This is a genomic window from Saccharibacter sp. EH611, assembly GCF_009834765.1.
Taxonomy (GTDB): Bacteria; Pseudomonadota; Alphaproteobacteria; order Acetobacterales; family Acetobacteraceae; genus Saccharibacter.
Genome location: NZ_WVHP01000022.1, coordinates 230,028 through 283,397 on the forward strand (window position 1 = coordinate 230,028; position 53,370 = coordinate 283,397).

51 protein-coding genes, 3 tRNA genes, 1 rRNA gene, 1 other RNA gene and 1 pseudogene are annotated in these 53,370 nt (G+C 52.1%); 41 read left to right on the forward strand and 16 right to left on the reverse strand.

Annotated elements, in window-relative coordinates; all coding sequences use genetic code 11:
- Positions 1–34 precede the first annotated feature (34 nt).
- The 9 genes from GS535_RS08215 to dld all read left to right on the forward strand — a co-directional run bounded on the left by GS535_RS08215 (position 35) and on the right by dld (position 10,451).
- Positions 35–640, forward strand: a complete 606-nt coding sequence (locus GS535_RS08215) for a regulatory protein RecX (RefSeq protein ID WP_160791899.1) — start codon at positions 35–37, stop codon at positions 638–640.
- 282 nt (positions 641–922) lie between these two features.
- Entirely contained in the window at positions 923–1,387 is a 465-nt protein-coding gene (locus GS535_RS08220) for a CHAP domain-containing protein (protein WP_160791969.1), read from the forward strand.
- A gap of 87 nt (positions 1,388–1,474) precedes the next feature.
- Entirely contained in the window at positions 1,475–1,738 is a 264-nt protein-coding gene (locus tag GS535_RS08225) for a twin-arginine translocase TatA/TatE family subunit (protein ID WP_160791970.1), read from the forward strand.
- 29 nt (positions 1,739–1,767) lie between these two features.
- Complete coding sequence (locus GS535_RS08230; protein WP_160791900.1) at positions 1,768–2,703, forward strand: bifunctional riboflavin kinase/FAD synthetase; 936 nt, start codon at positions 1,768–1,770, stop codon at positions 2,701–2,703.
- Between the two features lie 75 nt (positions 2,704–2,778).
- Positions 2,779–5,631 (forward strand): isoleucine--tRNA ligase, encoded by a 2,853-nt coding sequence (gene ileS / locus GS535_RS08235; protein WP_160791901.1) that lies wholly within the window; start codon positions 2,779–2,781, stop codon positions 5,629–5,631.
- Positions 5,631–6,128 (forward strand): signal peptidase II, encoded by a 498-nt coding sequence (gene lspA, locus GS535_RS08240; protein WP_160791902.1) that lies wholly within the window; start codon positions 5,631–5,633, stop codon positions 6,126–6,128. Before ileS ends, lspA begins: the two co-directional genes overlap by 1 nt.
- 69 nt (positions 6,129–6,197) lie before the next feature.
- A complete protein-coding gene (locus GS535_RS08245; protein ID WP_160791903.1) occupies positions 6,198–6,749 on the forward strand; it encodes a DUF3035 domain-containing protein in 552 nt (183 codons plus the stop codon).
- 37 nt (positions 6,750–6,786) lie between these two features.
- Positions 6,787–8,691 (forward strand): DNA mismatch repair endonuclease MutL, encoded by a 1,905-nt coding sequence (mutL, locus tag GS535_RS08250; RefSeq protein ID WP_160791904.1) that lies wholly within the window; start codon positions 6,787–6,789, stop codon positions 8,689–8,691.
- 65 nt (positions 8,692–8,756) lie between these two features.
- The gene (gene dld, locus GS535_RS08255; RefSeq protein ID WP_237442251.1) at positions 8,757–10,451 is read left to right on the forward strand and encodes a D-lactate dehydrogenase; all 1,695 of its coding nucleotides are present in this window, start codon (positions 8,757–8,759) and stop codon (positions 10,449–10,451) included.
- On the opposite strand, the gene GS535_RS08260 is transcribed toward dld, so the two are convergent.
- Both GS535_RS08260 and GS535_RS08265 read right to left on the reverse strand, forming a co-directional pair.
- On the reverse strand, positions 10,448–11,014 hold the full coding sequence (locus tag GS535_RS08260) for a DUF1643 domain-containing protein (RefSeq protein ID WP_160791905.1): 567 nt from the start codon (positions 11,012–11,014) through the stop codon (positions 10,448–10,450). The genes dld and GS535_RS08260 overlap by 4 nt on opposite strands.
- 56 nt (positions 11,015–11,070) lie before the next feature.
- Complete coding sequence (locus GS535_RS08265) at positions 11,071–12,216, reverse strand: lytic transglycosylase domain-containing protein (RefSeq protein WP_160791906.1); 1,146 nt, start codon at positions 12,214–12,216, stop codon at positions 11,071–11,073.
- A gap of 516 nt (positions 12,217–12,732) precedes the next feature.
- Between GS535_RS08265 and GS535_RS08270 the strand changes: the two genes are divergently transcribed.
- Both GS535_RS08270 and GS535_RS08275 read left to right on the forward strand, forming a co-directional pair.
- Positions 12,733–12,951, forward strand: a complete 219-nt coding sequence (locus GS535_RS08270; protein WP_160791907.1) for a hypothetical protein — start codon at positions 12,733–12,735, stop codon at positions 12,949–12,951.
- A 107-nt stretch (positions 12,952–13,058) separates the two neighbouring features.
- Complete coding sequence (locus tag GS535_RS08275) at positions 13,059–13,925, forward strand: hypothetical protein (RefSeq protein WP_160791908.1); 867 nt, start codon at positions 13,059–13,061, stop codon at positions 13,923–13,925.
- 50 nt (positions 13,926–13,975) lie between these two features.
- Here the strand turns inward: GS535_RS08275 and GS535_RS08280 are convergent, their stop codons facing one another.
- From GS535_RS08280 to ssrA, 3 genes are all read right to left on the reverse strand, one after another.
- Positions 13,976–15,070, reverse strand: a complete 1,095-nt coding sequence (locus GS535_RS08280) for an AbrB family transcriptional regulator (protein WP_160791909.1) — start codon at positions 15,068–15,070, stop codon at positions 13,976–13,978.
- Between the two features lie 12 nt (positions 15,071–15,082).
- On the reverse strand, positions 15,083–15,658 hold the full coding sequence (locus GS535_RS08285; RefSeq protein ID WP_018979729.1) for an SspB family protein: 576 nt from the start codon (positions 15,656–15,658) through the stop codon (positions 15,083–15,085).
- 124 nt (positions 15,659–15,782) lie between these two features.
- Positions 15,783–16,100, reverse strand: a transfer-messenger RNA (tmRNA) gene (gene ssrA, locus GS535_RS08290).
- A gap of 83 nt (positions 16,101–16,183) precedes the next feature.
- On the opposite strand from ssrA, the gene thyX reads away from it, so the two are divergent.
- Both thyX and GS535_RS08300 read left to right on the forward strand, forming a co-directional pair.
- Positions 16,184–17,098 carry an FAD-dependent thymidylate synthase gene (gene thyX / locus GS535_RS08295; protein ID WP_160791910.1) on the forward strand — a complete coding sequence of 305 codons (915 nt, stop codon included), beginning with the start codon at positions 16,184–16,186 and terminating at the stop codon, positions 17,096–17,098.
- The gene (locus tag GS535_RS08300; RefSeq protein WP_160791911.1) at positions 17,079–17,420 is read left to right on the forward strand and encodes a hypothetical protein; all 342 of its coding nucleotides are present in this window, start codon (positions 17,079–17,081) and stop codon (positions 17,418–17,420) included. The genes thyX and GS535_RS08300 overlap by 20 nt, the downstream gene beginning before the upstream one ends.
- On the opposite strand, the gene fbaA is transcribed toward GS535_RS08300, so the two are convergent.
- Complete coding sequence (gene fbaA, locus GS535_RS08305; protein ID WP_237442252.1) at positions 17,417–18,517, reverse strand: class II fructose-bisphosphate aldolase; 1,101 nt, start codon at positions 18,515–18,517, stop codon at positions 17,417–17,419. The two genes, GS535_RS08300 and fbaA, sit on opposite strands and share 4 nt — an antisense overlap.
- A 280-nt stretch (positions 18,518–18,797) precedes the next feature.
- Between fbaA and GS535_RS08310 the strand changes: the two genes are divergently transcribed.
- The 4 genes from GS535_RS08310 to rimI are packed head-to-tail and all read left to right on the forward strand — an operon-like array spanning position 18,798 to position 21,085.
- Entirely contained in the window at positions 18,798–19,361 is a 564-nt protein-coding gene (locus GS535_RS08310; protein WP_160791913.1) for a NifU family protein, read from the forward strand.
- A gap of 7 nt (positions 19,362–19,368) precedes the next feature.
- Complete coding sequence (locus GS535_RS08315) at positions 19,369–19,962, forward strand: malonic semialdehyde reductase (RefSeq protein WP_202401581.1); 594 nt, start codon at positions 19,369–19,371, stop codon at positions 19,960–19,962.
- Positions 19,962–20,624, forward strand: a complete 663-nt coding sequence (tsaB, locus tag GS535_RS08320; protein WP_160791973.1) for a tRNA (adenosine(37)-N6)-threonylcarbamoyltransferase complex dimerization subunit type 1 TsaB — start codon at positions 19,962–19,964, stop codon at positions 20,622–20,624. The genes GS535_RS08315 and tsaB overlap by 1 nt, the downstream gene beginning before the upstream one ends.
- Positions 20,621–21,085, forward strand: coding sequence for a ribosomal protein S18-alanine N-acetyltransferase (rimI, locus tag GS535_RS08325; RefSeq protein WP_160791914.1), 465 nt, complete (start codon positions 20,621–20,623; stop codon positions 21,083–21,085). Before tsaB ends, rimI begins: the two co-directional genes overlap by 4 nt.
- Here rimI and GS535_RS11305 read toward each other — a convergent pair.
- The gene (locus GS535_RS11305; RefSeq protein WP_370518151.1) at positions 21,066–21,308 is read right to left on the reverse strand and encodes a sulfurtransferase TusA family protein; all 243 of its coding nucleotides are present in this window, start codon (positions 21,306–21,308) and stop codon (positions 21,066–21,068) included. The genes rimI and GS535_RS11305 overlap by 20 nt on opposite strands.
- A gap of 107 nt (positions 21,309–21,415) precedes the next feature.
- On the opposite strand from GS535_RS11305, the gene GS535_RS08330 reads away from it, so the two are divergent.
- The 5 genes from GS535_RS08330 to GS535_RS08350 all read left to right on the forward strand — a co-directional run bounded on the left by GS535_RS08330 (position 21,416) and on the right by GS535_RS08350 (position 25,497).
- Positions 21,416–21,823 (forward strand): MucR family transcriptional regulator, encoded by a 408-nt coding sequence (locus GS535_RS08330; protein WP_160791915.1) that lies wholly within the window; start codon positions 21,416–21,418, stop codon positions 21,821–21,823.
- A gap of 97 nt (positions 21,824–21,920) precedes the next feature.
- Positions 21,921–22,439 (forward strand): Fur family transcriptional regulator, encoded by a 519-nt coding sequence (locus tag GS535_RS08335; RefSeq protein ID WP_160791916.1) that lies wholly within the window; start codon positions 21,921–21,923, stop codon positions 22,437–22,439.
- Positions 22,440–22,577: 138 nt separating this feature from the next.
- Complete coding sequence (locus tag GS535_RS08340) at positions 22,578–23,408, forward strand: GNAT family N-acetyltransferase (protein ID WP_160791974.1); 831 nt, start codon at positions 22,578–22,580, stop codon at positions 23,406–23,408.
- Positions 23,409–23,417: 9 nt separating this feature from the next.
- Positions 23,418–24,962 (forward strand): apolipoprotein N-acyltransferase, encoded by a 1,545-nt coding sequence (lnt, locus tag GS535_RS08345; RefSeq protein ID WP_160791917.1) that lies wholly within the window; start codon positions 23,418–23,420, stop codon positions 24,960–24,962.
- Positions 24,963–25,050: 88 nt separating this feature from the next.
- Entirely contained in the window at positions 25,051–25,497 is a 447-nt protein-coding gene (locus GS535_RS08350; protein WP_160791918.1) for a helix-turn-helix domain-containing protein, read from the forward strand.
- Here GS535_RS08350 and GS535_RS08355 read toward each other — a convergent pair.
- Complete coding sequence (locus GS535_RS08355; RefSeq protein WP_160791919.1) at positions 25,494–26,165, reverse strand: tyrosine-protein phosphatase; 672 nt, start codon at positions 26,163–26,165, stop codon at positions 25,494–25,496. The two genes, GS535_RS08350 and GS535_RS08355, sit on opposite strands and share 4 nt — an antisense overlap.
- 66 nt (positions 26,166–26,231) lie before the next feature.
- Here GS535_RS08355 and GS535_RS08360 point away from each other — a divergent pair, with 66 nt between their 5' ends.
- The gene (locus GS535_RS08360) at positions 26,232–26,543 is read left to right on the forward strand and encodes a hypothetical protein (protein WP_160791920.1); all 312 of its coding nucleotides are present in this window, start codon (positions 26,232–26,234) and stop codon (positions 26,541–26,543) included.
- Between the two features lie 123 nt (positions 26,544–26,666).
- On the opposite strand, the gene GS535_RS08365 is transcribed toward GS535_RS08360, so the two are convergent.
- Positions 26,667–27,344: an LON peptidase substrate-binding domain-containing protein gene (locus GS535_RS08365; RefSeq protein ID WP_160791921.1), complete on the reverse strand. Its 678-nt coding sequence runs from the start codon at positions 27,342–27,344 to the stop codon at positions 26,667–26,669.
- 428 nt (positions 27,345–27,772) lie between these two features.
- Between GS535_RS08365 and GS535_RS08370 the strand changes: the two genes are divergently transcribed.
- Positions 27,773–27,847: transfer RNA gene (locus tag GS535_RS08370), tRNA-Gly, on the forward strand.
- A 201-nt stretch (positions 27,848–28,048) separates the two neighbouring features.
- Here GS535_RS08370 and GS535_RS08375 read toward each other — a convergent pair.
- Together GS535_RS08375 and ppa are read right to left on the reverse strand one after the other, a co-directional pair.
- Positions 28,049–28,729: a hypothetical protein gene (locus GS535_RS08375; protein ID WP_160791922.1), complete on the reverse strand. Its 681-nt coding sequence runs from the start codon at positions 28,727–28,729 to the stop codon at positions 28,049–28,051.
- 394 nt (positions 28,730–29,123) lie between these two features.
- Entirely contained in the window at positions 29,124–29,648 is a 525-nt protein-coding gene (gene ppa / locus GS535_RS08380; RefSeq protein WP_160791975.1) for an inorganic diphosphatase, read from the reverse strand.
- Between the two features lie 176 nt (positions 29,649–29,824).
- Between ppa and GS535_RS08385 the strand changes: the two genes are divergently transcribed.
- The 9 genes from GS535_RS08385 (at position 29,825) to GS535_RS08425 (ending at position 38,250) form a co-directional block, all read left to right on the forward strand.
- Positions 29,825–29,898 (forward strand) — tRNA-Ile (locus GS535_RS08385).
- Positions 29,899–30,015: 117 nt separating this feature from the next.
- A complete protein-coding gene (gene ettA, locus GS535_RS08390) occupies positions 30,016–31,695 on the forward strand; it encodes an energy-dependent translational throttle protein EttA (protein WP_160791923.1) in 1,680 nt (559 codons plus the stop codon).
- Positions 31,696–31,748: 53 nt separating this feature from the next.
- Positions 31,749–32,258: a GNAT family N-acetyltransferase gene (locus GS535_RS08395; RefSeq protein WP_160791924.1), complete on the forward strand. Its 510-nt coding sequence runs from the start codon at positions 31,749–31,751 to the stop codon at positions 32,256–32,258.
- A gap of 22 nt (positions 32,259–32,280) precedes the next feature.
- A complete protein-coding gene (gene argC, locus GS535_RS08400; RefSeq protein WP_160791925.1) occupies positions 32,281–33,192 on the forward strand; it encodes an N-acetyl-gamma-glutamyl-phosphate reductase in 912 nt (303 codons plus the stop codon).
- A gap of 96 nt (positions 33,193–33,288) precedes the next feature.
- A tRNA-Leu gene (locus tag GS535_RS08405) sits at positions 33,289–33,374 on the forward strand.
- Between the two features lie 116 nt (positions 33,375–33,490).
- On the forward strand, positions 33,491–34,444 hold the full coding sequence (locus tag GS535_RS08410; RefSeq protein WP_160791926.1) for a GIY-YIG nuclease family protein: 954 nt from the start codon (positions 33,491–33,493) through the stop codon (positions 34,442–34,444).
- A 163-nt stretch (positions 34,445–34,607) separates the two neighbouring features.
- Complete coding sequence (locus GS535_RS08415; protein ID WP_202401582.1) at positions 34,608–35,771, forward strand: phosphoserine transaminase; 1,164 nt, start codon at positions 34,608–34,610, stop codon at positions 35,769–35,771.
- Complete coding sequence (locus GS535_RS08420) at positions 35,768–36,907, forward strand: ATP phosphoribosyltransferase regulatory subunit (RefSeq protein WP_160791927.1); 1,140 nt, start codon at positions 35,768–35,770, stop codon at positions 36,905–36,907. Before GS535_RS08415 ends, GS535_RS08420 begins: the two co-directional genes overlap by 4 nt.
- Positions 36,908–36,960: 53 nt before the next feature.
- Complete coding sequence (locus GS535_RS08425) at positions 36,961–38,250, forward strand: adenylosuccinate synthase (protein ID WP_160791928.1); 1,290 nt, start codon at positions 36,961–36,963, stop codon at positions 38,248–38,250.
- A 70-nt stretch (positions 38,251–38,320) separates the two neighbouring features.
- Here GS535_RS08425 and GS535_RS08430 read toward each other — a convergent pair whose 3' ends face one another.
- Positions 38,321–38,950: a DUF805 domain-containing protein gene (locus tag GS535_RS08430; protein WP_160791929.1), complete on the reverse strand. Its 630-nt coding sequence runs from the start codon at positions 38,948–38,950 to the stop codon at positions 38,321–38,323.
- Positions 38,951–39,343: 393 nt separating this feature from the next.
- Here GS535_RS08430 and GS535_RS08435 point away from each other — a divergent pair, with 393 nt between their 5' ends.
- Complete coding sequence (locus GS535_RS08435; protein ID WP_160791930.1) at positions 39,344–39,820, forward strand: hypothetical protein; 477 nt, start codon at positions 39,344–39,346, stop codon at positions 39,818–39,820.
- Between the two features lie 69 nt (positions 39,821–39,889).
- Here GS535_RS08435 and ftsY read toward each other — a convergent pair whose 3' ends face one another.
- The 3 genes from ftsY to dapF are packed head-to-tail and all read right to left on the reverse strand — an operon-like array spanning position 39,890 to position 42,835.
- Complete coding sequence (gene ftsY, locus GS535_RS08440) at positions 39,890–40,804, reverse strand: signal recognition particle-docking protein FtsY (RefSeq protein ID WP_160791931.1); 915 nt, start codon at positions 40,802–40,804, stop codon at positions 39,890–39,892.
- A gap of 34 nt (positions 40,805–40,838) precedes the next feature.
- Entirely contained in the window at positions 40,839–42,065 is a 1,227-nt protein-coding gene (locus GS535_RS08445; RefSeq protein WP_160791932.1) for a MiaB/RimO family radical SAM methylthiotransferase, read from the reverse strand.
- Positions 42,062–42,835 carry a diaminopimelate epimerase gene (dapF, locus tag GS535_RS08450; protein WP_160791933.1) on the reverse strand — a complete coding sequence of 258 codons (774 nt, stop codon included), beginning with the start codon at positions 42,833–42,835 and terminating at the stop codon, positions 42,062–42,064. The genes GS535_RS08445 and dapF overlap by 4 nt, the downstream gene beginning before the upstream one ends.
- 398 nt (positions 42,836–43,233) lie before the next feature.
- Here dapF and GS535_RS08455 point away from each other — a divergent pair, with 398 nt between their 5' ends.
- The 4 genes and pseudogenes from GS535_RS08455 (at position 43,234) to GS535_RS08465 (ending at position 47,217) form a co-directional block, all read left to right on the forward strand.
- Complete coding sequence (locus tag GS535_RS08455) at positions 43,234–44,079, forward strand: Ltp family lipoprotein (protein ID WP_160791934.1); 846 nt, start codon at positions 43,234–43,236, stop codon at positions 44,077–44,079.
- A gap of 38 nt (positions 44,080–44,117) precedes the next feature.
- Positions 44,118–44,234, forward strand: a pseudogene (locus tag GS535_RS11310) (IS5/IS1182 family transposase); the annotation flags it as partial.
- Between the two features lie 401 nt (positions 44,235–44,635).
- Positions 44,636–45,271 (forward strand): class I SAM-dependent methyltransferase, encoded by a 636-nt coding sequence (locus tag GS535_RS08460; protein WP_370518152.1) that lies wholly within the window; start codon positions 44,636–44,638, stop codon positions 45,269–45,271.
- A gap of 170 nt (positions 45,272–45,441) precedes the next feature.
- Positions 45,442–47,217, forward strand: a complete 1,776-nt coding sequence (locus GS535_RS08465) for a DEAD/DEAH box helicase (protein ID WP_160791978.1) — start codon at positions 45,442–45,444, stop codon at positions 47,215–47,217.
- Positions 47,218–47,270: 53 nt separating this feature from the next.
- On the opposite strand, the gene GS535_RS08470 is transcribed toward GS535_RS08465, so the two are convergent.
- Positions 47,271–48,038, reverse strand: a complete 768-nt coding sequence (locus GS535_RS08470; RefSeq protein ID WP_160791935.1) for an SDR family NAD(P)-dependent oxidoreductase — start codon at positions 48,036–48,038, stop codon at positions 47,271–47,273.
- Between the two features lie 89 nt (positions 48,039–48,127).
- On the opposite strand from GS535_RS08470, the gene GS535_RS08475 reads away from it, so the two are divergent.
- The 3 genes from GS535_RS08475 to GS535_RS08485 all read left to right on the forward strand — a co-directional run.
- Complete coding sequence (locus GS535_RS08475) at positions 48,128–48,706, forward strand: YqgE/AlgH family protein (protein WP_160791936.1); 579 nt, start codon at positions 48,128–48,130, stop codon at positions 48,704–48,706.
- A gap of 325 nt (positions 48,707–49,031) precedes the next feature.
- Positions 49,032–51,620: an ATP-dependent chaperone ClpB gene (gene clpB, locus GS535_RS08480; protein WP_160791937.1), complete on the forward strand. Its 2,589-nt coding sequence runs from the start codon at positions 49,032–49,034 to the stop codon at positions 51,618–51,620.
- A gap of 552 nt (positions 51,621–52,172) precedes the next feature.
- A 16S ribosomal RNA gene (locus tag GS535_RS08485) occupies positions 52,173–53,370 on the forward strand; the annotation flags it as partial.

The following is a 53,370-nucleotide window of genomic DNA, read 5'->3' on the forward strand; positions in this document are numbered from 1 at the left end:
TAAGGAACTAGTAGGGACGAGTATAGGAGATACAATGTCAGAAATCCCCCCCGCTCCGACACAAACGCAGCTTCGTGAGGCTGCTTTGGCTCATTTGGCGCGTTTCGCCACCACCCGGCAGGGATTACGGTTGGTTTTGCAGCGGCGTATTCGTCGTTGGGCAGGCAGGGCTGTGCGAGCTGGGCTGGAAGAGGAGCAGGCTGTTGCGCATGAGCAGCAGTGCCAGCCGTGGATTGATGAGATTGTGGCTTCCATGGAAGGGCTGGGAGCTGTTGATGATGCGGGTTATGCGCGAGCGCGAGCGCGGAGCATGACGCGCACAGGGCGTTCACGCCGGGCAGTCAAAGCGCATTTACGCACCAAGGGGGTGGAGGAAGACACGTTGGATCAGGCGATAGATGAGAGCTTGGGGGAGCGCTCAGACGAATCTGGACGAGAGGCGGAGCTTGGAGCCGCGCTTGTTTTGGCGCGTAAACGTCGCGTTGGCCCTTTTGCCCGTCCTGATCGACCAGAGAAGGAGCGTCATAAGGTTTTGGCGATTTTTGCTCGAAATGGTTTTTCGCAGGATGTCGCACAGTCTGCCTTGGCGATGGAGCTGGAGGAGGCTGAGGAGAGGATCTTCGCTTTTCGCTCTTTGTGAACCAATAGTGGCGTTATACCGCGCTTATTCTCTGCCTTCGCTTAAAGAGGCTTTGGAGAGCGGTTGAGGTGTATGACGGTCGTTGAGAGGTGGCAAAACCGTTAAGAGTTGAGTGGAAGGTGCTTTGTCTTGTGGGCTTTTGTGGACAGATATAGAGATGTCATGAATTTTCACAATGATGACGTGCTTTCTAGCGTCTGTCTTTTTGTTTAGCTGTTTCGTGCTATTCCATCCACAAGAGTGACTCCAGAAGGTTGCGTGGCAACCCAGATACTGATCATGATGACCCTTCGTCCCTCAGTTATGATGAAGCATTTTTCTTACGTATTTTTGCTTGTCCTTTTAGGCTGTGCTGGGTGCAGCGGGTATCATGGCTCTGTGCAATGTGCGCCTTATGCGCGTCGTCTTACAGGAGTGAAATTGCACGGCCCGGCGGCGGGTTGGTGGTGGCAAGCGCGCGGGCATTATGCGCGGGTTCATCGCCCGGCCCAAGGCGCGGTGTTGGTGTTTCGTGCAACGTCACGCGTGCCAGATGGGCATGTGGCGGTTGTGAGACGCGTGCTGACAGAGCGACGTATCACCGTCGATCAGGCCAATTGGGTGCCGGGCGAGATTGAGCATAATGTGCTGGTTGAGGATGTTTCCCCAAAAGCAAACTGGTCGCGCGTGCGGGTGTGGTGGTCGCCAACAGGGCATTGGGGAACACGCTTTTACCCAACCTATGGTTTTCTCCTGACGTCACGGTAGAGCAGTTCTGTGCAGAGAAGGGGTTGCACAATTGGCCAACCCTTGCCACATGCTGGAGGAGCTTTTGGCTTTTCGGAGTATGACCCTATGGGCAGCATGAGTATTACGCACTGGGTAATTTTTGGCATTGTCGTTTTAGTCTTGTTTGGCGGCGGTGGTAAAATCAGCGGCCTCATGGGGGATTTTGCGAAGGGCATTAAGTCCTTCAAGAAGGGTATGGCTGAAGAAGATCCGCCGTCATCCGAGCAAAAACCCGATGAACGTCTCACTCCTCCGAAGAAGGACGGTCAGGCAGCACCACAGCGTGATGCACGTATGGCTGAAGAAGAATCGGCGCATTCTCCACGATAAGTGGGAGAGCGGAGCGGTATTAGACGTTTATGACACTCTATACAGATTGGCGCACACTCCCTCAGGCTGTGCGAGGGAACGCCGTTGCGTTGGGGAATTTTGACGGTGTGCATCGTGGACATGTGCATTTGTTAGAAAGCCTCAAGATGGCGCGCCCTGATTGCCCACCAGCCGTGGTGACGTTTGAACCGCATCCGCGTGCGTTTTTTCGTCCTCAAGACCCGCCGTTCCGCCTCATGCGTGCGGATATGCGCGCTCAGGCTTTGAGTGAGCAGGGCGTGGATCATGTCGTGCAGATCCCTTTTGATTCGACTTTTTCTCACAGTGGGCCACGCGACTTTGTGCGTGACGTGTTGATCGGTGGTCTCGATGTTGCGCATGTAGCGTGCGGGGCTGACTTCGCGTTTGGTCACCGTCGCACGGGTGATGTTGTGCTTCTCGAAACCTTGTTGCGCCAGCATGGTGTTGGGGTGAGCATTGTTCCACAGCTTTCCGATGTGTCAGGCCCTATTTCCTCCAGCCGTATCCGTCGTCTCATTCAAGAAGGCTATCCTGAGCGAGCCGCTGAGCTGCTAGGGCGCACGTGGAGTATCACGGGGGAGGTTGTGCAGGGAGACCAGCGTGGGCGATTGTTGGGATTCCCGACGGCGAATATTGCGCTTGGAGATTATATTGAGCCTGCTCGTGGGGTTTATGCGGTGCAGGTTCGCTTGCCGGATGGGCGCGACGTGCCGGGTGTGGCCAATGTTGGGCGGCGTCCCACCATTAATGATGGCAAAGAAAGCCGTTTAGAAGCGCATCTTTTTGATTTTGATGAAGACCTTTATGGTCAGACACTGAGCGTAGCCCTCGTGGCATTGTTGCGTGAAGAGAAGCGCTTTAAGGGTTTGGACGAACTGAAAGCGCAAATTGCTTGCGATGCACGGCAAGCTCGTGCGTGTTTAGAGCGTCATTCTACCTGCTAGGTCTTGACCGGAGAGGGTCCGTCTCCCCATATGGTCAGACCTTTTTTGTTTTCTTAAAACCGGCGCGCTTATTTCATGTCTGACCCCGTAGAAAAGACCGATTCAGCTTTTCGTGACCAACAAGAGCGTTATCGCGAGAGTGTTTTCCTCCCCAAAACATCCTTCCCTATGCGGGGGAACCTCCCAAAGCGTGAGCCTGAGACGCTCAAGCGCTGGGCGGAGATGGGCCTAGATGGTGCGATTCGCGAGGCTGGGAAACAGGCGGAGCGTATTTTTACGCTGCATGATGGCCCTCCTTACGCGAATGGTCATATTCATATTGGGCATGCACTTAATAAGGTGATGAAAGACGTCATCAATCGGGCTCAGCGGATGAATGGGGCCGAGGTGCGCTATATGCCGGGCTGGGATTGCCACGGCTTGCCGATTGAGTGGAAAGTCGAAGAAGAATACCGCAAAAAAGGAAAGGATAAGGACGCTGTTCCTGTTCTGAAATTTCGTGCGGAATGCCGTGACTACGCAGCACGTTGGGTGGATGCACAGCGCGAGGACTTTAAGCGTTTAGGGATTCAGGCGGAATGGGATCATCGTTATGTGACGATGGATTTTTCTTCCGAAGCGCAGATTGTGGAGGAAATTGGGAAGTTTCTTCTCAATGGTCGTCTCTATCGTGGGTTGCGCCCTGTTATGTGGAGCCCAGTTGAGAAAACAGCGCTTGCTGAAGCGGAAGTGGAATATCACGATATTAAATCCACAACCCTTCAGGTAGCTTTCCCCATTGCGCATGACCCAACCCCTGAAGGGCTCTTGCGTGACGTGTCCGCCGTTATTTGGACGACCACGCCATGGACGATCCCCGTCAACCGCGCCTTAGCTGCTGGGCCTGAGATTACGTATCAGGTCATTGAGGTCACGGGGGTCACGGATGAAAGCGTTGTGCCTGTTGGCAGTAAGCTGCTGATTGCTCAGGAACGGTTAGAGCTTTTCGCCTCTGACGTGGGGCTGACCGAATGGACGGTGCTGCATACCCTGCCGGGGAGCGCGTTAGAGGGGGCTGTTTTTGCCCATCCTCTGCGTGAGCGCGGTTATGAGCATGATGTGCCGCTCTTTTTGGGTGAGTTTGTCACGACTGAAGCGGGGACGGGGCTGGTGCATATGGCGCCGGCTCATGGTCAGGATGACTTCCAGCTCTGCCGTGAGCATGGCGTGGAAGTCACAGAGCTAGTTCAAGATAACGGCACCTATGTGCCGTGGATGCCAGAGCTTGCCGGTGTGCATGTTTTTAAAGCAACCGCGCCTGTCTGTGCGTTGTTGGAAGAAGAGCGCGATAAAGCGGCGGCGCAGGGGCGTGCTGTTGGGCTGATGGGCCAGCGCGTGATTGAGCACTCCTATCCGCATTCTTGGCGTTCTAAAAAACCGGTGATTTATCGCGCAACGCCGCAATGGTTCATCGCGATGGAGTCTGAAGACGGTGACGGCCTGCGTGCCAAAGCCCTTGATGCTTTGGAGAATGTGTCTTTCGTGCCGGCAAGCGCGCGTCGTCGTCTCACTACGATGGTGGCGCAGCGCCCCGATTGGTGCATCTCACGCCAGCGTTCATGGGGCGTGCCGATCGCTGTGTTTGTGGAAAAACGCACAGGAACAGTGCTGCGTGATCCCGCTGTGATGGAGCGTGTGGTCACAACCTTCCAAGAACGCGGGGCGGATGCGTGGTATGACACCGATCCAGCCGTGTTCCTCGGTGAGGGGCGTGACCCGGCGGATTACGAACAGGTTTTCGATATTGTCGATGTCTGGTTTGAAAGTGGCTGTAGCCATCGTTTCGTCTTGCAACAAGAGGGGATGAACTACCCGGCGGATCTGTATCTGGAAGGGTCAGATCAGCATCGTGGTTGGTTCCAATCATCCTTGCTTGAAAGCGTCGGGACGCAAGGCTGGGCCCCCTATAAAGCGGTCGTCACAAACGGCTTTGTGCTGGACGGCCAAGGCCGCAAAATGTCTAAATCTCTTGGTAATGTCATTCTTCCTGAAGATGTAACCAAGAAGCTCGGTGCTGATGTGCTGCGTCTTTGGGTGTTGAATTCTGACACCAACGAAGATTTGCGCATTAGTCACGATATTCTCAAACAGCAAGGCGAGCTTTATCGCCGCGTGCGCAATACGCTGCGTTGGCTTTTGGGGGCTTTGGATGGTTTTTCAGAGGAAGAAGTGCTGCCTTATGCGGAGCTGCCGCCTTTGGAACATTATATCCTCCACCGCCTGACAGAGCTGCATCAGCGCGTGATGGAAGCAGTGAAGACCCATCAATGGAATGGCGTTTATCCGCTGTTACATGGCTTCTGTAATAATGACCTGTCGGCCTTTTATTTCGATATTCGTAAAGATTCGATCTATTGCGATGGGGCTGCATCCACAACACGGCGTGCTGCACGGACGGTGTTGGACATCTTGCACCGGGCTTTAGCAACATGGTTGGCCCCTGCTTTGGTCTTCACTGCTGAAGAGTCGTGGCAGGCACGTTTTGGTGAGGGAGAGAGTGTGCATCTGCAACGTCTCTTCACACCTGACCAAGCGTGGCACAATCCCGAGCTGGGGGCGCGCTGGGAAGCCCTCCGTCACACACGCCGCCGCGTTACCACAGCGCTGGAAGGCGCCCGTCGTGATGGGGCGATCCGCAGCTCTCTGGAAGCGTGTGTTCAGCTGCCTCTTTCAGAGGACGAGAAACGCCAGACAGACGGTATAGATTGGGCAGAGTTGTGCATTGCGTCACAGCTTTACACGGTTGACGGAAGCGCTGATGCCCCCGTGACGGTGGAACCTGCTGAGGGAGAAAAATGCGCGCGTTGTTGGCGTGTGCTGCCCGATGTTGGGGAGAATAAAGACCATTCACATCTTTGCCGCCGCTGCGTTAGCGTGGTGGAGGGCTGATGGCGGCACGGCGCACTTTTCATATTCATCGACCGTCAAGTTGGCGAGGCGTTGGCTTGGTCGTCGCTTTGCTCGTGTTGCTGGGAGACCAAGCGAGCAAGCTATGGATTCTCTATGGGCTAAACTTGCCGGAGAAGGGAAGTGTTCCAGTTTTGCCATGGTTGAATTTTACCATGGTCTGGAATCATGCCGTAACATTTGGCATGTTTGGCGGGCATAGCGCCTGGGTCTTTGTTGCGATCTCTGTGTTAGCTGTGCTGGCGCTTTTAGTCGTCCTCGCACGAAGCCGTCGTAAAGCTGTGAGTATAGCGTGCGGTGGTATTATCGGTGGGGCGATCGGCAATGTGATTGATCGTGTGCATTATGGAGCGGTGGTGGATTTCCTCCATTTCCATGTTGCTGGTTGGTCATGGTATGTTTTCAATGGTGCTGATTCAGCGATTGTATGTGGTGTAGGGTTATGGATCCTCGACTCATTTATCGCTGATCGACGGTAGATCGTTCCTCCGGGAACATGTCTGGAATGCTTGCCCATTTTCTGTGGGAACGATAGGACTAAGAACATCATGAGTGCAGTGCGGGAACCTGTCATGCGGCGTTTTGCTCCTTCCGTTATTCGTTGGGGGATACAAGCTGGAGTTGCGGCTTCTATTGGTCTCACCCTTATTGGATGCTCGGGGAGCGATGTGGTGCGTAGTTTTGGCCTCAAGCGGCCAATGCCTGATGAATATACGGTGACCACACGAGCACCGCTGTCTATGCCACCTTCTGAAAAGCTGGTGCTGCCGGGGGCTGCGAATGCGAACCGCCCTGATGAAAGCCCGCGTATGCAAGCGCTGGAAACGCTGGCACCTGACGTTGCGCTTCATCCGCTTGATGGGAGCCCCAGTGCTGGTCAGAGCGCCCTTGTGAGTGATGTTTCCAAAGCAGCCCATAGCCCGGATAACTCGGAACTGGGTGATTCGGACGCTGGGTTCGTTGATAGCCTAATGTTCTGGCAAGGTGGTCGTGCGGGTGATGTGGTGGATGGTGATTCTGAAAATCAGCGGATCCAGCATAATAGTGCCTTGGGGCAGCCCCTGAACCACGGGGCGACACCCACCATGAAAAGCCGCTAAGAGCGGTATTTTCTTTTAAGTTAGAGACGGTACAGTCATGCCTCATGCGACGATCCGTCGGCTTTCAAATCATGTTGTTGATTTGATTGCAGCCGGCGAGGTGGTGGAACGCCCCGCTGCGGCGTTGAAGGAGCTTGTGGAAAATGCCCTTGATGCGGGCGCGACCTCCATTGACGTGGTGTTGCGTGGCGGCGGATGTGACAGCATTGAGGTGACTGATAACGGGCGCGGCATGACCGCGCAGGAATTGCCGTTAGCCATCGAGCGTCATTGCACCTCTAAGCTGCCTGATGATGATTTGGTGCACATCCGCACGCTTGGGTTTCGTGGTGAAGCGCTCCCGTCCATTGGGGCCAGTGCGCGCTTAAGCGTAACCTCTCGCACGGCAGAGGCCGATACAGCGTGGTGCCTGCGGGTCGAAGGGGGTGTTGTCGAGCCCGCCATTCCGGCTGCTGGGGCGGTCGGAACGCGCGTTGTGGTGCGTGATTTGTTTTTTGCCACACCAGCACGGCGCAAGTTTTTGAAAAGCCCGCGCGTGGAAGGAAGCCATGCGGAAGCGGTCATGCGGCGTATGGCGTTAAGCTCGCCCCATTGCGCGATTTCCTTTACCCTTGAGGGGCGGGAAGTCTTGCGTCTTCCCGTTCAAAGCGTTCAGGAACGTGTGGCTGCGGTGCTGGGGGTGGCGCATGATAGTTTGCTCGCGGTGGATGAACAGCGTGGGCGTATGCATCTTTCGGGCTTTATTTGTGGGCCAGCGCATACGCGTGCAACGGGTGCGGGGCAGTTTTTGCTCGTTAATGACCGTCCCGTAACTGACCCCGTGTTACGGACGGCTGTACGTGTGGCCTATCGTCCTGTGATTGAACGTGGCCGCTTTCCCGTGTTGATGCTGCATCTTCACGTGCCCTATGAGCGGGTGGATGTGAATGTTCATCCGGCGAAAACAGAGTTGCGCTTTGCTGATGAAGCGGAAGTGCGCGCTTTTGTCATCGGCGCTGTTGGGCGTGCTCTGGCTCGTGGTGCGGGAGATGGCGGCGGTGTGCATGCTGATTTAGAGCGGGTGGTGACACCAGAGCCAACGCCCCCGGGGGGAGCCTCGCGTTCTGCACGGCCTTCGGCGCCTGCGTCGTGGAATGATCGACGCCCGGCTGTTGCGCGTGACTGGAAGCAGGACAGAGATTTCGGCTTTGCCCCTTCCGTGCGTCAGGTTGCGCGTTCGCCGATGCCAGAAAAAGAGGCCGGATTATCGGAAGCCACGGCTTTATTTGACCGTGCAACCCCGTCCTTTGCTCCAGCGGGTGAGGATGAAGGAGGAGCGCATGAGGTGCCGCCTTCTTCTGAGCAAACGCTTGGGGTGCCGATTGGTCAGATCCACGCCACATATATTCTCGCTATTGCTGCCGATGGCGACCTCATTATCGTTGACCAACATGCCGCTCATGAACGGCTGACCCATGAGCGCTTGTTTGCACGGTTTGAAGGTGGTGTGATTAAGGCGCAAGCATTGCTGTTGCCAGAGGTGGTTGATCTTCCACGTAATGAGGCTGATGCCGTGATGGCGTGTGCTGAGGAATTGGCGCAGTTTGGTTTGGAGTTGGAATCCTTTGGGGAAGGCAGTGTGATGGTGCGCACACTTCCCGCGCCGTTGAGTGGTGGTGATGTGGGAGCCCTTGTGCGCGATATTGCTGAGGAGTTGGCTCAAGACCCTGATCTGTCCGCACGACAAACAGAAAGCCTAGACCGTCGCTTTGAGGGGGTTGTTGCGCGTATGGCGTGCCATGGCAGCATCCGTGCTGGGCGGACATTAAAGCGCGAGGAAATGGAGGTTTTGCTGCGGGATATGGCGCAAAATCCGCGCGTAAATACTTGCCCCCATGGGCGTCCGACATGGCTGCGTCTCAGTAAGGACGCATTGGAAAAGCTTTTTGGGCGTGTAAAATAAGACTCTTTCAGTAAAGATTTTACGGAATGTCCCGTAAAAGAAAAATGAATGGAAGAGAGGACACGATGTCGGGGCTGCTTAACAAGCTTGAGGGTATTGTAGGCCAGCGACACGTTCTAACATCAGAAAGTGCAACGTATCCTTTTCGTAAGGGGTTTCGGTTTGGACTTGGCCGTGTAGAGGCTGTAGTTATGCCTCATTCTCTTGTGGAGTTATGGTATGTCGCGCAGTCCTGCGTGCAAGCGGATCGGATCCTTATCATGCAGGCGTCCAATACGGGATTAACGGGTGGATCCTCGCCCGATGGTAATGCGTATGATCGGCCCATTATACTCGTCAGCACGCGTCATTTAAAAGGCATTCATCTCGTTGGTGGTGGCAAGCAGGTTGTGTGCTTGCCCGGTGCTACTTTGTATGAGCTTGAAGAAATTTTAAGCCCGATTGGGCGTGAACCGCATTCTTTGATTGGGTCGTCTTGTATCGGGGCCTCTGTTTTAGGGGGTGTGAGCAATAATTCCGGTGGATCACTTGTGCAGCGTGGCCCAGCTTTTACGGAAATGGCGCTTTTTGGCCAGGTGGATGAAAAAGGCGCGCTGCATCTCGTGAATCACCTTGGGCTTCGCTTAAAGGGTGACCCAGAACAGGTGCTCGCTGCGGTAGAAAAAGGCACCTTCTCACCTGATGATGTGGAATGGTCTGCCGGACGCGGGCATGATGCTGATTATATTGATCGTGTGCGTGATGTGGATGCGGACACACCCGCTCGCTTTAATGCGGATCCAGGTCGTCTCTATGAAGCCTCTGGCTGTGCGGGGAAGTTGGTCGTGTTTGCGGTGCGGCTTGATACGTTTCCAGCGGAGAAAGACACGGCTGTCTTCTACCTTGGGACAAACAGTACAGAAAAACTGGAAGATTTGCGCCGTGCGGTCTTAAGTAAATTTGACGAGATGCCGATTGCCGGTGAGTATCTCCATCGTGATACGTTCGAGATTGCAGACCATTACGGGCGTGATACGGTCGTAGCTATTCGCTATTTGGGCACGAAGCATCTTCCTTTCTTCTTTGCGATGAAAGAGAAGATTGACCTTCTATCGCAAAAAGTCTCCTTCTTCCCAGATGCGTTAGGAGATCGCGTTTTGCAGGCGATGAGCCGGCTGTTCCCCTCGCAAGTGCCTAAGCGGATTATGGCCTATCATAAGCGTTTTGAGCACCATTTGATGTTGAAGGTATCAGGCCAATTTGCGGATACATTACGTCCGTGGCTGCAGGAGTTCTGTAAAGACGGCGACATGGCATCCTTTGAATGCACAGCAGATGAAGGCAAGCGAGCGTTCCTCCACCGTTTTGCAGCCGCAGGTGCTGCTGGTCGATATGCGGCGGTTAATCGAAAAACAACAGGGGGAATGATGGCCCTTGATGTTGGGCTGCGTCGCAATGATCGTGAGTGGTTTGAAAAGCTACCACCTGAAGTTGATAATAAGCTGGTGGTGAAGCTCTATTACGGCCATTTCTTCTGCCATGTGATGCATCAGGATTATGTGGTGAAGCAGGGTTATGATCCTGTGGCGGTTGAGCATGAAATGTGGCCATTGCTCGATAAACGTGGGGCGCGTTACCCGGCAGAGCATAATGTTGGCCATCTCTATAACGCCCCCCAATCCATGCTGGATCATTATCGGAGCTTGGATCCATGCAATTGCATGAATCCGGGAATTGGTCGTTCTACCAAGCGGAAAAACTGGGTCGCAGAGAGCGTTTAATGATCGCTTAATGTTGTAGGATCAAGAGGTTGAGGGGTCAGAGCAGCCGGTAAATAGAGCGGGTGCTCTGGCCGTCTTCCTTTACGACTGAGCCGGAGGGCTGTGATCTCGTGGCCAGCTTGGCTTAGGAGTTGGGCGACAGCTGTCCCGCGAGAGCGGAGGGCTTTTGCTTGAGGCGTGCCATAGGCCAGGACGATGGTTTGGGCATCTGCGGCCATTTCTAAGAGATACGCATCATTTTGAGGGCCAATAGGGTCTGGTATTTCCAGAAGGCGTTTTTGGTCGGTGCAGCGATAGGCGAAGCTGTTGCCAACATAGATGCCCCCATATCCCCAAGCGCGGGCATAGCGCTGACATTTGGCCACGGTGCGGTCATCGCCCACTTCTGTAGCGACAGAGGGGTTCATCATAACCCACATGATAAGAGGGCGTGTTGAATCCCAAACGCGCTTTAAGCTGTAGCGATAGCAGTCTTGTGGGCCATCATAAATGGCGGTGCTGATGATATCATCAGCTAAACGAAGAGGGGTCGATGACCCAACGTGATGTGTTTTCTCTGTCATAGGGGATAGGTGTAGCGTGCAGCGAAGGCCTTTTTAAGTCCCTAACTTTATTACCCTCAGAAATGGGATTGAGGTGAGAGGGGCATACAGGGGATGCTATGGGTAAGCTTTCGGCATGTTGCTAGAGCTTGATCGTGTGAGAGCCCCGTTAATCGGGCGCGATAAAGTAGATGCCGGCCTGAATGAACAGGGGTAACGAGGACAGATACGCGTTTGGGCGTAAGGCCGGTAAGATGGCGGATTTGTGTGGAGACCGCCGAGGCTTGGGCGCGGGTTGAATAGCTCCCCAATTGAACAGCCCATTGGGCGGAACTATTTTTCAACATATCGCTTGCTAACCCGCTACGGTAGGGTGGATGCGCTAATGGGATGGATTGAACATGAATGGTCTCTTCTGGTGATGGTTCAGGTTGGGGGGGCTTATGTGAAGCCGTGCTGCGCGGCTGTGGAGGGGGGCTCGAGAAGCCTCGTGCGGCCCACGCGGCACTAATCGATTGTTGAGCGGGGTTGGATGTTATCGGTGCTGGCTGTGTGTCCTCGATCGTGGCATTGCCCTGTGTTTGTGCGGTCGGGTCGTGACGGGCAACCATGAGGTCGTTATGAGAACGTTGCTTGGGCCAAATCCCAGCAATATGCGGAGCGATGGCGGCGACATAACGCCGCGTTTCTAAAGGCAGAGCTCTATTCTGGCGAAGATAACGGTCAAGGCTTCCGGGGCCATAATTATAAGCGGCTAAAAAGCCCGGGGATCCATAAATCTCGTACATTTCCCGCATGTAGGCAGTGCCAGCTAAAATATTGTCGTGTGGGTTATAAGCGTCGGGGCCTAGGCCATAGCGTGTGCGCAGGTCGTCATAAGCAGGGGGCATAATCTGCATCAGTCCCATGGCACCTGGGAGTGATGTGATGAAATGTCCGTGGCGGTCATAAATGTGCCCTCCGGATTCCTGATGCATGACGGCACGAATCCAGGCAGTTGGCACATCAAAACGCTCGGATGCTTCACGGATATAAGGCCCCCATGGATCGTAAGCCGGGCCAGGTGGCGTATAAGAGCTTTGGGCGTGTGCTTGATATTGCTCTTGCTCGTGAACAAGCGCTTGTGGAGATATGGATGAAGATGGTGTATTTGCGCAGGCGGCGAGTAAGCCAAGACACCCCACGGCAGCGGCAGAGCGGGGTGAGCAAATATGAAGAGACATGGAAAGAAGAGGCTCCGCCTAGAACGATTGACAAATTCATTTTTTGCCAAACTAACATAATATATTTATAAATTTAATAAGATATTCTTATTATAATAGTGAAAAGAAACAACGATAAGAGAGAAAATAAATCAAAAACAATGCAGGATATCATAGTTATAAAGTATTAAATTAACGAGAAAACTATGATATGAAAAATATGTGACTTTTATGCTAAAAAATAATATTTCTATATTAAATTAATATAAAAAATTAAATATATGAAAATAATGATGATATTATGATATTTTTAAATAAATAAATTTCTATGAAAAAAGAAAACCCCTCTTGGGATAGTGGATTATTTTGGCTATATATAAAGAAACGCCTTTATGGCGACTCGATGAGTTATCAAATCATGTGAAGCGTGCTAACACGGCATTGAGCTCTTTCGTGGGGCGGGTGCTGCTGTAGATCTTGTAGTAGGTGGCGCTCTGTTTGTAGGAAAGCTAGCTTGATATTTTGAGGAGAGAGGTCTTGTCTTACGCTGCGATTGATGCAGAACGTGTTGCGAAAGCGGCCGAGAATGCGTTGAAGACTCTTCAGATGACGTCCAGTGATTCTGAAGTTCATCAACGTAAGACGGCGATGATTGAACGAATTCATGCGTTAGCTGTGGCTGCATCACAGACGCAAAAGACTGGTGTGATTACTCTGACGTCTGAAGAGTTTTGGCTCATTTCCAAAAATTGGTAGAATGTGTTTCTACTGGTAGAGTGTATTTCTAAGGTGATATTGTTAGGACAGGCGGATATGATTCAGCACGGCTGTCTATTAGATTTGGGGCATTAGGGGCGTTTGGCATGAAGTGGTTTTTTGCAATTACAGAGCAGACGCTCTCCAATGATCCAGATCATGGATTTATTGATTGTATCCGTGTGGCAGTACGGTCTGCACGAGAGAATACGACGTTAAAGCCGCACATGGTTTTTGACGGGCAGGAATGCGATTTTACGCGCGAGATGCGTGAGTTGGGTGTGACGGTTATTTTCCACCGCATCCATTTTTATGATCGCTTGCATGAGGCGCAACGCCGTCAGAAGCCTGAATGGCCGAATTACATGCAGACGGCTGCAGGGGCCTTTATGCGCCTTGATCTGCCGCTGTTGGAAAAAGAAGATCAATACGTCCTTTATACAGACTGTGACGTTTTGTTCATGCGTGATCCGCAAGTTGAGTTCTGTCGTCCTGCTATTTTTGCAGCTTGTGGTCAGTTTGGTATGCAGGATTATTACACAGATATGAACTCAGGGGTCATGGTGATGAACCTTGAGCGCCTGCGTAATGACTTGCCGGCGATGATCGATTTCCTATGCGACAATCTGTATTACATTTCTGGTTACGATCAGGAGCTGTTGCGCGTTTTTTATAATGCTCAATGGAGCCCGTTATCTGCGCGCTTTAACTGGAAGCCTTATTGGGGTGTGAATGATGATGCGGTCATCGTGCATTTCCATGCCGGCAAACCACCAGCGGCGCGTCATTTGCTGGATGATCCTGCGTATCGTGAGCATGATCCAGTCTTTCACACATGGCGTCATTGGTTTTTCCAAAATCCAGCTGGCTATGCACATTACGTGCCACGGTGGGAAGAATTCTTGCGGATGTCCACTTCTCCACCAGCTGATACAGTGGATGAGTTTGATGCGATGCGTGAAGGTGACGCATAGGTTCAGCACAGTGAGAATGGCAAAGCCCGGGGATCTTCCTCGGGCTTTTTTTATGACGGTGGTGTTTGCTGATTCTTTGGTTTGTGGCGCTCAAGCCATGTGCCGATTGGGCGTGCAATGAGGGGGCCGAGGATAACGACAGCGAGCATACGGGCGGTCTGGAGGGCAACAATAAAGGGGAGCGCTACAGGGATGGATGTGCTGATAATGACGATGGTGTCCAACCCGCCCGGACTTGTCGCTAGATAGGCGCTAAAAAGGTCGATCTGAGCGAGGCGCGCAACGGGGATGGCTAAAAGAGCACAAACACAGATGAGAATAAAAGAAGAGAGACATACGGCAGGGAGGGTGTGAAAGGCATAGCACAACACAGCTTTGGTAAATCGAAGGCCAATAGCCCACCCGATCGACATATAAGCAGGAACGCAGAGCCATAAAGGGGTGCTAATAGCGAAGAGGCCTGTAAGCTGAGCGATCCCGCCAAGGAATAAGGTGAGAAGCAGCGGCGCAGCCGATAAAGGTAGGCGCATGCCAATGAATGTTGAGCCTATAATAAGGGCCAGAGTGGGGAAAATATCGCCTTGATGAAGAATTGATAGCGGCGGTAGAGAATGAGATGGTGAATGGGAGCTGCCAACACACCAAGCGACCAGTGACGTTGAGAGGGCTACCATAATCACACGGAAATACAGCATAAAAGCTGCAAGCCGTGGGTCGGCTCCAAAAGATTCGCACATGAGAGTCATGGTCGAAGCGCCACCGGGAGAAGCTCCCCACAGTGCGGTGGTTCCAGGCATATTGCCGAACCAAGCCAGCACAGCTCCGGTGAAAAAGCTGGCGACAATCACTGATATCACGCTGAATAGCATGAGCATCCAGTGATGGAGGCAATTTTGGAGAATGTCGATTGAGAGAGATTTTACGATAACGCAGGCAAGGACGGCTTGTGCGAGACAAAAGATGGGTCGTTTAATCGTTAATTGACGACCGCTTACCGCCATAATAATCCCGGCGATCATGGGGCCCAGCATGGTGCCTGCTGCGAGATGTGCGCTGAAGAAGGCAACCGTAAGCACGGCTGACAGCCCTATCAGTACAAGCCAGCGTTTCCCGTACTGATAGGGCGAGAGTGTACCGTGCGCCATGAATCTTGTTGCTTAGGAGGGATCTTCCGTGTCGGTGGAGCTCTCTGACTTATTGTGACGTTTGCGGAAAGCGGCAAGGCTGACAACTTCTGCTTCTTGCGTTTCTTTTTCCTCATGCTGAGGGGTGTTAGAAGCACTGTCAGGTTCATCCTGATAGAGCTCCGGGCCGCCATTGTCCTGCTCAACCTCTGGGGTCGTTCCTTCAGGGTTAAAGCGGAGCGCAATTTGGATATGCGGGTCAGCAAAGGCCGTGATTGCTTTAAGGGGAATACGCAACGTACAAGGTGTTCCGCCAAAGGAAAGCCCCACAGAAAAAACGCTACGATCCTCGCTCACAGTTGGGTTAAGGAACTGATGCTGAAGGACGATAGTCATCTCGTCAGGGTAGCGATCCTTTAGACGTGCAGGGATGTCAACGCCGGGATAGTCTGTGAGGAACGTCATGTAGAAATGATGTTCCCCCGGTAAGCCGTGATGGCATAAATAATCCAAAGCCTTTAGAACAACGCCCCGATGTGCGTCTTCTAACCATGTGTCATAGGGTAAAAGGCTCGTAGGGAAGGTCGGGTCGTTTGGATCGTCGCTCATGGATAGCTTGCTACACGGTTTAGTGTGAATGGTTCTCAATTTCTGGGCTAGAATGCCACAGATAGCAAGAGAAGAAGGTGTTTTTTTCTGTCTAGAGTGTATTGGGAACCATCAAGTAAGCGTGAGTGGGAGGCTTCTGTTGCCCGGTGCCTCCCGAACCGCGCTTATCGCTTATGCAGCAACAGCGAGCACCTCTGAGTTATCGTTGGCACTTGTAAAATTTAGCCCGATGACGGCGGTACCATGCCGGGCAAAAAATAGATCTTTACTGTGCGTGTCGAGCCTGTTTCGTCCCCATAGCCCTCCTAAGGAGGGTCTTGGTGGAGACGCCGGGCACTGCCCCCGGGTCCACTACACCTATTCCATCTATCGTTTATCGCCATAGCCGGAGCGAACCCCGGCAAGAGTTAAGATAAGGCGTGTACATATTTTTAGCAAGGGGTGAAAGGCTCACGTGACGAGTGGGGGAGAAAAAGGTTAGAAGGCAGAGAATACGTTTTAGCTTGGTATGGTAGGAGAAAGCCCATGGCTCTGACAGATGAACAGCGCGCTGAAATTACAGCGCAGCGTCATGCGCCGGCGCAAACAATGCGACCAACAGTTCCGGCGATGGAAGCGCTTCTCTTTGAGCCATTTGAGCTTCTTGATCACGGCTTTTTGCGCGTTGTGGACTATATGGGCGACGATTCGGCTGTCGTGCAAGCGGCGCGTGTTTCTTATGGGAAGGGGACGCGTCGTACGTCTGAAGATGCGGGATTGATTCGTTATCTGATGCGTCATCGTCATTCCACACCGTTTGAAATGTGTGAGATTAAGTTTCACGTGAAACTTCCACTCTTTGTTGCACGGCAATGGATTCGTCATCGCATGGCGAATGTGAATGAATATTCAGCGCGTTATTCTGTCTTGGATAAAGAGTTCTATCTGCCTGCAGCCGAGCAAATTGCGGCTCAAAGTCGGTCGAATAAACAAGGACGCGGGGATGCGTTGAGTGCGGAGGCAGCCCAAGAGGTGTTGTCCATCCTACAGCGTGATGCGCTGCAATGTTATGACGATTATGAGCAGATGCTAGACCCAGAGGGGATGGGTGTTGCGCGTGAATTGGCGCGTGTGAACCTGACACTCAACACCTATACGCAGTGGTATTGGAAAATTGACCTCCATAATCTGATGCATTTTCTTGCCTTGCGCTCGGATCCTCATGCTCAATATGAAATCCGTGTTTATGCGCAGAAGATGCTAGAGATCGTTAAAGCGTGGGTGCCTCATACGGCCGCAGCGTTTGAGGAGTATCGTCTTGGAGCGCATAGTTTTTCGGCAGGAATGCTGAAAGTGCTTCGTCGTCGCCTTGCAGGTGAGGATGTGACGCAAGAAAATTCCGGCATTACGAAGCGTGAATGGGCCGAGATGATGGCCGTGCTTGAGGCAGACGCTTCATGATGCGATGACGGAAGGAGGTGGACGCCGTATGAGTGATTGGGATCGACTTCTGAGTGAAGGGCGGGCTTATCAGTATGAGGAAGGATTGCTTCCTCCCAAACGGCGGCCACCCTCTATGGTACCGTGGGTTGTGTTGGCTGTGTTGTTGGTGTTGACCTCTCTTGGCATTGAGCTCTTTTGGCCGCTGCCTTCTCATCATGGCCCTTTGCCGGTCTGTCAGCGTGGGCATATGGCGCCGGCCTCATCATGTCAAAAGCAGGATGAAGCGTCTCGTTCTTCCGAAAGATCGGGGCATGATGGGGCGGGGAAAAAACCCTCTTAGGGGCGTGGAGACGCCAGGCTTTTCCCACGAGAGCCGAGGATCGTGAAGGCGTCGTTAAGGCGTTCAATGCAGTGCTCTTCCCCAGCGCGCAGCCATGTGCGTGGGTCGTATTGTTTTTTGAGTGGACGCCCTGTTTGGGGGCATAGTTGATGTTGAAAGGCGGTGTCGTGGTGCTGCACATAAGCTCCGACGCCGCGCGCGAAGGCAAATTGAATATCAGTATCTAGATTGACCTTGATGACGCCGTAAGAGAGGGCTTCGTGAATGATGGCGGGATCAGACCCGGAACCGCCATGAAAAACTAGAGGGAGTGGGTTGGGGCCCCCTCCGCATTGGGAGGACACGAGCTCTTGAGAGTTTTTTAAAATCTCAGGACGGAGGGTCACGTTCCCCGGTTTATACACACCATGTACATTGCCAAAAGAAGCAGCAATTGTGACGGTTCCTAGCGGGGAAAGACGTTTCCATGCGGTAAGAACTTCTATCGGTTGGGTGTAAAAAGAGGGATTTGCAGTGTGATCCTCTCCTAGTTCAGCGCCGATCCCGTCTTCTTCCCCACCGGTGATCCCAAGCTCAATCTCCAGCCCCATGCCCAGAGGGGTGAGGCGGCGTAGCATAGCGTCTGCTTCATCAAGGTTGTTTTCTAGTGGCTCAGCTGAGAGGTCGAGCATATGGGAGGAGAAAAGAGGTCGCCCTGTTTGAGCGTAGTTGACCTCACTGAATGCCACTAGGGCGTTAAGCCACGGAATGAGAGGGCGGTTAGCGTGGTCAGTATGGACGATGACGGCAATACCGTATTCCTTGGCCATAAGATGCACATGACGCGCCATAGAAACGGCACCTAATACGCGAGCGCGATGAAAGTCTTGTAAGCCGTTCCCGCCAAAAAAACGCGCCCCACCGTGAGAGATTTGTATAATGACATCAGAGTGATTGCGTGCTGCAGCTTCCAAAACCGCGTTAATCGTGTTCGTATTCGTAACATTGACAGCCGGTAGGGCGTAGCGCCCATGTTGGCACGCTGCTAAAAGGGTGCGGTAATCGCGGCCCGTGACAACACCAGGAGGAACAGCTGTGGTAGAGAAAGAGCGGGGCATGACTGTCTCCATTGAGATCGCGCATGATGTTTGCGAGAGCGCCTTGTCTATTACAGCCTGTAGGCTCTGTCATTGGGGATGAACCATGATCATGGCACAATAACAGAGATTGGCCGTCATGTGTCAGGTCATTGCGGTATGATAGCATGATGAAAGCATAAAATGCGGGCACACATGAAGTAGGACTATTATAGTCCGCAAACCTTGCACTATGAAAGGATGATCCATAGGTGAAGGAATATCTAGCACGAATGTGTGTTCAACAGAGGGTGGGATCGTAATGTTAATTGAGACGGAAGACACGCCAAATCCGGCAACATTAAAGTTTTTGCCGGGTCGTGAGGTGACAGGAGCTCAAGGGCCTGTTGACTTTGCGCATGCTGATGCTGCGAAGGGGGGGTCTCCTTTAGCTGAGATGTTGTTTGCTCTCCCTGAAGTGCAGCGTGTCTTTCTTGGTGAAAACTTTGTGTCTGTGACCAAGGTTGAGGATCAGTCATGGCCAGAGGTTCGTCCGCTTGTGCTGAGCGTGCTCACAGAGTTTTTTGCTTCTGGGAAAGAGGCGCTGACGCGGCCAGATGTGGAACCTTCTCTTCAGATTGCTCCCGAGGATGAAGAGGTTGTCTCTCGCGTGCGTGAGCTTTTAGATACACGGGTGCGCCCTGCTGTAGCCGGTGATGGTGGCGATATTGCCTTCCGTGGTTATCGTGATGGTATTGTCTATCTTGCCATGCAAGGCGCATGTTCGGGGTGCCCGTCATCTCGGGCAACCTTACGTCATGGTGTTGAAAACATGTTGCGCCACTACGTGCCTGAAGTTGAAGGCGTGGAGGCGGTAGAGGAGTAGGACTGAAATGATGACGCAAAACGAGGCTTCTTGGGAGGCGTTGTTCACGGAACGTCGCACGCCGCGGGACTTATCGTCTCGTCCTGTTGAGGAAGACGTTTTGCGTCGTCTGTACGACCTTGTAAAAATGGGGCCGACGTCTGGAAATTGTACGCCGGGGCGCTTTGCGTTTTTAACAACGGATGATGCGAAGGAGCCTTTGCGGCCTGCCTTGTCTGCGGGGAATATAGAGCGTGCCTTACGCGCGCCTGTCGTTGCGATCATTGGTCATGATCCGATGTTTTTTGAACAGCTCCCCCGTGTAGGCACTTTGCCAGGTTTGCGCGATTGGTTTGCCGCTGATGTTGGGTTGAGTGAGGAAACAGCTTTTCGTAACGGAACTCTACAAGGAGGGTATTTCATCCTTGCCGCGCGTATGCTGGGCCTTGATGTTCTTCCGATGTCTGGTTTCGATTCTTTGATGGTGGAAGAGCGTTTCTTCCGTGAGCAAGGCTGGCGAGCGAATTTTTTGGTCGCTTTGGGTTATCCGGCCGAGGATGCTGACCCTTTGCCTGAACGTGCGCCTCGGTTGAGCTTCGAGGAGGCATGTCTGTGTCTGTGATGCCAGCGCGTTCCTTGGTCATGAATGGAGCGGGTGCCGGGCGCGGGCAGAGTAATCTGATCGCTCTGTTGGAAGAAGAGCGTTGCGTTGCCTCGCAGATTATGGCTGGACGTGGGGCAGCAGAAAAATTTGCTCCCGCCGTGCAGACTCTTTTAGAGACAGCTGGTTGGGAGCAGCCACCTGAACTCGTGGCGGCCATTGTTGGGCCGGGCTCTTTTACGGGCCTGCGTGCGTCTTTGTCCTTGGCCTCTGGGTTGGCCCGGGGTTGGGGCTGTCGGTGTGTCGGTGTGCGTTTGGGGGACGCGGTGCGGGAGACGGTGCAGCGATCTGATGTAACGGTGATGTGTCTGGCTCGACGTGGGCGTGTGTTTGTCGATCCTGCCGAAGGGGCGCCGTATGCTCTTACGGTTACAGAAGCGCAAGAACGCCCATGGTCTGCTCTTGCGGGGGACGCTGTGTCGGGTGTGGATCATGTGGCTGAGTTTTCACAATGGCATGAAGACAACAGCGGCCCTGAGATTGTGGATTGTGTCGCGCCAAGTGCTGTTGGTATTTTAAGAGCGGCGTTATCGGCGGAAGAGAGTTCCCTTATGCCGCTTTATATTGACCCTCCTGAAGCGAAGTTGCCAGCTGGTGGGTTGCGCCCAGCCCCTCAGCGATGAGCCGCGCGGTTACAGGCCTAGATGTCGATATTGTACCGTTTGAGCGAGACGCTTCGTCTTGTTTGGCAAAGCTTCATAAAGACTGTTTCTTAGGGGAAGAACAGTGGAGTGAAGAGGCTTTCGCACAGCTTTTGTCTATGAACGGAACATCAGGATGGGGGGCATATATGGGAGAAGCCCTCATAGGTCTTTTGCTCGTTCATTATGTGGCTGGAGAGTATGAGGTCTTAACATTAGGGGTGCATCCACAAAGAAGAGGGCGGGGAATAGGCCGTGCGCTGATGGTAGAGTTCATGGCACAGGTTCTTTTAGAAAATGCTGTTATTTTTCTTGAAGTTAAGGTGACGAATAACAGAGCGTTTCATCTTTATTCATCACTAGGTTTTACTCAAGTAGGGTCTCGGAAGCGCTATTATCCTGACGGAGAGGATGCGCGCGTGCTTAGGTTTTCTTCACCGTAAGAAAGTAATTTTGACGTCCTTCTGAGGGCTCTTCGATTTGAACAATGGGATAATGAAGTGCTGATAGGAAAGACCTAATACTATTATAAGTTTCTTTTCCATGAAGTGAGATCGTTAAAAAGCTATTATTAGGGATTTGATCAAGTCGTAAACGGACATGAACACTGCTGAGAGGGCACGATAAGTGACATATATCAAGGAAGTTCAGTATGTTATCTGTCATAATGAGCCTATTTTTCCATTTTATAGGTGAAATGAGGGTTTTTTTCTTGTAGTTATCTAACTACATCGGATAGAGAAATATACAAATTATGTGGAGATAGTTACTATATGTCGACAGAGTCTGACTTCCCGGGTCTACGGCAGCTGACAGCGCAGATCGTTACCGCTTATGTGAGCAGCCATGATGTCCCTGCTGATGCACTACCAGAACTCGTTCGGTCTGTGCATGCAGCTCTTTCTGGTGCAGGTGCTCCTGCAGAGGCTGCGCCAGAGAAACCCGTTCCAGCGGTGCCGCCGCGCAAATCCGTCTTCCCAGATTACATTATCTGCCTGGAAGATGGGAAGAAGCTGAAGCTTCTACGCCGTCACTTAAAGACAGCGTATAATATGACGCCACAGGAATATCGTGAGCGCTGGGGGCTTCCGGCAGAATATCCTATGGTAGCACCAAATTACGCAAGCCATCGTTCTTCTTTGGCCCGTCGAATCGGTTTGGGACGTCGTCGCGAAGATTGATGATCTGGCCCCAAGAGCACTACTGAGCTGGAAAATATGGCTCTTGTGTGTTTTTGGGGTTGGACAAGTCGGTTCTTGATCGGATAAGTCCTCAGCTATGGTGGTAAGCACAAAAAATACGGAGCGTCCTCGCTCTTCCTCTAAGAGTGTGGTGGGAGATTCTCCCATTGCGCGTCTTTGTGTCAAAAGTGGGCTGAAGATGACGGGTCAGCGCCGTGTGATTGCCCATGTCCTCTCTGAGGCCGATGATCATCCTGATGTGGAGGAGCTCTATCGGCGGGCGGCGGCGCTTGATAACCGCATTTCGGTGGCGACTGTTTATCGGACAGTTCGTTTGCTGGAAGAACGCGGCATTCTCGAACGCCGTGACTTTGGCGGTGGACGTGCGCGGTATGAGGCGAGTGAAAACGGCTGTCATTATCATCTTATTGATATTGATAGTGGACGTGTCATTGAATTTGAGAATGAAGAGCTCGTCTCGCTCTTGTCACAGATTGCAAAGAAGCTGGGGTTTGATCTAGTTTCTCATAGAGCAGAGCTGTTTGGTCGTACTGAGAAAGGTGCGACCGCGGATGAAGGAAAGAATACCTCCTCAGAGGGTAAGAAGTCCGTATAGGCCATATCGTCTCCAGACGAAGGATGATCATGAATGACCAGTGAGACTGTGCCAAAGTTTTCAAATGATGTGGTGTCTACTCTTCCTGAAGCAGGGGCGGGTGTTCAGCTCAGGAGTAGTGAAACGGCGCGGAAACAAATGGAAACTTTGGCGACCCTCTCTCTGAACCGTGATGGCGGATTTCAGGAATTAAGGGGAGGGAGCCTCGGTGTGCGTCTTGCGACGACGGAAGCAGAGCGTGATGCCGCGCAGGCTCTGCGTTACCGTGTCTTCTTTGAGGAAATGGGCGCGCGTCCTGATGAAAAAGCCCTGAGGACGCGTCGTGACGTTGACCCTTTCGATGAGGCGGCGGATCATTTATTGGTGATTGACCATGCCCGTTCATCTGGTGCGGAGGGTGTGGTAGGGACGTATCGTCTGTTGCGTTCCGATGTGGCTGCGAAAACAGGTGGTTTCTATTCATCTGCGGAATATGACATTTCGTGCCTGACTGAATTTCCGGGTCGGATTTTAGAAGTTGGTCGCTCATGTGTTGCGCCTGAATATCGTGGGCGTGCGGTGATGCAGCTTTTATGGCGTGGGATTGCTTCTTATATCTTCCTTCATCACATTGATGTGTTGTTTGGCTGTGCGAGCTTACATGGCACATCACCAGATGCTTTGGGTGATGAGCTGACATGGCTTTATTATAATCATTTGGCGCCACCTGCTCTACGGGTAAAGGCTTTGCCCGAACGTTATGTGGAGATGCAGCGCACTGATCCATTGCATCTTGATCGGCGGGCTTGTCTTAACAAACTTCCTCCCCTCATTAAGGGCTATCTCCGGTTGGGAGGTTATGTTGGAGACGGCGCTGTCGTTGATGAGCAATTCAACACGACCGATGTTGCGGTATTGGTGAAAAGTGAGCTTCTTGCCGATAAATATTACCGCCATTATGAGCGTCGTTTACGAGATGCTTTGGATTAAGACAACTTTATGACAGCTGATTTCAGGCGCCTTTTTTCAGCGACAGGCTGGAAAACGGCGTTATTGGTGCTGTGTGCTGGGGCGGCTGCGGCGCTTTCATTGCCGCCGGTTTATGCTTTCCCGATTTTACCGTTCGCGCTTATTGTTTTGTACAAAACAGCGTCTCAAGCCCCTACAATGCGATGGGCAGCATTGTGGGGTTTTTTGTTTGGTATGGGGTTCCACACAGCTGGGCTGTATTGGCTCACCTGTGCGATCCTAACGCGGGTACATGAATTCTGGTGGGTGGTGCCGTTTGCAGCTCCTGGGGTGGCTCTTATTATTGCGCCGCTTATCGCTGTGCCAGCAATGGCATGTCGTTTGGTGCCCTCTGGTTGGCCACGCATTTTCTTATTTTCTGCGGCTTGGACGTTAGCGGATATGAGCCGCGTCTTCTTTTTTTCGGGTTTCCCATGGAATCCGTTGGGAAGTGCTTTGGAGGTGCCAGGTTTTATCGGCGATGTGTTGATTCAACCGGCCAGTATTGTTGGGGTTAATGGTTTAGGTCTCGCGCTTGTTTTGGCCTCTTTGGCGTTGTGGCACGGACGGCGAGCGGCTTTAGTTGTGTGTATTGGGGGCGTGCTGTGGTGCATTTTTGGTGTTTGGCGCCTTGATCATGTGCAGCCACAAGCTGTTACCAATCCTTATTTAGTCTTAGTGCAGGGCAATGTTTCAGAAGATGACGTACTTGGCCGTGGTGATGCGCTGCATAATTTCCAATCTTATCTGACGCAGACAACAGAAGGGGTGCAGAAAGCTTTACCTCAAGCACGGGCTGAAGGTCGTTCGGTTGTCGTGGTATGGCCTGAATCGGCGTTCCCGGGGCTTTTGGATGAGGATGAGCTGGCTCGACGCATGATTTCAGATGCTGCCCAAGGGGCTCCTGTTCTCGTGGGGTCTGATCGCCGTGCAGATGGGCATTGGTATAATAGCCTAGAAGCTGTGGGAGCTGGTGGAGCCCTTGAAGCGATTTATGATAAGAGTCGCTTGGTACCTTTTGGGGAATATCAGCCATGGATTATTCCGTTTAATATTCTTCCAGCCGTTTTGACGCCCGGTGATGGGCTCAAGACATGGGAGCTGCCCAATATTGGGCGTGTCGGGCCGATGGTTTGTTATGAGATTATTTTTTCAGGAGCTGTGGTGGCGCCAGGGAAGCGCCCTCACTGGCTCGTCACGATCTCTAACGATGCGTGGTATGGGAACAGTGCAGGGCCGCGTCAGCATTTGGCGACAGGGCGAATGCGGGCTGTTGAGGAGGGATTGCCTGTAGTTTTTTCAAATAATCGTGGTGTTTCAGCAATTTATAATGCAGTTGGTCATGAAGAGAAAAGAACCGTTTGGGGCAGAGAGCAAACATTGCTTCAATCTATTTCTCCTCCCCTCCCTCCTACATTATTCTCTCGCTACAGTAATGTAGGAGTGGTAATTGTCTCTTTTTTTCTTCTCTTGTGCTCTCTTCTTTCTAAGGGTAGAAATTTTTTTAAAACGAGACTTCCCTTGATGGTGCGTTAAAATTTAATAAATAGTAAATTAACCATTAGCGTGGGTTGTTATATGGTTGTGAAATGTGTGTGATCCTTATTGAGTAAGGCTATAAAGAATGCCCACATCATTAACTGATGTTCAGATTGGTAAACGGATGCGTCTTTTGCGGAAGGCACGGAAGGTGTCGCAGGAGAAGCTTGCGGCCGCTTTAGGCATTACGTTCCAGCAAGTGCAGAAATACGAGCATGGTAAAAACCGTATGGCAGCGGTAAGGCTCTATCAAGTTGCGTGTCTTTTGCATGTGCCGATTAATTTCTTCTTTGAAGGCTTTGGTGAGCCTGTCGCTGCAGAGGCTGTAGGATTATCTGAAACGCAAGAAGCTTTTTCAGCGACCGAGGATGACGTCAGCCCATCGTATGATGCGGCTGATTTGCAGCTATTGATGCGCCCTGAGACGGTTCGTCTGGTGCGGACTTATTATCGGATTACCGATGGGAAGATACGTCGCGATGCTTTTGATTTGATTGAAAAGATTGCAGGTGTTTCTTCTAAGGGAGATTAATCAAATTTCCTCGCATCGGCAGATAAAGGGTTGAGGAGCGTAGTGGCGCGGTCTTTTCGGAATGCTGTGCGGAGGCCGTCTTCATCATAATGAGAGCGCACCCAGTCTATGAAAGGGATTTTCCCTTCTGCTTCTTGTCGATAGAGCAAGAAAAAAGCGTCCAGTACGCCGGTACGCGATCTTTTGAAATGTAAAAAGCGCCAATGGAGCTGCTTCAGGGCTTCTTGAGTGCATCCCCCTTCAAAGAGAATAATGAGGCCACTGGCAAGTCCTGTGCGGTCTGCTCCTGATTTACAATGAATGAGAGTGGGGCCATCGAGCTTTTGATAGATGTCGTAAAAACGAAGAATACGGTCTTTATGCGGTGCGTTGCGGCTCTCAAATGCCATATCAATATAAGGAAGGTTGAGGGACTGGCAGGTATGGCGCGCTAGAGCGTCTGAACCACATTGACGGTGCCCGCGGAGATTAATGACAGATTCTAAATGAAGTTTTTTGTGTAAATGTCTCAGACGTGCTGGGGTTGGGTGATTGCAACGCCATATCTTTCCTGCCACCACAGGAGTGAGGTTAGTCCAGGCAAGGCGAAAAATCGCATGGTCATGAAATAGGCTATCGTACCAAGCGTGAAGGCGCTTTTGAGGAGAGGTTAGAGTACCCTTAAACATGGTGTTTTCTTTTCATGGTGCTTTAGAGACATTCATCTCTTGCAGAATATGCTACAGGACGATGTTATGAAACGCTCCGTTGTAACATTCTGCGTGATGCTTCCGCTGGCAGGTGGAGGGTGTGCTATGGATAGTGCTTCTTTTAAAGGGCCACATGCGGATATGACAGAGAAATATCCACGTAAACCTTTTTCCGTGCAGCGCAAGCATCCTGAACTTGCACTTCAAGGGCCTCATTTTATTATGCCTCCTGGTATTCCGCCGTTACCAGAGCCAGCAGCTGCGGCGGTTCAGCGCCCGATCCGGGGGAGTGGAGAAAATGGCCCCCCACCAGCTTATCCATCGCTAACCGATACAGAAGCTTCTTACGGTAAATAATGGGAGAAACTGTGTGATCTGCCCCTGAACCTGCTGTGATGTCTGTCGCCTGCTAAGGCGAGAGGTATAATCGAACGGTTATTGTGCATGGGGAGGCTCGATCATGGCCATGCGGTACACGCCCTATGATGTGTGCGTGTTGTTATGAAGGATGTTGAGCAGAACGGTAGCACGTTCATTCATGTCTGAGGCCTCAAGAAGCGTCTGTTTCTCAACCGCGGTAAAGGGAAGGAGCATCGGAAGCTCGGTCAACAAGCGTTCATCGTCGAGATGTTGGAGGGCTTCCCAGTTCGTCTTAAGCTGGTGTGCATCCAGATAATGTTTAAGCAGGGGCATAAATTCGTCGCGATCAAGCGGAATAGAACTATTCTCGAGCAAATCTTGTGCGAAAGATGCCGCGTCGATCATGCCTTCACGCCATCCACGGGCGGTGAGCTCATCTCGAAGTAATGAAAACCGACTGATACCCGTTAAGGTAATGGAAAAGCACCCATCATCATATTCGGTAAATGAGGTAATCCGGCCTAACGTGCCGATTTTTTCGAGGGGAGGATCTTTTTCATCAGCCGTTTCAGAGTGGATCTGAGGTTGGATGATGCCAATGAGGCGTTCATGGGCAAGGGCGGCTTCAAGCAAGGCGATATAGCGTGGCTCAAAGACACTGAGAGGAAGGTGTCCGTCCGGCAGCAGGAGAGTGCCTGTCAGAGGGAAAAGTCCGACACGTGGCGGAATATCAGCTAATGTAAGTCGTGTAAAAGAGGGAACGCGAGGTGAAACATCTGGGGAGTGAGAAGGAGTCATAAGCTAATCAGACAAGAAGAAGTGAACACTGTTGCTGCGTGTTTGAATGATTAAAATGCGGCGGTCCCTCACGCAGAAAAGAAACAGAGCCGCTCTGTTGTTACTGTGTATAAACGATCATTACGAAATGTTGCGAGAAGCTCAAGGAGGAGAGTGGTCAATTTCGTAGAGAGCTGTGTGTGGTAAGGGTGCGAAAGTGAAGATCATGAGGGAAACACCTATTCTTTTATGGTGATAAGGGGAAAGAACAAACAAACAGGAGATCACTCCCTATCAAAAGACGTTGTTGCTGAATGGGCAAAGACAAGGGAAGAGAAAGCTTTTTGACGGTGAGAAAAGAAAAGACGTAAAAAAAATCAAAAAAAACGCATAGATGGGGTTGCATCTCATCCTGTTTTAGAGCATAAACCCCTCATCGACAACGGAACGCGGGCGTAGCTCAGGGGTAGAGCACAACCTTGCCAAGGTTGGGGTCGAGGGTTCGAATCCCTTCGCCCGCTCCAGTCGAGATCATCACGAAAATGAGATTGTTTTAACGCCCTTCCACTTTGGTGGGGTGTTTTTTGTGTAGTTTTTTTGAGAAGCTTTGTCAGCTCAATGAAGTCATGACAGCGTTGAGCCTCATCATAACCGGTTCCCACAAAGATCGTGATGAGATGTTAAAAAATATGTTGATCTACATGTAGGCTGAATGAGGAGATGGGTTAGTTTTTCTTGGGTGGAGGGTCATCAGGGAAACCAATATGAGGCTCATGGAATGATGCTTGATGAGCGGTGTCGATTGGAACTTTGTGCGGCGCATTTGTGGTTATGCGCTGAGGAAACTGACAGTCGTTCAGCCCTTTAGAAGGGAGTGTGAGAACCTGTTTTGCTTGGAAAGATTGAGAGGGCAGGTTGGGTATATGGATATAGATTTTTTCTCCAATGCCCTGCAGTGTGATAACGCCATTTTCTAAACGCCACATGCGTTGGGGGCCAATCATAATAGAACAGGCACTGAGTTTTTTGTTATACAGACTAAGCACATTAGTCAGTTTGTGAGCGGCGTCATCATCTACGAAAATAGCTTCCTCAGCATTTGAGCGGTATCCCATGATCGACATAATGACATTCATGATGGGGGCTGTGGCTTGATGTAAGGGCACTAAAAGGATTACGCTGATTATTAAGGATAGCCCGCTTCGTTGCAGAATATCTATTTTTGTGTTTTCTTTTCCAATAATGGCCATGGAAATAAATCCTGATGCCATAAAATAATACAAAAAATATATTAGAGATGGATCTTTGGTCTTTGAGTAAGAAATTTTCATTAGTAAAATGAAAATAAAACATAGTAAAAAAGAAACTAAGAACCAGATTATTTTCAAAGATATTTTTTCTTCCATAAAAAGATAATGTCTCTTCTTTTTATGGAGTTTGTGAAATAAAATCATGACTAAAAAAAGAGTAGATAGTGAACCATATACGAGTAATAGTGTAAAAAACGCTGGAAAGAGTTCCTATGATAATAAAGTTAACTGCTGATAAGTTTTTTTCAATATATGGAAGACAATCATTCATAATTCCGTAAATACATAATATCATTCCACCCAAAATTGTGAGTATAGGTGTGGTTATTGATAAGATTGTGCCGAAGTATGTTTTAAATTTCTCTAATTTATTTTCTATGTCTTCTGTCATTTGTGTTTGCGATGTTTGAGTGGGGAAATATGATTTTTAAGGTCTCCCAGTAAGAGGAGCACAGAGCCCCTCTTACCAAGAACACACCGTAAGAACGTCTTATTTTTTCGCAGCAGCGATGGATTCTTCAATCACTTTGCAGGCGGCGTCTTTATCAGCCCAACCAGAGACTTTCACCCATTTGTTAGGCTCAAGGTCTTTGTAGCGCTCAAAGAAATGCGCGATGGATTTCAGTGTAATCTCTGGCAGTTGGTTCACTGACGTAATGTCGTGGAACTGCGGATGGATTTTGTCGTGAGGTACGCAGATGAGCTTTTCATCGCGGCCACTTTCATCTTCCATATGCAGCACGCCGATGGGGCGGGCACGGATAACGCTTCCAGGCACGACAGCGGCGGGGGTGAGCACGAGGGCATCCACCGGGTCGCCATCAGCGGCGAGTGTGTTGGGGATGAAGCCATAGGCGGTTGGGTAGGCCATTGGCGTGAAGAGGAAGCGATCTACAAAGATAGCGCCGCTTTCTTTGTCCACTTCATATTTCACGGAAGAGCCTTGCGGAATCTCAATGACGACATTGACATCATTGGGCACGTCTTTGCCTGCGGAGATTTTAGAAACATCCATAATGATTGGCACCTGTAAAAAGAGTGTGTGCGGCCACATGACCGTCCTGTGGTTTTACCGAGGGATGAAGGCGCTGCCCAGAGGGGGAGTGGAGAAGATAATGATCCCTTTCTGTGTTTTTTAGTAAAAGAGGCTTGAAAAAAATCTTATCTTGAGCGAAGAGATGCCCTGTCTATGCGCCTGTAGCTCAATTGGTTAGAGCCGGCCGCTCATAACGGCTTGGTTGCGGGTTCGAGTCCTGCCGGGCGCAGGTGACATTTTTATAACGGGAGTGCCCCGGTTCTCTTTTCGGGTTATTGTTGCCATTGGGCGTGCTATAATCCGGCTTCCGATGCCCACCTTACCTTTACGTTAGAGGAGACCTGCCATGGCCGCCTATCAGTATGTCTACGTCATGAAGGACCTCACAAAGGCCTATCCAGGTGGGCGTGAGGTTTTTAAAGGCATTACGCTATCCTTCCTGCCTGGTGTGAAGATCGGTGTTCTTGGTGTGAACGGCGCCGGTAAGTCCACCTTGCTGAAGATTATGGCAGGGATTGAGAAGGAATATGGCGGCGAGGCTTGGGCTGCCGAAGGCGTTAAGATCGGTTATCTGGAGCAGGAGCCCCAGCTTGATCCGAATCTGACGGTTGGCGAAAATGTGGCTCAGGGCTTTGGTGAGCTCAAAAAAGCGGTTGATCGCTTTAACGAAATTTCTGGTAAATTTGCCGAGCCCATGTCTGATGAGGAGATGAATGATCTCCTTGCAGAGCAGGCGGAGCTGCAGGAAAAGATTGATGCGGGTGAAGGCTGGGAGCTGGACCGCCGTTTAGAGATCGCTCTGGATGCGCTGCGTTGCCCACCGGCTGATAGCTCTGTGGAAAAGCTTTCTGGTGGTGAGCGCCGTCGTGTCGCTCTGTGCCGTTTGCTGATTGAAAAACCCGATATTTTGCTGCTCGATGAGCCGACCAACCATTTGGATGCGGAAAGTGTGGCATGGTTGGAAAAGACGCTGCGTGATTACACCGGTACCGTGATGGTCATTACCCATGACCGGTACTTCCTTGATAATATCACGAACTGGATTTTGGAAATTGAGCGCGGTCGTGGCTATCCATTCGAGGGGAATTACTCCTCTTGGTTGGAACAGAAGCAGAAGCGTCTGGCTCAAGAAGAGAAAGAGGAAAGCTCTCGCCAGCGTGCTCTGGCAGCGGAAAAAGAGTGGATTTCCAGCTCTCCAAAGGCGCGTCAGGCAAAAAGCAAAGCCCGTATTACGCGCTATGAAGAGATGCTGGCGGCTGGTCAGGAAGCCACAGGTGGCACAGCAGAAATTGTCATCACTCCGGGCCCACGGTTGGGCAGTGAGGTTATTGAGGCTGAAAACCTTTCCAAAGGTTTTGGTGAGCGCCAGCTGATTGATAATTTGAACTTCAAGCTGCCACCGGGCGGTATTGTTGGGGTGATCGGGCCGAACGGGGCGGGTAAGTCCACGCTGTTTAAGATGATTACGGGCCAAGAAAAGCCTGATGCTGGGACTTTGACCATCGGTGATACGGTTAAGCTTGGCTATGTGGACCAGTCCCGTAATGACCTGGATGATAACAAAACCGTGTGGGAAGAAATTTCCGGTGGAACGGATGTGATCCATCTTGGTAAACGTTCCGTGCCATCGCGCGCCTATGTCGGGGCGTTTAACTTTAAGGGGCCAGACCAGCAAAAACGCATGGGCGTTCTCTCAGGTGGTGAGCGTAACCGCGTCCATTTGGCGAAGATGCTCAAACAAGATAACAATGTTCTTCTGCTCGATGAGCCAACCAACGATTTGGACGTTGATACCTTGCGTGCGCTTGAAGAAGCGCTCAGTAACTTTGCCGGCTGTGCTGTGGTCGTCACCCATGACCGTTGGTTCCTTGACCGTTTGGCAACCCATATCTTAGCGTTTGAAGGCGATAGCCATGTGGAATGGTTTGAGGGGAACTTCCAAGAATATGAAGCTGATAAACGTCGTCGTTTAGGCCCCGATTCGACCGAACCAGGGCGGATCCGTTATCGTCCGGTTGTACGCTAACGGTAAAAAGATGACGGGCATAAGCCCGCTTATGGACAGAAAGGGGGTGCGCTGTGCTGGGCCATGAGCTACGGACAGCGCGCCTCGTCCTTCGTCCGGTCAGTTGGTCGGATATGGAGGATATGGCGCGTCTCAAGGCGGATATTTGTGCCTTTGGGCGTATGCTGGGCGGGGTGAGGAGCCGCGTTCAGGCTGAGGCGGACATGGCTGAAGACGTCGCCCTATGGGCGCGTCGTGGTGTCGGTATTTTCTCTATCATTGAGCAAGGCCGTTTTGTCGGCATGACAGGCGTGCATGAACGGCCCGATGGGCGTGGGTTGGGGTTGCGTATCTCGATTTTCCCGTGGGCGTCGGGGCGGGGTATTGCCCGAGAGGCTGCCGCCTGCGCGCTTGCTTTTGTGCTCGACCGTGGGGAAGAACGGGTTGTGGCGGTGGCGCGTGAGGATAACACAGCATCTCGGGTTATCTTAGGGGCGATCGGTATGACGCACCTTGAGTCGTTTGAAAGGGATGGCCATATCATGCTTCTCTATGAGAAACGGCAGCAGCGTTTTCAGTGGTGAATGTTGCCTAGAGGAGATGAACATGACGACGCGTATCTTTATTGACGGTGAAGCTGGGACAACGGGCTTGGGGATTCGTCGTCGTCTTGAGGAGCTCCCTTCCACCTATGGCTTTGAACTCCTGAGCATTGATCCAGCGTTGCGTAAAGAGGCAGATGCGCGCCGTGCGATGATGGAGCAGGCCGATATTACCGTGTTATGCCTGCCTGATGATGCTGCGCGTGAAGCGGTGGCGATTGGGCAAGAGACGCAGACGCGCTTTTTGGACGCCAGTACCGCCCACCGTGTTGATCCGGCTTGGGTGTATGGTCTGCCAGAACTAAACGATCAGCAAAGAGAAAAGATCGCTCAGGCTCGGTTTGTGAGCAATCCGGGCTGTTATGCGACAGGAGCGATTGCGCTTCTTCATCCATTGGTGGAAGCGGGGATTCTCCCGGTGGATCATCCCGTGTCTATCAACGCGGTGTCAGGCTATAGTGGCGGTGGCCGTAAAATGGTGGAGGATCATGAGCGTGATGGTGGCCCAGCCTTTATGCTGTATGGTCTATCGCTGAACCATAAACATCTTCCAGAGATCACCCATTATAGTGGCTTGGCGCGCCATCCGCTTTTTGTGCCGTCTGTTGGGCATTTCCCACAAGGAATGATTGTTTCCATCCCGCTGCATTTGGTGACACTCCCGGGCTGTCCGTTATTAGAAGACCTGCATGACGCTTTGCGTAAGGCGTACGCAGGGGCGAAGACGATTCGTGTGTGTGACAGTGAGCCGAACTTGCTGGCGGATACATTGGCCGGGCGTGATGATATGGAGCTCCGCGTGCATGGGCAGGGGGGGCATGCTGTATTGACGGCTCGGCTGGATAACTTGGGTAAGGGGGCATCTGGTGCTGCGGTGCGGAACCTCTTGCTGATGAGCGGACAGGAAAAACTGTGAGAAAAGACGTCTTTTTTCTCTTCTAGCTCTGGTCCTTTAGAGCGGGATAGAGTATGGTCCCGCTCAACGCTCCGGTAACGGGGTGTATATGACAAAGCGAGAGTGGCGGAACTGGTAGACGCAGTCGGCTCAAAATCGACCGCCTTTAAGGCTTAGGGGTTCGAGTCCCCTCTCTCGCACCATAAGTTTTGAAGAAGGGCCGTGAGGCCCTTTTTTGTTAGGATAGAGCAAAGCTTTCTAACACATCCTGATGACAGGCCGTGCGATCTTTGCTGTATTTATACAGGAGAGAAGTCGTATGGGCTTCAATAAACGTTCTCTTGAGCTGTTCTATATTGATGGCCGACCAGATGGGCTGTTAACCGCAGAAATCTTTGATTGGACAGGCCATGTGCTTGTCGTGCCGCGCTTGCGTCTCAAGGAAGCGCTTGCGCGCGCTGAGACAGCCTATGCCGGCGTTTATCTTCTTTTGGGAGAGAATGAGCAGGGACGGCCACGGGCCTATATTGGTGAAGCGGAAGAATTGCGCACGCGACTAGGGCAGCATGCACGAGCGGATGATAAGCAATGGTGGGAAAAAGCTGTTCTCGTGACGACGACCAATAATCAGCTTCACAAAGCGTATGGTCGTTATCTTGAATCGCGTTTGATTGAACGGGCACAGAAAGTGCAACGTGTTCTTCTGGACAATAATACATCTCCCTCAGTACCCCTGCTGCGCGAAGCGGAGCGGGCTAATATGGAGGGGTTTTTAGATAACCTCTTTATGGTGCTTCCTGCGGTGCGGGTGGATATGTTCATTGAAAATGCCCGCCCCGCCGGTTCAACCCTTCATCAGCAGCTTGTGCCATCCCAACATTCAACAAAAGAACAGGCAGAACGTCAGGCGCCACGGTTTGAGCTGAATTATCGTAAATATCACATACACGCGACGGCCTTGCTTCAAGATGGTGACTTTGTGGTGGAAGCAGGGTCAGAAGCGTACCCTCAGTGGAAGGGGGATAAGAACTCTTCGTACAGCCATCGTCATGAAGAGCTTTTGCGGAATGGTGTGTTGAAACAGGAGGGGTCAAAGGGCGTCTTTGTGACGGACTATGTGTGCTCCAGCACGTCTGAAGCGGCGGCAATCGTGCAGGGACGTAGTGCGGCGGGGCCGACAGCGTGGCGCCTTGTGGGAACATCCACAACATATAAAGAGTGGGAAGCACAGGGGCTGGATAAAAGCGGGGCGTCCGTTGCGTCTTCGGAGTGATCGTGCCTTGACGCTCTAGGGAGCGTGTGACACCTAAAACAGCGTGGGATTTTAGTGGGAAAGCCTGCTATTATTCTGCATTGTAAGGGCCCGGAGGCCAGGGTGGGAAAGCCTTGGTGTGCTAGGGTCTGGCTGTATTTTGCGAATGGGTCGATACGCTATCATGTCCTTTCCTAAACCTTCCCACCGTCCAGCGCGACCATTTTTCTCTTCAGGGCCTTGTGTCAAACGCCCCGGATGGCATCCCGATGTGCTGGGTAATGCGTTGCTTGGGCGTTCCCATCGAGCTGCGGAAGGGCGGGAGCGTCTCAATGAGGTCATTACACGGTCAGCTGAGTTGCTCGCTGTGCCGAAGGGATGGAAGGTGGGTATTGTTCCAGCTTCTGATACCGGCGCTGTTGAGATGATCTTATGGGCGTTAGCAGGGCAGCGTGGCGTTGATGTCCTGTCTTTTGAGAGCTTTTCAGGCACATGGGCGAAGGATTTACGGGATTCGCTGCACCTTAATGATCTGCGTGTGCTGGACGCTCCTTATGGCGAGCTGCCAGATTTAGCGCAGATTGATTGGTCGCGTGATGTGGTGATGACGTGGAACGGCACAACCTCCGGTGTGTGTATGCCCTCGGTGGATGTCGTGCCCGAACAGCATGAGGGCCTCGCGATTTGCGATGCGACCTCGGCTGCTTTTGCGATGGATTTACCGTGGGATCGGCTCGATGTGGTGACATGGTCGTGGCAGAAAGCGCTGGGCGGTGAAGCAGCGCACGGGATGGTCGCTTTGAGCCCACGCGCTGTTGCACGGCTGGAAGAGCCCGCACCGCGTGCCCTGCCAAAGATTTTCCGCCTGACTAACAAGAAGGGGCTGAACGAGGCGATTTTTCGTGGCGATACGATCAACACCCCATCGATGCTCTGCGTGGAAGATGCATTGGACGGGCTGAAATGGGCGGAAGAGATCGGTGGTTTGCCTGCTCTTAAAGCGCGATCTCAGCGCAATCTCGCGGCGGTGAGCCAGTGGGTTGCGCAACGTGACTGGGTCGCTTTTTTGAGTGAGAAAGAGGCGACCCGTTCTTGCACGTCCATTTGCCTGAAAATTGTCGCCCCGTGGTTTACGGCGCTTCCTGTGGAGAAACAGAGTGAAGCGGTCACGTTCCTGACACGTCAGGTGGCAGAAGAGAAAGCTGGATATGATCTAGCGGCTTATCGTGACGCACCTGCTGGATTGCGTATCTGGGGTGGAGCCACGGTTGAAACAGATGATATTGACGCCCTGCTTCCATGGTTGGATTGGGCATGTGCACGTACGAAAGAGGTTTTTGAACAATGATGTCCAGCCCTGAAACATCCAGCCCAGCTTTATTGCCTATGGGGTTTGTGGACTTGCTGCCACAAGAGGCGGAAGCAGAAGCACGCGGTATTGCCAAGGTGATGGCGGTGTTTGGTCGTCATGGCTATGAGCGCGTGCGCCCCCCTTTGCTAGAGTTTGAAAGTTCCTTGTTGAGCGGAGCCGGGGAAGCGCTGTCTGAGCAGAGCTTTCGGATGTTGGATCCTTCGTCGCACCGGATGATGGCGTTGCGTCCTGATATGACAACGCAGATTGCTCGTATTGCTGAAGTGCGTTTGAAAGATCTACCACGCCCGCTGCGTCTGTCTTATTCAGGGGACTGTGTGGTCATCGGTACGCCGGGCCGTGAAGGAGAGCGTCAGGTGGCGCAGGCGGGCATTGAGCTCATTGGCCCTGATAGCGCAGCCGCCGATGCGGAAGTGATCGCTCTGGGGGCTGAAGCGCTTCAAGCGATGGGCATTGAGCATATTTCTTTTGATCTGTCGATGCCGGTTTTAGTTTGGACGTTAATTGATGAATCGTTTGCGGGGACGGTGCGGGACAATCTTATCCATGCGCTTGACCGTCGTGATGCCGCGGCTGTGGCTGAGCAAGGCGGTGAATTGGCGGATCTGTTCCTTGGCATGATGAATGCGGCGGGGCCAGCGAAACGGGCGCTGGAGCTGTTGGATGCGCTGACTTTTCCTGAACGTCTCAAAGGGCATGTCGCTCGTTTGAAAGAGACCGTCAGAGCCGTGCTGCATCGTGTGCCAGAGGTTCATGTCACGGTTGATCCGATTGATTTCCGCGGATGGCGCTACCATACCGGTGTGTGCATGACGGTTTTTGCTCTCAATTGTCGTGAGGAGCTTGGGCGCGGTGGGCGCTATCGTGCGGGTGAAGAAGATGCCTGTGGTTTGACGCTCCATCCTCAAGCCTTGCTTCGTGTTGCGCCATCGCTGTCTAAGACATCACGATGCATGGTTCCGGCAGGTTTATCGAAGAAGGACTTGTCCAGTCTGCATGAGGCAGGCTATGCCACGGTCGCAGCGTTGGACGACGAGGCTGACCTAAAGGAGTCTGCTCGTCATCTACGGTGCAGCCATATCTGGCAGGATGGCGTAGCCGTTGCGCTCTGACTCCTGACATCACTGGTTCTTATTGTGTAACGCTCGAGGGAAAGTCCGTTTTTATGTCCAATGTTACCGTGATTGGCACCCAATGGGGGGATGAAGGTAAAGGCAAGATTGTTGACTGGTTAGCCAGTCGTGCCGATATCGTCGTACGCTTCCAAGGGGGGCATAACGCTGGGCATACGCTCGTTGTTGATGACAAAGTCTATAAGCTTTCCCTGTTGCCGTCAGGTTTGGTGCGTGGCCAAATTGGCGTGATCGGCAATGGCGTTGTTGTGGACCCGAAAGCTTTGATGAGCGAGATCGACCGGGTGGTTGAGCAGGGTTTGACGGTCACACCGGAAACGTTGTGGATTTCAGAGACAGCACCGTTGATCTTGCCTGTGCATGGGGCCTTGGATCGTGCGCGTGAGGTTGCGCGTGGAAAGCATAAGATCGGCACGACTGGGCGTGGCATTGGCCCTGCTTACGAAGACAAAGTAGCACGCCGTGCGATTCGTATCTGCGACCTGACAGAGCCTGAAACCTTGGACTGGAAGATTGATGAGCTGCTGCTGCATCATAATACGCTTCTAGCGGGTCTTGGGGCCGAGACGTTCAGTAAAGACGATATTCTCGCTTTCCTTCATGAGATCACCCCGCGTCTTCTTCCTTTTGCGTGTCCGGTTTGGGCGCGGTTGGATGAAGCCGTGCGTGCGCGCAAGCGTATTCTCTTTGAAGGGGCGCAGGCCGTGATGTTGGATGTTGACCACGGCACCTATCCTTTTGTCACAAGCTCAAACACGGTGGCTTCGGTCGCGGCATCGGGCAGTGGCTTGGGGCCAAAGGCTGTTGGTTTTGTTCTGGGGATTGCCAAAGCGTACACAACCCGCGTGGGAGAAGGGCCGTTCCCGGCAGAATTGTTTGATGATGTCGGCGCAGGCATTGCCGAGCGTGGTCATGAGTTTGGCACGGTAACAGGCCGCCCTCGTCGTTGTGGCTGGTTTGATGCCACCATGGTGCGCCAAGCCGTGCGTGTGGGCGGCGTCAATGGCATTGCTCTGACGAAGCTGGACGTGTTGGACGGCATGGACACCGTGTCGATCTGCGTAGGGTATGAGCTGGATGGAAAGCGGATTGAACGCTTCCCCGCAGCGCCGGGCGCTCAAGCGCGCGTTAAGCCGATTTTGGAAAGCATGCCAGGCTGGAGTGAGACGACAGCAGGAGCCCGTTCATGGGCCGAACTTCCTGCACAAGCCATCAAATACGTGCGTCGCATTGAGGAGCTGACCGGGGCACCGGTGACGCTGCTTTCAACCAGCCCACAGCGTGACGATACGATTTTGGTGACAGACCCGTTTGAAGGCTAAGGGCTTTTAGCGCAGAACGAACTGTGGAGGGCTGGCTATCATGAAGATGGCCAGCCTTTTTTGTGCAGTGTTATACGGCGGGAGGGCCCCAGCGATTGGTTTCAGGCTTTGTTTTGAGGATATTGAGAATAAAGATAGGGATTTCCCCTATAAGAGTAAAACTTAATAAAACCCACCAACCAGAAAGATGACGATCATGAAGGCGTCGAACCTGAACAGATAGGCTTGGTATGGTGAAAATGAGGGTAATCAGAATAGAATATATATCTGTTTGATCGCTAACCTCACTATAGAAGCTATGCCATGAAATAGTGTGATCATGAAGTGATTTTATTTCATAATCTCCTAAAAGACCGCCATATTCAAAAAATATTAACATAATAATCTTAAACGCAAAGAACATCCAATATTCTCGTCGGCTCGCACGACCTCTAAAATTGAATGTATTTTTGAAGCATTTAAGAGCAATCTCCCACATATTTAGGGAAGAGATGTTTGTTATATCCTGTGGGATGGTTATTTCTCTAAAAACATTATGGGCTTCATTGTCTTTACTTATATCGAAGTCAACGTATTCCCCTTTAGAGGGAGGGGTATCTTCTTTCCATTGGCTATGAGGGGCCGTATAGCGTTCTCCATTCTGTCCTTTGATGAAAATTTGGGATGTTGTGTGATCACGCCCAAGAATATAACCACGCATTGTTTGTCCAGCTTTCTTTAGATAATTTACTTACGATATCGTTATGGTATGGTGTTTCATAAATAATAGCTATCAATTTATTAAACTATATGAAGCGGTTCATTTTGGTCTGACAGCGCACCTTTCCTACATAATGAGTAGGCCCTCTTTGTGAGCCAAAGCCTAAGAAAGGGATGGAATATGATAAGAAGTCCATTTTAGGTTTGCTGGGTTCGTCTTGAGATGAGCGCTGCGCTCGCTGTATTGGAATCATTCTGGGGTTGGCTGTACCAAGGGAAGAGGTTGCATCGTCATGATGATTGTCTACCGTCCCCCGCGGGACGAGAGACATGTTGTGAAAGAGCGTGGTATACTCTCATACGGATTGATCGGACGATCGGGGCAAGAGGACAGATGCGTAAGGAAGAGAAAAAGCTAACGACCCGTCGGTATGTCACAGGCATTGCAGGCAGCTTTACGATTGCGCTTCTTACAGTGATGATAACAGCCACGGCTCATGCAGAGGGGAGGCAGATATTCCTTAAAGGGGACGACCTCAATCAAGCTGTGGATGTTGTCTTGCAGCGTGCTTTGGCGGATTGTCCTCCGCCTGCCATTACCTATGGCGATCCTTTGGCGCCTCCCTCGGTTGATGGAGAGTGCCTGTCATCGTCGGTGATGCGGCAAGCGACGCCTGACTCAGTGCGGCAAATGGTGAGTGCTGCTGTGAATCGCGATAGCGTGTTGCTGGCGCAAGAATGCCGTCGTGAGACAAACCAACAACGGCGGCAGGTGGTCTGCACAGCGCAAAAAATTGTAGAATCCGAGCATAGTAGGCGCGTTCACGCCTATGGTGCGCTTGTGGAGCGCGGCGGGCCTTTGTGGAAGTAGGGCGCAGAAAAAACGCGTCTCTACCGGAAGGGCAAGACGCGTTTTAGGAAGGGGAAAGGGATCGATCGTTTATGGGGTAGCCGCTTCCCCAACAAGACCACGGGCATAGTCTTGGGCAGAGAATGGGCGGAGATCCTCTGCTTTCTCTCCCACACCGACCATATGAACAGGCAGCTTAAACTTCTCTGCCAAGGCCACGACAATGCCACCGCGTGCTGACCCGTCGAGTTTGGTGACAATCAGCCCACTTACATTGACGAGCTCTTGGAAGACACGCACTTGCTCAATGGCATTTTGCCCCGTTGTGGCGTCCAGAACGAGAAGGACAGAATGCGGGGCCGTGTCGTCGAATTTCTTCATGACGCGGATGATCTTGGCCAGTTCTTCCATCAGAGCATTTTTATTGTGCAACCGTCCGGCTGTATCGACGAGAAGAACATCCGTTTGTTCTTCAGTCGCCCGTTTGAGCCCATCATAAGCGAGGCCTGCTGCATCACCGCCTTGTTTGCCAGCGATGACGGGGGCGCCAACGCGTTCCCCCCAGACTTGAAGCTGCTCAACGGCGGCAGCGCGGAAGGTATCCCCAGCCACTAAGGTGACGGACTTTCCTTCTTGGCGGTACTGATGGGCCATTTTGCCGATGGTGGTGGTTTTCCCCGTGCCGTTAACCCCAACAACCAGCACGACATGAGGTTTTTTCTCTGGGTCTGGCGTAAAGGGAACAGCTACCGGCTCGAGCACATGTGAAATTTCATGGGCTAATGTCGCGCGAATCTCTTCACTGGTGACATTTTGGCCAAAGCTCGTTTCGCGAAACTTTGTGATGATCCGTTCTGCAACGGCGGGGCCGAGGTCAGCCGCAATCAGTTCATCTTCCAGCTCTTCCAGCGTGTCATCATCAAGCAGGCGCTTAACAAAGACAGAGTTGAGGCGCTCGCTTGAGCGGGAAAGACCTTGTTTGAGTCGTGAGAAAAATCCAGCCATATCGTGTAGCAGTGAGCCTAAGAGGGGTTTATCGTCAAGAGGAAGAAAGAGGGCGGGCGATGAGTTTCCCGCCCGTATGGTGAAGGATGCGCACTTTTTGCAGGGTGCCTCGTGTGCTTTGCGCGTTCTCTTCAAGCCTCACGGAGGCGAAGTTGGGGAGATGACCCGTTGTGGCACTTTCCATCAAGAGAGTGTCTTCACGCCCGATGAAGCGATCCAGAAAGGCATCCCGGCTGGCTTCTCCCACGGCGCGAAGCTGGGCGGCGCGTTCTTGCCGGATGGGGCGTGGCACAGCGGGCATACGCGCAGCAGGGGTCCCGGGGCGTTCGCTATACGGAAAGACATGGAGAAACGGGATCGCCTGTTCTGTCAGGAAATCCTTGGTTTCGTGAAAAAGCGCGTCTGTTTCTGTGGGGAAGCCTGCAATCACATCGGCTCCCACGCCTATATCGGGGCGTAATGCCCGTGCATGCTGTAAAATCGTGGCGACCTGCGCTGTGGAGTGACGGCGTTTCATGCGTTTCAAAATGAGGTCTGATCCAGCTTGAAGAGACAGATGGAGATGCGGCGCTAAACGCGGCTCATTCTCCAGCACATCCCAAAGGACGCGGTCGCCATGCTCAGGATCCAACAAGATGGGATCAAGAGAGGAGAGGCGTAGTTGCGCAAGTTCCGGCACCGCTTGCAAAATGGCGCGGCAGAGTGTGCCGAGGCTTTGCCCATCTTGCTGCCAAGAGGCAAGGTCAACGCCTGTGAGGACAAGCTCATGATGTCCAGCCTCGCTGAGAGCACGCGCACGGGTGATAATGTCCTCTAAGGCGATGGAAGAGGCATCACCACGGCCATAGGGAATAATGCAAAATGTGCAGCGATGGTCACAGCCTTGCTGAATTTGGAGCAGAGCGCGCACATGGCGTGAAGGGGGCAGGCTTGGCTTTTCTCCATCACGCACGCCCCACATAGCCGGGGTGAGCTTTTCTCCGTTTGGGACGACGCGTTGCACGCCCGGGAGAGCCTCCCACCGCGCGGCATCACGCTCTGACGCACAGCCTGTGACGACAATCTTCGCGTCGGGTGTTTGGCGATGTGCTCGACGAATCGCCTGACGGGCCTGCCGTTCCGCTTCTGCCGTGACGGTGCAGGTATTGACGATGATGGTAGGCGCCCCGTCATTGATCTGCCCAAGGCGCGCGTAATGCTCCATCCCTTCGCTCTCATGGGCGTTGAGGCGGCAGCCAAAGGTCAATAAGGAGACGCTCATGCGAGTGTCCCGGTGAAGACGGTGGTTGCAGGGCCCGTCATAAGCACGGTGCCGTCCTCGTTCCACGTGATGGTGAGGTCGCCTTTTTCCATCGTGACCACGCAGGTGCGTTCGACCAGATTACGACGCACAGCATTCACAACCGCAGCGCAGGCACCAGAGCCGCAGGCCAGCGTAAGTCCCGCACCGCGCTCCCACACGCGCAGGCGGATATGGGTGCGCGAGCGGACTTCGGCAAAGCCGATATTAGCCCGTTCTGGGAAGAGAGCGTCATGCTCCAAGGCTTCGCCCAACGTGGTGGCCTCTTCAATAGAGCGGAAGAGGGTCGCATGGGGGTTGCCCATAGAGCAGGCGGCGGCGTCATAGAGCGGAAGATGGCGCGTATCACATGCATGAGCGAGGGGGATGTCCTGCCAATCAAGCTTAGGAATACCCATACTGACCGTGATCAGCCCATTTTCCTGCCATGTGGGAAGCAGTCCGTTCTGGGTTTGCAAAACGGGCTCGTTCCCCAGCAAGGATGAAACACAGCGAGAGGCATTGCCGCATGCGCCAGCTTCTGATCCATCAGGGTTATAGAAGCGCACAAAGACATCTGCCTTTGGGTCTGTCGGCGGGGTGAGCAGAACAAGCTGGTCGCAGCCTACGCCAAGGCGGCGGTCACATAAGGCGCGAATCTCGGCTTCGGTGAGGGGCGTAGGGGTCGTTCTGCCGTCAATGACGACGAAGTCATTGCCCAGCCCGTGCATTTTCGTAAAAACAAGACTCATAGGGTGATTATATGGGGAGGAAGAGGAGCTGAACAGTCCTCCAGAACCATCCTTTTTTCTTTAAAGTGAGTTAAGCTCTTCAACGTTCAGCTAGGTCGTCTTCCCTTTAAAGAAGTAGTCAAGGAGAGAGGCCAGATGTTTGATGAGGGTGAGAGAGTTCTCAAAGAACTATGTGTCATCATAGGGCGTGTGATGGTGGTCATTTGGTCTCGTTGTGCAGGTGGCCAGATCAAGAGCCGGAATAGAAGGCTCAGATGCCCTGAAAAATCTTTACAATGAGTTTTCAAAAGGCTTTTAGCTGGTGCCAGACTGTCGAATATTTGTCAGTTTTGGTGATTCTGATAGTCATGATGATAGGGTAAAATGGAGATATGTCATTAAATGGAAGGTTCTATGACATGGCTAAAGCACATAAGATTATCGGGGTGACGGTAATAAGCGTCTCTTTTTTAATGATTTTCAATCATTTTAATGGAAGCATGAGAAGACATAATATTTCTGCAATGGATAGAAACAATAGTAATTATAAACCGTATTCATTAACACCTACCCAACAAAATGCGTTTAGAGAGGCCAAAAGTTATCTTGATTCAAATTCTTTTTCTCGTATAGGCCTTATTCATCAATTAGATAGCGATATAGTAGGCTTTTCTAAAGAAGATGCTACGGTGGCAGTTAATGCGTTAAAAGTAGATTGGAAAGAACAAGCAGTAAAGGAAGCGCATTCATATTTGGATATTCAAGGCTTTTCATGTAAAGCGCTTGTTGAGCAGTTGTCTTCACCTTATTCTGACAATTATTCAATGGATGAAGCATCATATGCTGCTAAGAAAGTAGGGGTTTGCCCGTCTAATATGATATTTAATTCGAAAGGATTAGAGGATGTTATAGATATTCACTCGGGCACTGGAGACAAAGTTCGTGCGTTTATAGATGCAGGAGGATTGAATTCACATAACAATTTCTTTCATGGTCTTTACGTGGATTATTATTCTTTAAAGGTGGAAAATAAAGAGAAGATAATTTCTGTAGACATATTAACGGATGATTCATCATCGTTGGATGATGTACTTTCGAACATGGGATCTTACTGTGAAATAGCAAAATGGAATAGAGTTCATGATGATTACGCATATGACATTCATATTGGAGAAGGTTATGGGAAAAATTGTGATGCAATATATAGGAAAATGTCTCATGGGTTCAGCATAACTTATGCGCTTCCTGGTTATCTTCAGCATTAAAAAGTTTTATGTGTCTTAGGTGATATTACGTAGCTTGTGCGATTTTCTGGCGGCATCAGAACGGTGCGACATGGCGTGCTGTGCCCTCTGAGTATGGTTCTTGGTGGATGGCTGCACAATGTGTCATTCGAAGGTCTAAACGTGGTTTTTGGGACTTTGGAGCGCACCCTGTTATTCGAACATAATGAAACAAGACTGATGCCAGTTGTCCCAAATAGGCCTACAGGTACCGCCATCTGGTTGAAAAACTGCGGGCAAGGTTCAAGGAGGGACGGGCTGTCGTAACCCGATATGTAAAGACCGCTCTTTCCTTTCTCTCTGCCACCCTCATCGTGGTTACCGTTTTTTTAACTACGATCCAGATGGGAATAGAGGTGAGAAAATGAGTTGTTCATAAGAGCTGAAGCTTTGCATGCCTGTCGTGTATCAAGCAGTGTGTCCTCTCGGCCTTTTATGGACGAAGAGCCCTCTCATGTTAGACTACAGAAAATATGGGCGCGTGCCCTTATGATGTGACAATAAGCGTGACGTGAGACGCTTGAGGAAAGGGAAAACCGTGGAAGGGATTCACGAAAAAGCGTTTATGCAGGCCAATAATGAGCCTGATGAGGATTTTTTTGCCCGTCAGGGGCTCGATTCACTGATGGATATGGGCGCTCGCACTGCTGTAACGGCTCTGTATCGCACAACACTTCCGGTAGGGGGACGTACGCTAGATGTGATGGCTGGGGCGATGAGCCATATGCCAGAAGATGCCGTCTTTCAGGAGTTGATTGGCCTTGATGTCAACCAAGCGGCTCTCGATGCGAATAATGTGCTGACGCTGGGGACGGTGCAAAACCTCAACACAACGCCGCATCTTCCTTTTGAAGATCAAAGCTTTGACGGCGTGGTGATGTGCGATGGTTTGGCGTATTTGACACAACCACAGGTCGTGTTTGAAGAAATTTACCGTGTTCTCAAACCGAATGTACCTTTTATCGTGAGTTTTTCAGACCGGTTTTTACCTGAGAAAGCCGTTGCCATTTGGCAAGCGCTGGAGCCGGAAGATCGCGTGCGTTTTACAAGTGCGTTGATGGCCCGGGCTGGCTTCACAGACCTTGATACAGGGGAAGTGGCTCCACCAGAGGATCTCACCGCGTGGAAAGACACGGTACGTGCGGTGATTGGACGGCGCTCTGCAGGGCAATAATTCCCTCATAAAATGGTGATTTTGTGAGAGCCATTTTAATGTTAACATAACGATGTGTGGCCTTGTATGTGATATTCTCTGGTATTCAGAGACATAAAGGGCTATTCACCGCCCTTCTAAGCTGCCCACCTTCCTGTGGCAGCGTGTGTTTGACCGAGTGTTCGTTGACGATGCCTTTTCCTGATACCCATCCCGCTTTGACCCGTGCTCTTAAAGCGCGAGGTTATGACCAGCCGACCCCCGTGCAAGAAGCTGTGTTAGAGCTGGGGTTGGATGCACGAGATCTCCTTGTTTCCGCTCAGACTGGGTCAGGAAAGACCGTTGCCTTTGGTCTGGCGTTTGCTTCTACCCTTCTGGGAGAAAAAGAGAAGCTTCCTCCTACCCGTTCTCCCTTAGCGTTGGTGATCGCTCCAACGCGTGAGCTCGCTCTGCAGGTGCAGTCTGAGCTAACATGGCTGTATGGTGAAACCGGTGCCCGTATTGCGAGTTGTATTGGTGGCACCGATGCACGACGTGAGGCACGCGCTCTTGAGCGTGGTGTGCATATCGTTGTGGGCACGCCGGGCCGCCTGTGCGACCATCTTTCACGCGGTAAGTTGGATTTATCAGCATTGCGGGTCGTGGTGCTGGATGAAGCTGACGAGATGCTGGATATGGGGTTCCGTGAGGAGCTTGAGCAGATTTTGGATGCTGCTCCTCCAGAACGCCGGACGTTGTTGTTCTCTGCGACCTTAGCGCGTGAGATTGTTGGTCTTGCGCGTCGCTACCAGAAAGACGCGGCGCGGATTGATACTATTTCTGGCCAGAAGCAGCATGCTGATATTACCTATCGTGGCGTGGTGACGGCTCCCCAAGAAATTGGGCGTTCTCTGGTCAATGTGTTGCGCTATTATGATAGCCCGACCACGCTGGTTTTCTGCAATACGCGCTTGCTGGTTGGGCAGGTGCAAGCTGAATTGCTTCAGCGTGGTTTTGCGTCAGTCGCCATTTCAGGTGAAATGGGGCAGAACGAGCGCTCCCGTGCGATTGAAAGCCTGAAATCAGGGTTGGCGCGCGTGTGTGTGGCCACGGATGTGGCTGCCCGTGGGATTGATATTCCAGCGCTTGGGCTTGTGGTTCATGCGAGCTTGCCGTCTTCGTCGGAAACCTTGTTGCATCGTTCAGGGCGGACAGGCCGTGCGGGGCGCAAGGGCACAAGTGTGCTGATGGTGCCGTTTAATCAGCGTCGTCGCGCTGAGCGTCTCCTTGCACAAGCGAAGATTAAAGCAACATGGGAAAACGTGCCGTCTGTTGACGCCGTGGCTGAGCAAGATGCACGCCGCTTGATGGAAGACCCACTGTTGACGCAAGAGCCTCAAGGCGAGAGTGACCCATGGGTGGCAAAACTAGTGGAAACCTTTGATGCAACGCGTTTAGCAACAGCGCTGGTGGGGATGTATAAGTCACGCCTTCCACGTGTTGAAAAAGTGCGTCCTGTGTCTTTGGAGCCGCCTAAGGGGCGGGACGCTCGCTCTGGCGGGCGTGTCGAATCGGGGGCTTGGTTCCGCCTTGGTGTGGGACGGAGTGAGAAAGCTGATCCAAAATGGTTGGTTCCGCTGATTTGTCGCCTTGGTGGTGTGCAAAAGCGCGATATCGGCAGCATTCGTATTCAGCAAGAAGATACGCTTTTTCAGATTAGTGATGAGAAAGTCGCTCGCTTTAATGCCTGCCGTGCCGGGGTTGAAGATGGCGAAGCGTCTATTGAGCCTGCCGAGGCTCCTCCAGCAGGCCCTCCACGTCGTGGTGGCCGTGGGTCATTTGGTGGCGGCGGACGTCGTCCCGGTGGGCCAGGAGGCGGTCGTTTTGGTGGTCGTCGTGATGGTGGCGGTGGCCGTGGTCGTGGTGGGCCGGGCAAGCGTCCGTCTGGGCCGCGCAGTGGTGAGAAATCGACACGTCGTCGTTCATAAAAGAGTTCAAGATTTCAGGAAGGGGCGGCTCCATGATGGGGCCGCCTTTTTTCTTATGAGGCGCTGGGTGTGCGTTGAACACTCAGTCCTCCTGAAGCCTGACAGACCGGCATCATTTCAATGCGGTTGATGTTCATATGAGCGGGAAGCTGTAGGAGCCACGAAACAGTTTCAGCAATATCGTCTGGAGTGAGAGGGGTTGTGCCTTCGTAAACGGCCGCGGCTTTGGCCGAATCGCCAAGGCGGACATCGCTAAACTCGCTTCCGCCACAGAGCCCCGGTTCCAGATTGGTGACACGCAGCGGTGTGCCGAGGAGGTCTGTGCGGAGGTTGCGCATAAATTGGCTAACAAATGCTTTTGTTGCGCCATAGACATTTCCACCGCGATAAGGATACGTTCCAGCTGTACTCCCGATGGAAATGATATAGCCTTGTTGGCGTTTTATCATACCGGGGAGGAAAGCATGTGTGATTTCAATGAGGCCAGAGATATTGGTATGCACCATCGTTTCCCACTCATCGGGGTTACAGTCTTGAGCGGGGCCAACGCCAAGCGCTAAACCGGCATTGTTAATGAGAACATCGACAGAGCGCCAAGCGTCAGGAAGTTGTTGTGGTACGTTACGAATAGCGCTGATGTCTGTCATATCGAGCGTGACGGGAAGGAGTGCATCGCCTAACGTATGGTGAAGCGCTGTGAGCCGTTCTGTGCGGCGTCCGGTTGCAATGACGCGGTGTCCTTCTTTTACAAGACGTTTTGCAAGGGCAGCGCCAAAGCCGGATGTGGCTCCAGTAACAAGAATTGTTTGGGAAGATGTCATGGATCACACTCTCCTAAGATATCAGGAAGAAGGACGGATATGCTCCGTCGTGAAGAGACCAGCATGCCGTCATTTTGAAAGGGATGGAAATGCCTTTTATATCTCTAGGTGAAAATCTGACGGGCCAGTTGCTCGTAGCGAGCCCGGTATTGGCCGAAACTGAGTTTGCACAGACGGTTATTTATCTTTGTGCCCATTCCACAGAAGAAGGTGCGATGGGCGTGATTGTGAATAGACGTCTTAACCAACCGAGCATGGAAGACCTTCTCAAGCAGCTGGAGATAACACCGAATCCACCGCAGCGTCTTTTTGGTGTGGGCGTGGGAGGGCCGGTTGAGCCGGGGCGTGGTTTTGTCCTTCATTCGCCAGAATGGAGCGAAGGCAGCACGCTAATGACGACGGATTTCGCTGGGTTAAGTGTGAGCTTGGATGTCGTGCGTGAGCTCGCGGCAGGGCGCGGGCCTCGTCAGGCGATGATGTTGCTCGGCCATGCGGGCTGGACAGCCGGACAGTTGGAAGAAGAGATTGTGCATGGCAATGCATGGTATGTGGCCCCAGCCACTGAGGAGCTCGTTTTTGGTGCTGATCCTCGTCGTAAATGGGTCAACGCACTGACGTCCGTTGGGGTTCATCCGGCTTCTTTAACGCAAGCTGTGGGGGAGGCTTAATCCTTCTTTCATGATCACAATAGGGTGAGGGGCAGGGGCGGGGATGGTCGTGCATCAGCGTGCTTCCCATATGTACAGCATCAAACGTCACCATAGATGGAATGGTTGTTGTGCGGTGGTTCATGCCTCTCTTATCTCGCTCCTTTAAGAGTGTTCGTGTGTCTATGAGGCGCGATTGCTATGCGCTTTGGCATGTGCGCTGCTGCCATGACCCTTGAATTCTTTCTAAGACTGCCTAAATATTAAGCACGGGCCGTTGCCAATTGGGACGGCGCGAACAGTCATCGTCGCCTCTTATGGGACGATTAAGGAGAGAAAGTTACCCATGGATATTCAAAAATTTACCGAACGGAGCCAAGGTTTTATTCAAGCCGCGCAAACGATTGCTTTGCGGGACTATCACCAGCAATTAACGCCGGAACATTTGCTCAAAGCCTTGCTGGATGACGAGCAAGGGGCCGCTTCAGCGCTGATTCGTGCAGCAGGGGGAGACCCAAAGCAGGTTCAAACAGCCAATGACGCTGCTTTAGCGAAAGTGCCGCAAGTGCAGGGTTCTGGTGCAAGCCAGCCGCAAGCAACGCCTGATTTTGTGCGTGTTCTTGATGGCGCTGAGGCGGATGCTCAGGCGGCGGGTGATAGCTTCGTGGCGCAAGACCGTTTGCTGGTAGCGATTAGCCGCAGCAAAACACCTGCTGGCGATGCGCTACGTGGTGGCCATGCAACGCCGGAAGCATTGGCGCAAGCTGTCGAAAAGATTCGTAAAGGGCGCAAGGTGGATTCTGCTGGGGCAGAAAGTACCTTCGATGCATTGAAGAAATACGCGCGCGATGTCACGGCGGTCGCACGTGAAGGCAAGCTGGATCCTGTGATTGGGCGTGATGAAGAGATTCGTCGGGCTGTGCAGGTTTTGGCACGACGCAGCAAGAATAACCCCGTGCTGATCGGGGAGCCCGGTGTGGGTAAGACCGCCATCGTGGAAGGGCTAGCGCTGCGTATCATTAACGGCGATGTGCCTGAAGCGTTGCGTAATAAGAGCTTGCTGTCTCTGGATCTCGGTGCGCTGGTCGCAGGGGCCAAATATCGCGGTGAGTTTGAAGAGCGCCTCAAAGCTGTGTTGAAAGAGATTGAAAGCGCTGAAGGCGAAGTCATTCTCTTTATTGATGAGATGCACACGATCGTGGGTGCTGGGCGCTCTGACGGGGCGATGGATGCGTCTAACCTGATTAAGCCAGAGCTGGCACGTGGTGTTCTCCACTGTATCGGCGCGACGACGCTAGACGAATACCGCAAATATATTGAGAAAGATGCGGCCTTGGCCCGTCGTTTCCAACCGGTTTTTGTCGGTGAGCCCTCCGTTACGGATACGGTCTCTATCTTGCGTGGGATTAAGGAGAAATACGAGCTTCATCACGGGGTGCGTATTACCGATAATGCGCTTGTTGCTGCAGCAACTTTGTCGAATCGTTACATCACGGATCGTTTCCTCCCTGATAAAGCGATTGACCTTGTGGATGAGGCCGCCAGCCGTGTGCGAATGCAGATCGACAGCAAGCCTGAAGCCCTTGATGAGCTTGATCGCCGCATTATTCAGCTCAAGATCGAACGTGAAGCGATCCGTAAGGAAGAGGATTCCGCATCCAAGGAACGCCTGGTGGCGTTGGAAGCAGAACTTGCTGACTTGCAAGAGAAGTCTGACGAGCTGAGCGCGGAATGGCATGCGGAGAAAGACCGTATGGGCGCTGTGCAGAAGAGCAAAGAAAAGCTCGACCAAGCACGCTCAGAGGTGGAGATTGCGCAGCGTCAAGGAAACCTCCAGCGAGCATCTGAGCTGATGTATAGTCAGATTCCTCAGTTGGAAGCGGAAATTGCTCAAGCGCAAGAGGCAGCTGAAGCAAGTGCCGATAAGGCTGGTCTGTTTGCCGATACGGTGACAGACCAAGGCATTGCCGCTGTTGTCTCACGCTGGACAGGTGTGCCGGTTGATCGGATGTTGGAGGGTGAGCGTTCCAAGCTTCTGCGGATGGAGAGCGTGCTGCGTGAGCGCGTTGTTGGGCAGGAAACGGCGTTGGTCGCGGTATCGAATGCCGTGCGGCGTGCGCGTGCAGGGCTGCAGGATCCTAACCGTCCGATTGGGTCGTTCCTTTTCTTAGGCCCCACAGGTGTCGGGAAAACAGAGCTGACCAAAACGCTGGCGCAGTTCCTCTTTGATGATGAAAACGCCTTGCTGCGGATTGATATGAGTGAGTTCATGGAGAAGCACTCCGTCTCTCGCTTGGTCGGTGCGCCTCCCGGCTATGTCGGGTACGATGAAGGCGGTGTGTTAACAGAAGCGGTGCGTCGTCGTCCGTATCAGGTCATTCTGTTTGATGAGGTCGAGAAGGCCCATCCTGACGTCTTCAATATCCTTTTGCAGGTATTGGATGATGGGCGTTTGACCGATAGCCAAGGTCGTGTGGTGGACTTCCGCAATACGATCATCGTGCTGACCAGCAACCTCGGGTCGGATGTTCTGTCTCAACAACAAGATGGTGAGCCGACAGAGCAGGTTCAGGATCAGGTGATGAGCGTTGTGCGTGAGCATTTCCGCCCTGAGTTTCTCAACCGGTTGGATGAGATTATCCTGTTCTCTCGTCTGCAGCGGGCGGACATGGGTAAGATCGTTGACATTCAGTTGGGCCGTCTGCGCAAATTGCTGGCAGACCGCAAGATTGAGCTGGAGCTGGATGATAAAGCGCGCGAATGGTTGGCTGCAGCAGGATATGATCCTGTATATGGCGCACGTCCTTTGAAACGCGTGATTCAACGTGAGCTACAAAATGAGCTTGCTGAGTTGCTGCTTAAAGGAACCGTTCATGATGGGCAGACCGTGCTTGTCTCTGCGGATGACGATCACCTTGTGATTAGTGAGAAATAAAGCACGTTCTCTTTTGATAGCGTGTTTATGAAGAAAGCCGCCATGTGGGATGAACCGCATGGCGGCTTTTCTATGTAAGGGGCAGCCGCCTGATGAAGCGGTCAAAGACATAGAGATGGGGCAAGAACAGTCTTTTTCTGGGAGATTTGTGTTTTTAGTGAGGGATTCGTTTTTTAGTGGGAATTTTTGTCCCAGAGTGTGGGGAGGTCTGGGGATGATTCGGAGTGGTGATAGGGTGTTATGTAAGAATATTCCCTCTAATTTTTGTTGGTTTTCTGGGGTTTTTTGAATTTGAGGGGTTCTTTTTTCATTTTTTCTTATGAATGTTGTTGACGGTATAGGGGTGTGTGCGTATAAGCCCATTCACCGGCGGCGCTGGAGCGGAAACGCGGCGGGGTTGACCGGTAGAGATGCTGATCTTTGAAAGTTGAATAGGAAGAGACTGGAAGGGATATATTGGCGGCGTTTTAGTGTTTAGACGCTAGGACGCAAGTGTTGATGTATTCTGACATAGTTTAGATGCTTTGAATGCTTGTGCGTTTTGGTAGGATTGAACGTGAGAGTTTGATTCTGGCTCAGAGCGAACGCTGGCGGCATGCTTAACACATGCAAGTCGCACGAACCTTTCGGGGTTAGTGGCGGACGGGTGAGTAACGCGTAGGAACCTATCCTGAGGTGGGGGATAACACTGGGAAACTGGTGCTAATACCGCATGATACCTGAGGGTCAAAGGCTTTTGTTGCCTTAGGAGGGGCCTGCGTTTGATTAGCTAGTTGGTTGGGTAAAGGCTGACCAAGGCGATGATCAATAGCTGGTTTGAGAGGATGATCAGCCACACTGGGACTGAGACACGGCCCAGACTCCTACGGGAGGCAGCAGTGGGGAATATTGGACAATGGGGGCAACCCTGATCCAGCAATGCCGCGTGTGTGAAGAAGGTCTTCGGATTGTAAAGCACTTTCACTAGGGAAGATGATGACGGTACCTAGAGAAGAAGCCCCGGCTAACTTCGTGCCAGCAGCCGCGGTAATACGAAGGGGGCTAGCGTTGCTCGGAATGACTGGGCGTAAAGGGCGCGTAGGCGGTTTATACAGTCAGATGTGAAATCCCCGGGCTTAACCTGGGAACTGCATTTGATACGTATAGACTAGAGTCCGAGAGAGGATTGCGGAATTCCCAGTGTAGAGGTGAAATTCGTAGATATTGGGAAGAACACCAGTTGCGAAGGCGGCAATCTGGCTCGGAACTGACGCTGAGGCGCGAAAGCGTGGGGAGCGAACAGGATTAGATACCCTGGTAGTCCACGCTGTAAACGATGTGTGCTGGATGTTGGGAAACTTAGTTTTTCAGTGTCGAAGCTAACGTGTTAAGCACACCGCCTGGGGAGTACGACCGCAAGGTTGAAACTCAAAGAAATTGACGGGGGCCCGCACAAGCGGTGGAGCATGTGGTTTAATTCGAAGCAACGCGCAGAACCTTACCAGGTCTTGTATGGGGAGGACGTGCTCAGAGATGAGTATTTCTTCGGACCTCCCGCACAGGTGCTGCATGGCTGTCGTCAGCTCGTGTCGTGAGATGTTGGGTTAAGTCCCGCAACGAGCGCAACCCCTGTCTTTAGTTGCCATCACGTTTGGGTGGGCACTCTAGAGAGACTGCCGGTGACAAGCCGGAGGAAGGTGGGGATGACGTCAAGTCCTCATGGCCCTTATGACCTGGGCTACACACGTGCTACAATGGCGGTGACAATGGG

Bases quoted from the DNA above. Each gene is read 5' to 3' on its own strand.
- GS535_RS08215 (WP_160791899.1), top strand. From the start codon at position 35: ATGTCAGAAATCCCCCCCGCTCCGACACAAACGCAGCTTCGTGAGGCT.
- GS535_RS08220 (WP_160791969.1), top strand. From the start codon at position 923: ATGACCCTTCGTCCCTCAGTTATGATGAAGCATTTTTCTTACGTATTT.
- GS535_RS08225 (WP_160791970.1), top strand. From the start codon at position 1,475: ATGGGCAGCATGAGTATTACGCACTGGGTAATTTTTGGCATTGTCGTT.
- GS535_RS08230 (WP_160791900.1), top strand. From the start codon at position 1,768: ATGACACTCTATACAGATTGGCGCACACTCCCTCAGGCTGTGCGAGGG.
- ileS (WP_160791901.1), top strand. From the start codon at position 2,779: ATGTCTGACCCCGTAGAAAAGACCGATTCAGCTTTTCGTGACCAACAA.
- lspA (WP_160791902.1), top strand. From the start codon at position 5,631: ATGGCGGCACGGCGCACTTTTCATATTCATCGACCGTCAAGTTGGCGA.
- GS535_RS08245 (WP_160791903.1), top strand. From the start codon at position 6,198: ATGAGTGCAGTGCGGGAACCTGTCATGCGGCGTTTTGCTCCTTCCGTT.
- mutL (WP_160791904.1), top strand. From the start codon at position 6,787: ATGCCTCATGCGACGATCCGTCGGCTTTCAAATCATGTTGTTGATTTG.
- dld (WP_237442251.1), top strand. From the start codon at position 8,757: ATGTCGGGGCTGCTTAACAAGCTTGAGGGTATTGTAGGCCAGCGACAC.
- GS535_RS08260 (WP_160791905.1), bottom strand. From the start codon at position 11,014: ATGACAGAGAAAACACATCACGTTGGGTCATCGACCCCTCTTCGTTTA.
- GS535_RS08265 (WP_160791906.1), bottom strand. From the start codon at position 12,216: ATGTCTCTTCATATTTGCTCACCCCGCTCTGCCGCTGCCGTGGGGTGT.
- GS535_RS08275 (WP_160791908.1), top strand. From the start codon at position 13,059: ATGAAGTGGTTTTTTGCAATTACAGAGCAGACGCTCTCCAATGATCCA.
- GS535_RS08280 (WP_160791909.1), bottom strand. From the start codon at position 15,070: ATGGCGCACGGTACACTCTCGCCCTATCAGTACGGGAAACGCTGGCTT.
- GS535_RS08285 (WP_018979729.1), bottom strand. From the start codon at position 15,658: ATGAGCGACGATCCAAACGACCCGACCTTCCCTACGAGCCTTTTACCC.
- thyX (WP_160791910.1), top strand. From the start codon at position 16,184: ATGGCTCTGACAGATGAACAGCGCGCTGAAATTACAGCGCAGCGTCAT.
- fbaA (WP_237442252.1), bottom strand. From the start codon at position 18,517: ATGCCCCGCTCTTTCTCTACCACAGCTGTTCCTCCTGGTGTTGTCACG.
- GS535_RS08310 (WP_160791913.1), top strand. From the start codon at position 18,798: ATGTTAATTGAGACGGAAGACACGCCAAATCCGGCAACATTAAAGTTT.
- GS535_RS08315 (WP_202401581.1), top strand. From the start codon at position 19,369: ATGATGACGCAAAACGAGGCTTCTTGGGAGGCGTTGTTCACGGAACGT.
- tsaB (WP_160791973.1), top strand. From the start codon at position 19,962: ATGCCAGCGCGTTCCTTGGTCATGAATGGAGCGGGTGCCGGGCGCGGG.
- rimI (WP_160791914.1), top strand. From the start codon at position 20,621: ATGAGCCGCGCGGTTACAGGCCTAGATGTCGATATTGTACCGTTTGAG.
- GS535_RS11305 (WP_370518151.1), bottom strand. From the start codon at position 21,308: ATGACAGATAACATACTGAACTTCCTTGATATATGTCACTTATCGTGC.
- GS535_RS08330 (WP_160791915.1), top strand. From the start codon at position 21,416: ATGTCGACAGAGTCTGACTTCCCGGGTCTACGGCAGCTGACAGCGCAG.
- GS535_RS08335 (WP_160791916.1), top strand. From the start codon at position 21,921: ATGGTGGTAAGCACAAAAAATACGGAGCGTCCTCGCTCTTCCTCTAAG.
- GS535_RS08340 (WP_160791974.1), top strand. From the start codon at position 22,578: ATGGAAACTTTGGCGACCCTCTCTCTGAACCGTGATGGCGGATTTCAG.
- lnt (WP_160791917.1), top strand. From the start codon at position 23,418: ATGACAGCTGATTTCAGGCGCCTTTTTTCAGCGACAGGCTGGAAAACG.
- GS535_RS08350 (WP_160791918.1), top strand. From the start codon at position 25,051: ATGCCCACATCATTAACTGATGTTCAGATTGGTAAACGGATGCGTCTT.
- GS535_RS08355 (WP_160791919.1), bottom strand. From the start codon at position 26,165: ATGTTTAAGGGTACTCTAACCTCTCCTCAAAAGCGCCTTCACGCTTGG.
- GS535_RS08360 (WP_160791920.1), top strand. From the start codon at position 26,232: ATGAAACGCTCCGTTGTAACATTCTGCGTGATGCTTCCGCTGGCAGGT.
- GS535_RS08365 (WP_160791921.1), bottom strand. From the start codon at position 27,344: ATGACTCCTTCTCACTCCCCAGATGTTTCACCTCGCGTTCCCTCTTTT.
- GS535_RS08375 (WP_160791922.1), bottom strand. From the start codon at position 28,729: ATGGAAGAAAAAATATCTTTGAAAATAATCTGGTTCTTAGTTTCTTTT.
- ppa (WP_160791975.1), bottom strand. From the start codon at position 29,648: ATGGATGTTTCTAAAATCTCCGCAGGCAAAGACGTGCCCAATGATGTC.
- ettA (WP_160791923.1), top strand. From the start codon at position 30,016: ATGGCCGCCTATCAGTATGTCTACGTCATGAAGGACCTCACAAAGGCC.
- argC (WP_160791925.1), top strand. From the start codon at position 32,281: ATGACGACGCGTATCTTTATTGACGGTGAAGCTGGGACAACGGGCTTG.
- GS535_RS08410 (WP_160791926.1), top strand. From the start codon at position 33,491: ATGGGCTTCAATAAACGTTCTCTTGAGCTGTTCTATATTGATGGCCGA.
- GS535_RS08415 (WP_202401582.1), top strand. From the start codon at position 34,608: ATGTCCTTTCCTAAACCTTCCCACCGTCCAGCGCGACCATTTTTCTCT.
- GS535_RS08420 (WP_160791927.1), top strand. From the start codon at position 35,768: ATGATGTCCAGCCCTGAAACATCCAGCCCAGCTTTATTGCCTATGGGG.
- GS535_RS08425 (WP_160791928.1), top strand. From the start codon at position 36,961: ATGTCCAATGTTACCGTGATTGGCACCCAATGGGGGGATGAAGGTAAA.
- GS535_RS08430 (WP_160791929.1), bottom strand. From the start codon at position 38,950: ATGCGTGGTTATATTCTTGGGCGTGATCACACAACATCCCAAATTTTC.
- GS535_RS08435 (WP_160791930.1), top strand. From the start codon at position 39,344: ATGCGTAAGGAAGAGAAAAAGCTAACGACCCGTCGGTATGTCACAGGC.
- ftsY (WP_160791931.1), bottom strand. From the start codon at position 40,804: ATGGCTGGATTTTTCTCACGACTCAAACAAGGTCTTTCCCGCTCAAGC.
- GS535_RS08445 (WP_160791932.1), bottom strand. From the start codon at position 42,065: ATGAGCGTCTCCTTATTGACCTTTGGCTGCCGCCTCAACGCCCATGAG.
- dapF (WP_160791933.1), bottom strand. From the start codon at position 42,835: ATGAGTCTTGTTTTTACGAAAATGCACGGGCTGGGCAATGACTTCGTC.
- GS535_RS08455 (WP_160791934.1), top strand. From the start codon at position 43,234: ATGGCTAAAGCACATAAGATTATCGGGGTGACGGTAATAAGCGTCTCT.
- GS535_RS08465 (WP_160791978.1), top strand. From the start codon at position 45,442: ATGCCTTTTCCTGATACCCATCCCGCTTTGACCCGTGCTCTTAAAGCG.
- GS535_RS08470 (WP_160791935.1), bottom strand. From the start codon at position 48,038: ATGACATCTTCCCAAACAATTCTTGTTACTGGAGCCACATCCGGCTTT.
- GS535_RS08475 (WP_160791936.1), top strand. From the start codon at position 48,128: ATGCCTTTTATATCTCTAGGTGAAAATCTGACGGGCCAGTTGCTCGTA.
- clpB (WP_160791937.1), top strand. From the start codon at position 49,032: ATGGATATTCAAAAATTTACCGAACGGAGCCAAGGTTTTATTCAAGCC.